Below are 57,671 nucleotides of genomic sequence, written 5' to 3'. Positions count from 1 at the left end.
CAGTCATGCGAGTTGTGGTTAGTATTTCACTAGGAATAACGACGCTCATAATTACAATCCTCTATATCACTACTATTCTAAGCAGCTTGGCGATCGCCAATTCATAATCAGGTCAATTTGCAATCAGTATTTAAAGCATCAGCAAGACATAGGTTAGCGCTTACGGTTCCAAAACTTGGGTATCACCAAGGTATTTACGGAAAATTATTGACTAAATCTAGTGGATATACTTAAGTCTTGTCTAGATTAATTTAGTTATAGTAGTTCTCGATCAAATGAGGTATATCCTCAAAGTTAAAAGGATTTATATATAAATTCGTGGAACTGTAGATTAAATGCCATTCAAGAAATACTACACAGTTTTTAAAGGTCGAAAAACAGGTATATTCACAAGCTGGGAGGAATGTGATGAACATATCACAGGTTTTAGTGGTGCGTTGTACAAATCTTTTAAGACTAGAGAAGAAGCAGAAGCAGCATTGGAGCTTGCAGAACAGAATTTTATCATTACAAGTGAGCAGAAAGAAGTAAAGCAGCAGGAAACAAAAACAAAAATTTTTCCTGCAAAAGAGTTAATTATGGATAGTGTTTGTGTTGATGCTTCATGTTTAGGTAATCCTGGGTACGTTGAATATAAAGGTATTGATACAGCAACACGGAAAGTAATTTTCCATAAAAGTCCAATGCCAAACGGAACAAATAATCTTGGAGAGTTTTTGGCTATTGTTCATGCTCTTGCATACCTCAATAAACAAGGTACGGATATACCTATTTATTCTGATTCCGAGGTAGGTATTCTTTGGGTGATAAACAAGAGAGTCAGAACAAAGTTAACCCGAAGTACGGACAACGAAGAAATATTTAATTTGGTAGACAGAGCATTAAAGTGGTTGGAAAATAATGAGTATACCAATCCTATTTTCAAATGGAATACTGTCTCTTGGGGCGAGATTCCAGCAGATTTTGGTCGTAAATAAGCTTGCCTCCAGGAGTGAAGCAATAACATGGCATCATATACATAACCTATAATGCGATCCCATCAAAAATTTTTGAGAATATGGAAGGCTCCCCTTCACTCAATCTAATCCCAAATGCAGGAAATGCAGTCGTTGATATTCGTAAACTGCGTGACTATTTCCTCAATCCAGAACATGATGAAGGAAAACATAAAGCCCGTCTTTTTTCATCAATCTTGGATATAACAGCAGACAACGCTGAAGAATTAGGCTACATTCTTTTAGAAATAGTCAAAACCCATGAGGTTAAATTGGGACGGCGTGATGGATTTGGACAACGCTACACTCTAGATTTCACGTTGGAATGGCAAGATAGAAGTGCGATTATTCGGAGTGGTTGGATTATCGAAGCAGGTTCTGATGTCCCAAGATTAACAACCTGCTATCCTCTGTAATATCTGGAAGTGATACAAGATGAATAAAAGTAGAATTGAGTTGTTGGATGTAGTGGCACTGACAGTTGATCTACCTGAATACAACCTGTACCGTGGTCAAGTTGGCACAGTAGTCGAATTATTAGCTGGTGGTGCTGCATTTGAGGTTGAATTTAGCGATCGCAATGGCCGCACTTATGAATCTGTTGGTTTACGCCCAGAGCAAATAATGGTGTTACATTTCGAGCCAGCATCCCCTGATTCAGTCCCGGAAATGGTGACAGCGTAAGCGATAGAAAGCTTTATATATTAGAAGATCGTGCGATCGCTTATTGTATTGATGAGTGTGTAAGCGTAGCCAACCGTAGCCATCGCATTAAAAATTATTGAAAAATGAGCGCTTGTTGACAAAATCCTTGATTGTAGTCACAATGTAATTACATCTTAGGATAAATATCCTCATGGGAACAGCAATTAGAACCCGTATTATTAAAATTGGGAACTCTCAAGGTATTCGCATTCCTAAACTTCTGCTGGAACAAAGTGGTATTGATGAAGAGGTGGAAATTGAAATTCAAGATTGTCACCTAATTGTCCGTGCAGCCTCTCAATCGCGTCAGGGGTGGGAGGAAGCATTTGCAACAATGGCGAAGCAACACGATGATGCACTGCTCGATGATGCCGTAACTACAGAGTGGGAGCATCTAGAGTGGGAGTGGTAGTCAATCGATTTGATGTGTTTTTGGTTAACCTCGACCCGACGATTGGTAGTGAGATTCAGAAGACAAGACCCTGTTTAGTAATTTCACCAGATGAAATAAACAGATATATTGCCACGGTTATTGTTGCTCCCATGACAACTAAAGGACAATCTTATCCGACTCGTGTTGCTTGTCAGTTTCAGGGCAAGGACGGACAAATTGTTTTGGATCAAATTCGTACAGTTGACAAAACTCGATTAGTCAAAAAGCTAGGTCAGATTGACTCTAATGAACAAAAAGCAGTTTTAGGTACTTTGGCTGAAATGTTTGCTGAATAATGGGTAAAATTATCCAAAACCCATGCCACAGGAGAAACATAAGAAGATTCAAGGTTGAAATTTTATCTACTATATAAAATCTTAAATGAGTAGCCAGATTAGAACCTTTCAAAGACTAGAAGATGCTTACGAGTTCCTTCAAAATTTGGGAGCTTCATCAAAGCTAATTCTCCATGTCATGTTAGTTGGTGAAGCTGCTGATTTGTTGATTACAAAACTGCAACAATTACGTGTTCCATTCGATCAAAGCTTTGTGCATCTTGGCGTTGCATTTCATGATGTAGGAAAAATTCTTCATCCAGATGAGCTTGTCGCAAAAGGAAATAATCACGAAGCCGACGGTGAAAAATTGCTAATTAGTAATGGTATTAATCCAAACCTTGCACGATGTTGTCGTTCTCATGGACAATGGCAAACAATGGAATGCTCGCTTGAGGAGTTACTTGTTGCCTTAGCTGATAACCTTTGGAAAGGTAAGCGTAATACTCAACTTGAAGATATTGTGATTAAAAGGTTGGCTACCCAGTGTAGAAAAGATTACTGGGAATTATTTCTTGAAATGGATTCTTGTTTTGAGATAATTGCTGCGGAAGGTGATTCGAGGTTGTTACGTAGTCAAACAGCATAACACTTACTACATCAAGCACCCCCTTGAATTAAGTATAAAGCTAGCGATCGCATTATGACTAGTAAGCCGGAAGGATTTACAGCAGTTCATGATAGCCACTATTGTGCAGGAAATCCTGGAGGAATAGGCCAAACTTAATAATGATAAATTTTTTCAATAATTTCTATATTTTTTTAACCATCTAGCTGGCTATACTAGGTCTAGTGCTTATTATTAGTACTTTTGCCGCTTACCTAGCAAACTCAGTTTTTACCTTGACTAATCGATGAGGTTAAGAGAAACTAACTAAATACTGATGTACCTGCTTATAAAATTAATAATTTTTGTAAAGATTCTGAGATATATATGTTGAGAGATGGAACATTAGTTAACAAACGGCAAGGTTGTATCTAAGTAAAAATGTTCCTACGGCTATATTTATAGCCTTCTGCTAAGGCAGTACAATTTGAGCGTACTTATCGTGGTTGGCCAAGAGCATGGAGACATTAGAGTTCATAATCTATCCAGACGGTCGGGTACAAGAAAAAGTCACTGGTATTGTAGGTGCTTCATGCGCTGAGGTTACAGCAGCAATAGAGGCACAGCTAGGGCAAGTACTTAATCATGAGCCAACCTCAGAATATTTCGCCGCGAAGGTGCAGCAATCTAATGTGGCGAATACACACACCACTTACAGCGATTGGTAAGTTTTCACAGTAGTTTAGTGTTATTAATTCACAACCACCATGTCACACTTTAGCCAAATTAAGACTCAAATCCGTAACCTTGATTCTTTGAAAGATGCTTTGACTGAATTGGGCGTAGACTGGAAACCCGGCCCGCGCGAAGTCCGTGGCTATCGCGGTCAAACCCATCCTGCGGAAGTTAGTATTGAGCAGGAAAATGGCTATGACATCGGCTTTAAATGGAATGGCAAAGAATATGAATTGGTAGCTGACTTGCAATATTGGCAGCAAGACCTGTCTGTGGATGGATTTTTGCGCCAAGTAACACAGCGCTATGCTTATCAAACAGTTGTGAAAGAAACCGCTCGTGTTGGTTTTCAAGTCTCTGAACAACAAAAAAATGAAGATGGTTCAATTCGCCTGGTAGTACAGCGCTGGAGTGCGTAATGGCTGATTTTCTGCCGTCGCCGGAAGAACAAGTTGACAACCGTTCCGGTTTGGAACCAGAATTAGGGGGTTTTTTACGGGAAGCCCCAGAACGTTCTGGTTTGGAACCGGAATTGGGCGGTTTGCTGCGCCAAAATGGTGTTTATGTTGATGAAATCACCTGTATTGGTTGCAAGCATTGCGCTCATGTTGCGCGTAACACCTTTTACATTGAACCAGATTACGGGCGATCGCGCGTGGTTCGCCAAGATGGGGATTCTGAAGAAATTATCCAAGAAGCAATTGACACTTGTCCGGTTGATTGCATTCACTGGGTTGATTACACAGCATTAAAAAACTTAGAAGAAGAGCGCAAATATCAGGTAATTCCCGTAGTGGGTTATCCGGTGGAACATGCAGTTGCTGCTAGCGAACGTCGGCGTAAAAAGCAAAAGTTAAAAACCCAAAAATCCCGTTATTAAGATAAAAACGTTAAATCAATATAATAAAGGACTGGTATATCCAGTCCTTTTGTTTTTCCTCATATACATCACAATACAACAAAAAGATTTGTAGAGAAAAAAGATTTGTGGAGACGGCGATTTATCGCGTCTTTAAAAACCAATTATCTACAGCCTTTTAACCCAAAATTGCTATAATCATCCTCATTTGAAATTTAAAGGATCGTGTTGTGAAAGCAATTTTTCTACCTTTGCCTCGTCTAACCTAGCAGTTAATCTTCTATTTTCATGCAAGTCTCTAGTAGTTTTCGCCAAAGTAAAAGTTGAGCCAACAGAAAAAGCCATACCCATACCTATAAAGCCCTTCACCCAGCCATTTACAGGTAAGTTTACAATGCCGAAGGTGGTCATAGAAATAGAAATCACAAAAGCTGCCCAAGTTTGAATAACCCAAGCTGGACTGTCTTTTTGAGTACCAATTGTTTGCATATCTCCTGCCTTTGATTATGAGTGATTTATACTAATTCGTAACTAAGGGGCATCAGATTTAATCTGGGTTTCCAGGCTTGTATCTGTAATTTAATGTTGAAAAAGTGGTGTTAAAAATGATTGTATTCATTAGTAGGTTTACTGGTATTAATAATAAGACCAGTTTGGTAACTGGACTCTAAAAGATAAGCTTAAGATCAATTTAAGTAAATAAAAACTGGCACAAAGTTTGTACCAGTTTTATTAGTGGCATTAAAGGGAGTAATTTAATTATTCATCTGGAAAAGTCTGCACCTTGCCATCAGGACTGAGAACAACTCGAATTCTGACATTTTGCCCATTTGTATTGGCGGAAACAAAAGGTTTACCAACTTGAGGCATTCCAGTGCTATTAACGAATTCTCTTGCAGCCTTATTAAGGGGAAAAATTCGTTCAACTGTGCCGTCAATACTGACTATCAGGCTGTACTCTAATGTTTGCCCTAGTCCGGCGGGTGGTTGCCAACGCTTACTTAGGTATGTTCTCGCTTCTGCTACTTGAGGTGTATCAAATAATGTACCAGTAGCCACTTCTCTGGATTTAGGGGTTTTGCGTGTGTCCCCTAATTGATCGATGAATGGATTATTATCAGCAGTTCTAGATGAGGAAAGTTGTGAAGTCGGTTTCTGTCCAGCAGAAGGTTGCTGTAAGGAATTGATTCTTTCATCTAGCTGTTGTGAGGTTAACTGGGAGGGTTGGGTTGGGATATTGCCAACATTATTATTGGGTATGGTGCTAAGAGATGGCGGAGAAATTGGTGAGATATTACTTGGTAAGCTGCTTGTGTTAGAAGATAACCTGGATGGCAAATTCCGCAACTTAGGGAGAGTTCCAGCTTGAGGACTTAACCCTGTAGGGTTCTGTCCCGAATTTGATAATATGGCAATTTCCTGACCTGGGATTTTGATCGCCGTTCCCGTAGCGTCTCGTAGAGAAGGTATCGCTTTATTGGTAGGAGTGGTTGAAGTTGTCCCTTGAGGTATAGTCAGTGCATTTGGCAATAGAGGTGGCGGTGCAGAGAAACTACTAGAACTAGGGACTGTTAGAGGTGCTTGGGGCAAAGTAGATGTGGAAAGTGGAGGAGTCGAACCAGATAAATTAGCTGATGGAGTAGTCAGCGCGGAATCGGGCGTGGGAAAGTTTAGTGAGGTTGAAGGTTCTAAAGCAGTCTTTACTGCTGCTGGATCTGATGTTTTGGCTGTCTGCTGTTCCTTTTCCCTAATGTTGTTAGCATATTGCCAAGTAACAGGTAAGAAACCTATACCTAACACTAATACTGCGGCAACAGGTGCCCAAGCAGGGAACCTCAAAGTCGAACTCGTGCTATTAAGAGTTGGGAGTGCCATCACATCAGTTGAGTATTCATCTAAAGCACTGGCCAAATCGAATAGTTGTAGCAGACTGAGTTTAATTACGGGGCCGGATGAGTGGTTGGCGAGAGAACCGAGAACTAAGTTGTGAGTTAAATAGCTGCTTGGTTCTAAGCGGATATTTGCCCCAGGAAGTTGAGTATTAAAAGAATTTAATGTTTGTGTTGGGGACTTTAATTCCGGCTCACCCAGTGCTGTGCTTGACTGTTGAGTACCGGAGAAACTGACCCAAAAGCTCTCTGGAGACTGTTGGAGAAATTGCTGTACGTAATTTGTGACTGCATCACATAAAGCTTCAAGTTGATCGCGATCGCCCCGAATTGGAACTCTGTGTTCTTCTGGTAGTCGGGGATCGTCAAAACGTAGCTCAAAGCTGAGATGTTTGAGGACAGTTTTCCCCATCCAACGGGACAGAGGTGAGCTTTGCGCGTATACTTCTAGCGTGCAAGTCGGGGGTGTGTAGCGACGAATGACAGAATTTGATAGAGGCATAGCAGGAACTGCGAGGAAGACTATTTGGGATTTTGCAAAAATTTAAGCCAGTGCGTGCAAAGAAAAGTTCAAAGGGTGGATTTTTCCACTCAGAAGTTTGTTAGGTTTCTTCTGTTATCTAATCTTGTGCCAGAAGGAAGCAGTTCTGAGAGTGCATCGCCCAAGAGCTAACGACTATCAAAAGGGTTTCCCGATCTAGCAAACAAATCACAAGCAAATTTTGATTGAGGAATTTCAAATTTCAAATCTAAAATTTTGTCGAACGGTCTATAAGTGCTAGCCAGAGACGGCGATGCCCACCAGGGGCACTGTAAAAAAGTAAATCTACAAGCAGTTTTAGTGCCAGGTTGGTTAGTAAATCCGTTGAGATTTGCTCGTCCTCTTCCATTCGCTCTTGGTAAATGTTGCAAAAAGCATCAATATAGTCTCCAAGTAAAGCAGCCTGGTGAGGTTCCCGGTTATTTTCTGCCATTTGTTCCAACAGTCCGACAGCGCGGCGAATCAATTCCTGGTGCTGTTTGGCTAAGTAGCAGATGATCAGAACAAGCGATCGCGCTTCTTCCACATCTAGCTTTTTTCGCCCTCCTTGACCCTTGCGTAGCGGATTTGATTGGCGTAGTCGCCATAAAGCTACGCGATCTGGCACTCTTGACTCTAAATTCAGATCGGTTGCCGCCGAAAGCATAGCCTCTGAACCAATCCCAGTTAAGGTTTCTAGCGCCAACAGCACCAAGTCTAATTGGGTTTTGATATTATCCCATTGAACTGTGTTTGGGGCTGGAAGCTTGATTAAATCCTCCCACTGGGAATTTGGCGTGGCTGAGTTGGCGGCCGAGTGCATAACTTTTAGCATAGGTGATCAAGCTGATAGAGGATGTTGCTGTTACCCATTTTGAAACCAGACTCTCAAGCATCAAGCTTGGTTTCCCATAGCTATGAGCCAGAAACTTCAGCTAGATTTTCTCTATGTGGTAAACAGCATGTATCTTTGTCCTACTCTAGATGAAAATTTATTTTCAACAAAGTGGAAAAGTATCAATTCTAATTAAGGTTTACCCAACTTTCACTACTAATTCCGTACAAGAGTATAAATAAACTATGTTTTTAATGCTAACTGCTAATTATGTAGAATACTCCCACATTTATTTACGGGTTGAAATTTTGAAATTGCTTGATGTTTATTACTTGTTGTTAATGTATACATAATTACTATACAAATCTTTTGCTTGTTTAGTTTACTAAAGGTGCTTATAGCTGTTAAATAGCAGCTTCACTTGTGTCTAGCCTGTTATTTCAGGATAGGCTGGGCAACATCAGGAAGATTGATGCCTCTTACCCTCATTCATAAAGTCAGCGTTTGAAGATGTTGGCTAATTGATTTTATCCAACTTAGTTGGTACTATAACTTTAATCGCAAACCACACACATATCAGAACTCATTTATTACTTTAATGGATAGAGGTAATAGTTTAGACCTTTCCTAAAAACCATACTTAAGTATGAGTTACAGATATTTTACTGAGTAGTAATAGTAACATGATGATAACGATGAAAAAGCATTTTTTTGCCTTTTCACTGATAGCTTGTGCTGTCAGTGTGATACCAACTCAGGCATTGGCGGTTCAGCTATACGGTGCTGGTAGTTTACGCGATAGCCTCACAGAAATAGGTGAATCTTTTAACGAGAAATATGGTATTCCAGTAGAAACGCTATTTGGGCCATCTGGTTTAACACGAGAACTTATAGAACAAGAATTCTCCGAAACCGGAAAATCAGCAGATGTTTTTGCTAGTGCAGATATTGAGAACCCTCAAACATTGTTTGAAGAAGGTTTAAGCGAACCTGTAGTGAACTTCACTAGTAACCGCATGGTTGCTGTTGTGCGATCGGGACTTGGTATCACATCAGATAATTTGTTGGATTTTTTGCTAAAACCGGAAATCAAGTTAGGAACTTCCACACCAATAGCAGATCCATCTGGTAACTATGCATGGCAGATATTTGACAAGTCAGATCAAATTTCACCTGGTAACTCTCAAATTTTAAAGAATAAAGCCTTGCAGTTAGTAGGTGGTAATCCTAATGCTCCGATTGTTCCTAATGGCAAAAATAATTTAGTCTATTTTCTCCAAGAAACAAAGCAGGCAGATATCTTTTTAGCTTATTACACCAGTGGGAAGACTGCCCAGATAACAGCAGGTGGTGATAATTTGCAAATAGTAGAATTACCCGATTATTTGGCAACAAAAGCTAATTATGGACTAACTACACTGAAAAATGCCGATCCTGATGGTGAAAAATTAGCTGAATATATCCTATCACCACAAGGGCAAGCAATTTTAGCAAACTATGGATTTAGCGCCCCATCTACTTCTGTGCCCGAACACCAAGGTGCAGGTGGAATTTTACTAGCTTTGGGTTTGGTTTTAATTTGGAATAAAAAGCAACTAATTAAATCAGAATCCCGCAGCTAGAAAGCTTATTAATTTTATCTTGTTCTTAATCAACAATTTTGTCACTTAGCAAAAAGTAAAACATGAAGAAACTCAAAATTTTTCCTTTTTCCTCTCAAAAAATATCAAAGTTGAGTATAGCTCTGATAGCAGGAATTTCATCAAGTATTCTGCTTACTAACCCGATCCATGCAGCTACCCTTGGTCAAAATCTTATTGTTAATGGGGATGCAGAACAAGGACAAGGAGATCCTATTGGTAATGCTGTTGGGACTGATATCCCCTTTATCCCTGGCTGGATTACAACTAATAGTTTTAGTGTCCTGCAATATGGAGCTACAGGTTTTGAATTTACTAACGCCTTGGGTAATATAGTCGCTGTTAGTGGACTTCCTGATGCTAATAGCTCAGGGCCAAGTGTACGAGGAAATAATTTATTTTTTGGTGGCGCTGATAGAGGCTCGTCAAGTGCTTCTCAGTTAATTGATATAACTGATCTTGCTTCTGTAATTGATGCTGGGCGAGGAGCATACGATTTGAGTGCTTGGTTAGGTGGCTACGACACTGATTTAGATAGTGCGAAATTTAGTCTTAATTTCCTCAATCAAGATGGTCAAAATATAGATACAACATTTATTAATTCCCCCACTCCAGACGAAAGAAATAACACAACAGGTTTATTGTTGAAGTCTACGAAGGGTCTTGTTCCCTTTGGTGCAAGGCAAATTAATGTTGTTCTGGATATGAATTATGTTCGTGGGCGCGTAAACGATGGTTATGCAGATAATCTCTCATTAGTAATTACCAAAGTTCCAGAACCATCATTTTCAGGCTTATTACTAGTTAGCTCATCTTGTTTCATGGTATGGAAATTGCGTAGAAAGAGCCAAGTTTTACCATAGTTTATATGATATTTATCCCCATCAGTGGGGATAAATATCATACAAATAACAGGTGTAGATAATACATATACCCTAATTAGGATGCAAAAGAAAATTTGATGTTGAAAGCAAGGTTTTTTACAAAACAACTAATTATCGCTCTAGGGCTAGGATTGACCACTCTTTGTACCGCCACCCCTTCTAAAGCGTTCGTTTTGACTTATCAAGGTGATACAACAAATCAGCAAACTTGGCGGCGTACTGCACCTGGTGAGCCTCCCGATTTAGTAAGTGGTCAAAAAGATGGGACAATGGGTATGATTGTGCCCTACAGTGTTTTTGAATTCACAGTAGAACAATCAAGTTTATATACATTTGCAAGTACTGTACCTGGAGCTACGACATCTACTGATGGAGCCTGGGATAATTTTCTAGTTTTATATCAGGATAGTTTCAATGCCACTAATCAATTGACTAATGTCCTCATAGCAAATACTACTCCTAATAACGGCAGTTCGGCATTCAGCCAAGAATTAACCGCTCAACGTAATTACTTTTTAGTTACAACTGGTCGTAGAATAACTGACTTTGGCGTTTTTACAAATACAATCACTGGTTCTGGTAAAGTCGTACCAATTCCAGAATCGGATTCAATGTTTGCTCTGTTATTGGTTACTGGTGTCATCTATCTGAGAGTATCCAAATTTAAAAGCTTCACCACTCATTACGATCCGCGTTACCCCACCCTAACCCTCCCCTTATAAAGGGGAGGGAACCGGATTTCCTGTTTCCCCCCAATATATCGGGGGGATTGAGGGGGGTAAAACGGCTGTGGAATAAAGCTTCGAGCTTAAGCTGACACCAATGGCATCTTGCCCGCCCCACAATAAATAGTTTTATTTTTTTAATTAGAAGCTGCCTTTTCTGCCACATTACGAATTATTTCGTCCAGCGTTTGGAGTAATTCTTGCTCGTTATAAGGTTTAGAAAAGTAAGCCCGTGCCCCCAATTGCATAGCCAGTTGCCGATGTTTATTGCTGCTACGAGAAGTCAGCATTGCAACTGGAATATTTTTTGTATCAACATCTGAATTTACCTTTCCTAAAAAGCCATAACCATCTAGGCGAGGCATTTCAATATCACAAATTACCGCCTCAACTCTCAATCCACTATGGAGTTTTTCTAAAGCATCTTGACCATCTTTAGCTTGCTCTACTTGATACCCTCCCTTTTCCAGAGTTAGAGCTAAAAAGCGGCGAACGTTAATCGAGTCGTCTACGATTAAAATTGTGCCTTTCTGCTTCACAGATGCTGCTGATATTTTGTTTTCATCAAATATCAAGAACGGCGTTTTTAATCTTGCTGAGGGTAATTGAATACCTTTAGGAGTCCGGCGATTTGTAGCAATCCAATACAGCAATTCGTTAACATTAACTAGTGGCACTACTCGACCATCACCAAGAATTGTGCAGTTGCTGAAGCCTTCCGGTAAAGGTATATTTCCCTCAACTTGGCGAATAGCAACCTCTTGTTCGCCCCAGCAACGATCTATTTGGATTGCTACTGGCTGATTATTCCCTTTAACTACTAACACGCTATTAGCATTAATTGCTGCCGGAGTCTCTAATTCTGAGGTATCGTAGCGCAGGCAATTAAACTCTAAATAAGGAGTTAAGCGAATCAGTGGCAGCATGGTTCCTTGCCAATTTAGAACTTCGCTACCTGCCATTTGGAAAACTCGTTCGTTTTGGAGTAAGAATATTTCTGAAATGACATCTGTGGGAAATGCCAATAACATTTTGTTGATTTCTACCAGCAGAACTCGTGCAACGGAAAGTGTAAATGGTACTGATAGGGTGAAGGTAGTTCCAACTCCTGGTTCCGTATCAACTTTCACATCTCCTCGAATTAGTTTGAGGTTGTTACGAACTACATCCATGCCGACACCGCGGCCAGATAATGCTGTAACTTGCTCAGAGGTGGTAAAACCTGGTTCAAATATTAGTGATAATAGTTCTTCATCACTAGCATTTGCGAGTAAAGAAGAATCTAATCCCATAGCTAGGGCGCGGGTGCGAATTTTCTCTAGAGAAATGCCCCAACCATCATCACGGATGGTAATCAGGGTGCGATTACTGCGGTGACTAGCTGTAATTTCAATCAATCCTTGTTCTGGTTTACCCAAAAGGCGGCGGGTGTTAGAGTCTTCGATTCCATGATCGAAAGCATTCCTTAAGAGGTGCATTAAAGGTTCATTTAATGTTTCTAAAATGCTGCGTTCAATTAAAGTGTTGCCACCTTCAATTTTTAATTGGACATTTTTCCCATACTCTACATTTAAATCGCGCAAGGCTCTAGGAAAACGTTCGGTCAAATCGGACAGTGGCCGCATTCGGATATGATTTAGTTTTGTCTGTAACTGTTTAGATGTTTTGTTAATTTTACGAGCAATTTGGTCTGTATCATCTACACTTAGTTGCACATCAGTTGTAACTTCCTGTACCTGAACAATGGTTTCCATAACTTCCTGCGATCGCAGGTTTAAATCGTTATATCGATCCATTTCTAAGGCATCCAATTCTCTGTCTACACCTTCTGTTTGGTCGCTATTTTCAGATGGCGATCGCACTTGAGTAGAAATTTTGTTATAAGCTATACGTAAATCCTGATTTTCTCGGTCGAGAATTTGTACTCGCTGGTTCAGGTTACGTACAAGTTTGCGTAATCTTTCTAGCTGCGAGTTTAAGCCATTTCGCTGAACAATCAGTTCGCCAAATAAATCATTAATTTGTTCTAGTTGTTTGCTGGGAACTCGGACGCTATTTTCATGAACTTCCCGATCTTTAACAACGCCATTTGCCTCTTTAGCATCTGGAGGATTATTTTCTCTAGCAAATATAGGATTTTGCTCTGTGACATTGATAGCATTAACATCATCGGCAAATTCTGCATCTACAAATGTAAAATTAGCAGCGATACCTGTGCTGGGCGCTGCTAACGCTTCATCATTAGTCCAATTTTCTCTAATGTTTTCTGGTTGCCAAACAGATGTTGGCACTACTTCTGTATCGATGATATCTGTGTCTGCGGGGGGAAGCTGTGGTATTTCTGATGCTGCTGGTAATAAGGGCTGAGATTGCGTATAACTACCAAAGTCAAGTTCTGTAGGTAAGTTATCTAATTGATTTGTCAACACCAAAGCTTGCGATCGCCGCCATGCTTGCAATGCTAACTCGGCAATTTCGGGAATGCGATCGCTGCTAACCGTTTCCAATTGCTGCGTTACTGACTCACAAAGCTTGCTAAAAGCTACCAACTGGAGCATTTCACCCAAACCGCCCAATTCCGCCGCCATAATTACAACTTCTTCGTGCAATCCAGGCTGTTCGCTAGCTAATAAAGATTCTAGACGCTGCAAACACTCTTCTACTTCTGTGGCAAATAGCAAGGGAATGACATCTTGCCCATCCTCTGGGGATAGCATACTTGACGCATCCTCCGGGGTGGGATCGCCTAAGCGATCGTGCAACTCATCAAAAACTGGGTAACAAAAGGTTGCTAACCACGCATCTTCAACCACATTTCCTTCTGCAAGCAATTCGACAATCTGCCGCAGCCAATCAACTCCAGATAGCAATAAACTTTGCAACTGGGTGTCAATTTCTAGAGAATTTTTTTTAGTTTTTAAAACTTTAAAAGAATCTTCTAAACGGTGAGATAAATGACTTAGGGATTTAAATCCCATCATCCCCGCGCCACCTTTAATAGAATGAGCAGCCCGGAGTGCAGCATTGATTTTATCTAAATCAATGCGGTTACTAGTATCAATTTCCAGCAATACCCCTTCTAAGGTATTTAAGTAATCAGTTGCTTCTTCCAGAAACTGCATCTGGATTTCTAATTCTTTGTCTTGCAGCATAATTTTTGTTAATAGTCGTTGGGCATTGGGCATTGGGCATTGGGCATTGGGCATTAGTTTTGGACAAATGACTAATGACTAATGACAACGAACAAAGGACAAACTTAACTAACTTTGAAAGCCTCGACAGTCTCTTGCAACTGCTGAGAAATTTCCACAGTTTGTTGCAGAGATTGGGAAACTTGGTGAGAAGAATCGCTGGTGCGTTGTGATATAGCAGCAATATCTTTCATCAATTGGCTAACACTTTGCGATGTTTCAACCTGAGATGCAGTTGCAGTGGAAATCGACTGCACTAAGGAGTCAATTTGAACTGATACATCCAAAATTTCACTCAGACTTTGTTTAGCCTCCTCCACAATTCGAGTCCCTTCCACTACTTGAGTAGTGCCTATTTCCATCGCTAGCACCACTTCACTGGTTTCTCGTTGGATATTTTCAACAATTTGTTCAATTTCTTGGGTTGCTGCGGCACTCCTGACTGCTAATTCGCCGACTTCTTCCGCAACTACGGCAAAACCTTGACCTTCTTCACCCGCACGCGCTGCTTCAATACCGGCGTTAATGGCTAGTAAGTTAGTTTGAATGGCGATTTGGTTAATCAAGGAAACCACACGGGAAATTTGTTGCGAAGATTCTCCCAAACGTTTCACTTTCTTAGCAGTTTCACCCACAGTTTCCCGCAAAGACAGGATATTTTGTACTGTTAAATCCATCGCGTGTCCACTCTTGGTAGCGGTGTGCGCGGCATGATTAGCCACGAAAGCAGCTTTTTCAGCACTTTCGGCTACAGCTTTCATGGATTGGGTCATTTGGTCAACAGCATCAAGGGTGCGGTTGATTTCGGCAGCTTGGGTAAGCGCTTCTTCTGCTAAATGGCGGATGGCTCCTTCATTAGAGCCAATGGCAGTATTAACGTGGGTAGCAGCTTGTTGAACTTGGGTAACAATATCTCGGAGGCTTTCGACAATGGAGTTGAAAAAGTCGGCAACAGTGCCTATTTCTCCGGCTGTCACGTCTGCACGTACAGTCAAGTCACCTCTGGCTGCACCTTCTACGTCGTTGAGCAGTTCTAAAAGTTGCTGTTGCAGTGTTTCTTTTTGATGCCGTTCATCATCAGAATCGGTAAATGCAACATTCCTAACTTGTTCTATCTCTTCTAATAACTTCGCTTGTTCTAAGGCGTAACCAACTTGAGTTGCTATTTGTTGAAACAAGTCAATTTCCGGCTGTTGCCAAACACGTGGAGTTTCGCAATGATGAGCAATTAATAAGCCTAAAAGTTGCTCTTTGGCAAGAATTGGTACAACCAAATTACCTTTGACAGAAAATTTTTCTAAAAGTTGAATGTAACTGTTGGCATTTTTCAAACTTTGGTCTTGATGAATATTTGCAACTGATTGCACCTGTCCATCACGATAAGTTTCTACATAACGTTCCCGAAAATAAGGATCGTCGATTTTCACTCCGAGCATTTCTGGCCAATTACCAGTTACCGATTCCGCAACAACAACGCCATCCCGCTTATCTGGATTCAGACTATAAATGATTACTCGATCTGTTTTTAGCACTCGCTGAACTTCTTTCACTGCTGCATGATAGATATCTTCAGTTTTGAGACTTCTCCGAATTTGTAGGGTAATATTTGCTAATAATTTTGCCCCTTCAACGTCTACTTCCTGTTCCTTAACTAATACCTGCAATTGTTCAGCCATAAGGTTAATGTTTGCACTCAATACCCCTAATTCGTCTTCACTTTCGATTTCCACACGGGTATTAAATTTACCTTGACCCAGCTTTGCTAATGCCGCAGTTGCAGTGAGAATTGGCAGTGTAGTCAGTTTAGCTAACCGAGATGCGATCACACCCACAATTAATGCTGTCAGTGCTGTACCGATGGCTATAGTCCACAACAATTGTCTTTGCGGCTCAAATACAATTGCTGTATCTGTAGACAAAAGTACTTGCCAGTTTAAATCAGGTAAGCCATCTACCTTAGTGGCTGGTACGTAACTGACTAATTCTTCTTTTTTCTCAGTTTTGGGAACATCTATAAAACTATCTACCTTGTTTGCTGCTAGCAGTTTCGGTAAATTAGAATACTCTTCCTTTGCGTCTTTCCCCAGTAATTCCTTTTGGGGACTCAAGAAAACTGTTCCTGAAGCATCAAGTAAATGGTATTGTTGTCCATTGACCACGTAGTTTTTGATAACTTCCTGTAAGGATTTTACAGGCATCCTTGCTCTTACCACACCAATGGTTTTACCTGTCCTTGTCTCTTTAACAGGTGCAGCTATATAAATACTCACTACACCAGTATTTTTGGCTGCTTCCGGTTTACTGATAACAGGAGTATCTTTTTGTAAAGCGTCTTGAAAGTAGGTAAAGTCTTTTTGGTTATCTAGAGGTTCGCCTGTAGATTGGACAATCAAGTTACCTTGACGATCAAAAACAGCAATGCTGTCATAAGCTTTGTAGGCCTCGACAATTCGATCTAAGACTGCTTGCTTTTGTGAATTGCTGATACTACCTTGGGAGCTTGTTAAGAAAGGTAAACTTGATATTACCTGAATATCTCCGTAGCGTCCCGACATGAAGCGGTTAATTTTATCACTTAAACCAGTGGCTTCAGCTTGTTGAGACTGGGTAATTTGCTTAGTAATGGACTTGTTGGCAAAAGTAAAAGCGATCGCACCGATGCCCAATATTGGTATTGTACCAATTGCGATCGCTAAAATAGTCGCTTTCTTAGCCAATCCGAGTTTTGTAAAAAAGCCAAAACCCTGATTTAGCGAAGAATTATTAGCCGTTTCGCTATTATTCTTAGTTGGTAACTTGATGGCACCACCAGTTATTTTTTGGGATGAAATTAGTGATGCTCTATTTTGAGCGCCACTACCTTGATTTCCGTTGGTTTTATTAAACATAAAAGCAGTTCTCCTAACTATGTGAATAAGAACACTAAAAATCCTTTTTAGTAGTACACCCTAATCACTGCGGAGAATAGAAGACTGCACAATTGCCTGTCCATCTAATACCAGCAATATTTCTTCTTGTTGTACAACACAGCCACATAAATAAGGAACTAAACTGGATGCTACTTGTCCTATAGGCGATTGAATATCATCAGGAATGAACTTAGTTGTACCTTTGATTTCTTGCACAACTAAACCTAACACCAATGATTCCACTTGGATAACGATCGCACTGTACTGCCGCAGTCGATAATCTAGAGATTCTAAATTGAGCATTCTTGGCAAATCAACTACCCAAATAATTCGACTCCGCCAATTCATTAATCCTAATATGCAGGTGGGCATATTAGGCATTGAGGTTACAGATTCGATAGGCACAAGAATTGCTTCTTGTGTATGTTTCATTGATAAAACAGCAGCAGTCTGTTGATTTAGTTGAAACTTAAGATAACCGTCTGCTAAATTATTTTGAGTTGGTTTTAAGGGAAGTGTAATGTTTAGACTAGTCATTGATTTAAATTACCACTGATTTAATAGTACGTAACAGATGTTCACGCGTATAAGGTTTAGTTATATAGGCATCTGCACCTTGTCTCATCGCCCATAAACGGTCAATTTCTTGATTTTTGGAACTACAAATAACAATCGGCACTTTTGCAGTAATCGGATTTCTTCTTAGAGAACGACACAATTCAAATCCGCTCATTTCTGGCATTACAACATCAGTAACGATCGCATCTGGTTTTTCTAACACAGCTTTTTCTAAACCCTCTTTTGCACCACTTGCTTTAATTACGTTGTAACCACTCTCTTTGAGATAATGGCTCATTAATTCCAATTCACTGGGAGAATCTTCTACAATCAGAATTGTGCCAAGTAAAGTTAGGCTCACTATTAAATCTCCTAAAAAAGAACTTAAGGCGATTAAACTTGGTTATAGTTATTGTTTGTTACTAAATTAACCAAGATGTTTAAAAACCATTTTTAGCAATTCTGATTGTGTAAAAGGCTTAGTCAAATATCCTGATGATCTGACCATTTTCGCCTTTGCCCTGTCGATAAATCCTGTTCTACCAGTCACCATAATGATAGGCGTATGTTTAAAAGCTGAATGTTTCCGCAATAAGGAACATAGCTCATAACCATCTAAACTTGGCATCTCAACATCTAACAAAATCAGATCGGGCTTACTCCGCAGAATTTGCATTAAAGCCTTCACCGGATCGTTGATCGTTACAACAGAAAATGTGTTTTCATCCAAAAAGTGTTTGATAGAATTCAAAACTGTTTGGCTATCATCAATGCAGGCAATTGTATATAGTTTTTTGCCAGCAAGTGGCTGATTATTTTTATTATTTTGAGGAATATCAAAATTGATTGGCATCGGCAATTTTTGCCCAAGTTTTATTTGCAGTTGTGGCTGAACTTGAGACGGTTGTATTTTAGATAAAACTTGAGAACCTGCACCAGCCGGAATTGATGACTGGATATTTTGCCGATTTCGTAACTGCTTTTGACAGTATTCAACAAGTAACCGTAAATCCAGGCGACAGAACTTTGGTAGTTCATCCAAAGAGCTTTCCGGGCTGAATTCATAGCTACCTTCTTTTAAGCATAGAAATGATTCCAGTACATCTTTTGCTAATTCATCTATCAGGTTTGCTGCTTGCACAGTGGTGATATAGTCCTGATTTACTAACCAACAAATAGCTTGGTAATCCGCATTGGGTATTGATTGATGTTCATTCTTAGTCTCAAACATCAGCCGCATCTGCACACGAGTGGCGCTGTTGAGAGTAGGAATTTGCTGGCTTAAGCGTCGCAAGTGACTGTCAAGCCGCTCAAACAGTTTATCTGAATAGGAGGCATAAGTAAGTTTACCGTCCTCTAGATAAATTGACCAAGAAACTATTCCAGTAAATATGCTTAAGCACCCTGTAGCACGCCGGCTAGTTAATTGTGCCAACAGAGATAGCGGATGTAGTTTCTGGAACAACCTGTAGCTACCTATAGGAGTTGTGCTCATTTTGCTTTTACTTCAGCTAAATTCAATACGTGTACGCTAAATTTGTATAGAGTTATTCCACAATTTAAATCAAGTGAGAAACATCAAATTTTTGTATTTTAAAGTACATCAGTTGATATTTATGGTTTGTGGTGAAACTCAACGAAAACAGCGTTATTTTCAAACGATCAAATCTCAGCAAATTCGTAAATTATTATTAATTTACTTCCTCTTACTGAGATTTACAGACATCCTTGGAGAATAAGACATAAAAATGTCAAGACTAGATGAAGCCACTTTCCATTGAGTAAGCCCAATCTGACCACAGGAATAATACTGATTTTCTTAAAAAAATATATTTGAACTTCTGTATTTACACTTAAGTAAAATCGAGTTTATAAGCATAAAAGTACTAACTAAAGCTACTTTTAATTAAATAGATCCGTTATGACTACAGGGATAATACTGATTTCTTTGATAGAAATAAAACACAATTCAGAGTAACTAATGACTAGATTCAGAAAAAGGTATGAAATTAATCAAGTCTCCAATTGAATTTTTCTGGTTGTCCAAAAAACTTCTGCGATCGCTAGTTTATTCGTACTGTCAATGTTGTGTGAGTGCGACCAAGAATTTAATGCTATTGCTATTGAACGCAACTCTTTACGTGGTGAGTTGAACTACGTAATTAAGCTTAGAATTCCTGCTTAATTGTTGAAGTTATTTTTACATAACTCCTAAGTAGGGTTGACGCTTGAAATAATCTTGCTGAAAAACGGGAAGACTATGGTTACTCCCTAATAAGGAAATTTCCATGAAAGTCGTGAATAGAAAAATGCTGAAAAAATTTTTGCTGAACTTTTTAATTTTGCCTGCTTCTCTTGTTCCCTGGCTGTCTATGGGAATACTGGGAAATTCCCAAGCCAATGCTTTACCAGGGCAAAGTACAGAAGAAGTAGGCACTTGGATTAAAGCACATCCAACACTCCAGCCCAGGAGTGGGGAGAAATTGTTTGTGCAAAAGACTGATACTGCTGCTCAACGATTCACTTTTCAAGCGTCGGTATTGCCCCCTGGTAGGGTGGAATTTTCTAAAGACCGTGGCACAATTCGCAGTGAGCGCATTTCCATGTATGATGCCATTAACGGCATGTCATTTGCGCGTCTCCAGGAATCTTTGCGGGTGATTTATGGCTTGGAGATTTATCAAGACTACGATCGCGCCCAGGTAGTGTACGAGTATCCCAACCAGAAGGTAGTTAACTCGGCGCGTCTAGCCAAAACTCCCATTCGGGAAGCTTTGAAGGGAGAATTACGAGTAGGCGATCGCTATGTATATTGGGTAGAAATTGCCCAACCCAAGACTGGCAAAGCTTTTACCGGTCAAATGACGGTTTTGCTCAAAACTGATCTCAACAAATTAGAAAGTGAACTGCAAGTTCGGTAATGGGAATTGGGAATTGGGAATTGGAAATTGGGAATTGGGAATTGGAAATTGGGAATTGGGAATTGGACACTTGTACTGAGCGAAGTCGAAGTAAGGCGAAGTATTAAGCTAATCGTCATTCATTTTTCCAGAATGATTCGCTTGTAGTAAGGGCTTCAGCCCTGCTTTTATGCAACTTAAATGCTGATTAGCTTAGTTATTCTTTCTCCCTCATCTCCCTCATCCCTTTTCCACTTAAAGGTTGCTGAAAATGGTGTTCTATAGCTTGCCAAAGCTTATAGGGGCTAGGGTTTGCCATATACCTGAAAAGATACTTTCCGATGCTAAGGAAATTCGTAGCAAATCTTCCTTTAGTAGTGGCGGCCAATCTATACCAGCTTTACGCCCTGCGGCAAATAGCTGTTGTGCCTTAATGCTTAACTGATAAAGGGTCAAAGCCAGTTCTCGGTCTAGGGTCTTTGCATCTTTAAGGGCTTCAAACACCACTTTCAATGCCAACAAAATTGAGGTGATCTGACCGGGTACCGGCGGTTTCCCCTGTTTCATACGCGTTAACAGCGCATCTGGGTTTTCCTCGGTTGCAATTGTCTGATCTATGAGGAGTTTCCGGGCTGTTTCGTAATTCATGTAGTCAGTTTAGCGTACATTTTGCTTCAGCAGTAATACCTAATTGAAAAGTCATATAATTGGCTTCTAGTTATTTATAGCAATCTCATTTGATTTGTGAAAAGATATGCTTGGAGAAAATAATGGAGAATTTGCGATTCTCTAGGTTAACCAGATAAACTGACATATAATCATATCTTTCAAAAATACCCCCTGCTTGGAATCAGAAGCCAAATGACATCACTGAATTTACTAGAAATTGAGCGTTCCATCCGTGCCTTGTCTGTGGAAGAACAACTTTGGTTACTAGAAAGTATTGCTCGACAAATCCGGGAAAATGAGTATAAAAAAGAGCAATTGTCTGATATTAAAAATCCTGAAGAAGAACTGAAAGTGATGGTTGATCAACCAGAAATTCCAATAAAAATTGCTGCGATCAGTGATGAATTTGCATTTTCTGAAATCCTCTGATATATAACAAGAAAAATTATGACTTTGACAGATTTAAAAAGTTAAATATACAGCTTTTATAGATTATCTGGTTTTTCTCGTTCCCAGTCTCTGACTGGGAATGTCTAATGGATGTACCGCCGCCTCTAGACTTGGGGCAGAACTATCAATGTCAAAGCATTATTTGAGTTATTGACTTATTGTCAAATTTTTGAATTGAACAAACTCAATAAATATAGTATTTTTTACAACTAAATTTAGGATTGCTATAGTTGCCAATCAATAGATACCATACATAATTTCTGCATCTATTTTTGTAGATTTATTTTTATTTCATTTAGCTTTACTATTAAACTCCATTATGGTATAAGCCTACGGTAAATACGCTCATCGGATGTTGCTAATTAATAAGACAATAGGGACAATACCGGAAAAGCAACTTATTAAGGGTACTCATTACATTGTTTGAAGTTATGTAGCCTTTTGATTACGGCCTATCAACGACTGCGGTAAACTATGCGTTGATTATGATTCTTTCGCAGAGAAGAACACTCGGAAGGAGCGATTTTTTCAATGTCTCATACCGTAAAAATCTACGATACCTGCATTGGCTGCACCCAATGCGTCCGCGCTTGCCCTACTGATGTACTTGAGATGGTTCCTTGGGATGGCTGTAAAGCTGCTCAAGTTGCCTCTTCACCCCGTACAGAAGACTGTGTTGGCTGTAAGCGCTGCGAAACCGCTTGTCCCACCGACTTTTTAAGCATCCGGGTTTACCTGGGCGCTGAAACAACTCGCAGTATGGGTCTGGCTTACTAAAAAGCTAGTGCCGAGTTCTGGGTGCTGAGACAAAAAGAAGTAAATCAAAAAAACTAATTTCTTGATTCTTCACTCAGAACTCGGAACTCGGAACTTAAGACTTGGAAGTGTGTCAATAGCAAGCACCTTGAGCGCCGTAGAGTGGATACTACCGACTTTACGAAATCTTAATTTTAGATTGGGGATAAAAATCTCTGGGTACTTAAATCCTAGAATCTGTATTTATACTGTCAGGTTAAAAGCTGACTGTAAATCTGCTTTAAAAGCCCAAAATCCATAACAATACCTAGTGGTCTGTCAAACCCATTTTGACGTTTGGAAAGACGCGATAAATCGCCGTCTCTACAGAAGATTTATTCGTCAATTATTTTTTGACAGACTACTAGTGGTAGAGGGAGTAATATTACTCCCTTTTTTCTTTGCAAAACGTCAAGTTTGTGCCTAACACTATACTGGATTTAATCATCCTGAAAAAAACGGTGTGAACAATGTGCGGAATCGTTGGATATATAGGCACTCAAGCGGCGACAGACATTTTACTCGCTGGGCTGGAAAAACTAGAGTATAGGGGCTACGATTCTGCTGGAATCGCCACTATCTGGGAAGGTGAGGTTAATTGTGTGCGGGCAAAGGGCAAACTGCATAACTTGCGTTCTAAACTAGAACAAATAGAAACCCCTGCCCAAATTGGTATTGGTCACACACGCTGGGCAACTCATGGTAAACCAGAAGAATACAATGCCCATCCCCATTTAGATACGGCGAAGCGAGTGGCGGTGGTACAAAATGGCATTATTGAAAATTACCGCGACTTACGCGAAGAACTCAAAGCAAAAGGACACCAATTTCTTTCTGAAACTGATACTGAAGTAATTCCCCATCTCATAGCCGAATTTTTAAAGAATATTCCCCCGTCATCTACCTCATCTCCCTTTTTAGAAGCTATTCGCCAAGCCGTTAACCACTTGCAAGGGGCATTTGCGATCGCAGTTATTTCTGCTGATTACCCCGATGAATTGATTGTTGTCCGCCAACAAGCGCCTTTGGTAATTGGTTTTGGGCAAGGGGAATTCTTTTGTGCATCTGATACGCCTGCGATCGTTGCCTACACCCGTGCAGTGCTACCTCTGGAAAATGGCGAAATTGCTCGCCTCACACCTTTGGGCGTTGAGATTTACAATTTTGCTGGCGACAGGTTGAAAAAACAACCCCGGTTGCTGAACTTCAATCCCGCAATGGTAGAAAAGCAGGGATTCAAACATTTCATGCTCAAAGAAATCCATGAGCAACCAGGGGTAGTAAGAGCGAGTTTAGATGCTTACTTTAATCCAGCCGAATCTGCCGAATCACCAATCAATCTTGGTTTACCTGCGGATTTCTACACTGATTTAGAACAAATTCAGATTGTCGCCTGCGGTACTAGTTGGCACGCAGCATTAATCGGCAAATATTTACTTGAACAATTAGCCGGAATTTCTACTCAGGTACATTACGCTTCTGAGTATCGCTATGCACCATCGCCTTTGACATCTAATACTTTGATCGTTGGCGTTACCCAATCAGGTGAAACTGCTGATACCCTAGCAGCTTTGACTATGGAAAAAGAACGTCGTCAGGGAAAAGAACCTAAATATCAAGCGCGACTACTGGGTATTACCAATCGACCTGAAAGCAGTCTCGGTCATCTAATGCCGCATGTCATCAGTACTCTAGCGGGAATTGAAATTGGGGTGGCGGCGACAAAAACTTTTACTGCTCAACTGATGGCATTTTATGCTTTGGCATTAGATTTAGCAGCTCGTCGTCAGACGGTTTCAAAAGATACATTAGAGAAAATTATTAATGGGTTGCGGCAGCTTCCGAAAGAAATTGAGGCGACTTTGGCAAATCAAGAAAGTTTAACCGAACAGTTAGCCCACGAATTTGCTGAAACCAAAGATTTCATTTTTATAGGAAGAGGAATTAACTTCCCCATTGCTTTGGAAGGGGCATTGAAATTAAAAGAAATTAGCTACATTCACGCCGAAGGTTATCCGGCTGGAGAGATGAAGCATGGCCCGATCGCACTTTTAGATGCGAAAGTACCAGTAGTTGCGATCGCAATCCCTGGTAGTGTGTACGAAAAGGTTATTTCTAATGCCCAAGAAGCCAAAGCTAGAGATTCTCGGTTAATTGGCGTGACTCCCGTCAACGATGGTGAAGCTGCGGAAATCTTTAACGATCTTCTTCCCATCTCTCATGTAGACGAATTACTTTCTCCGATTCTCACAGTAGTTCCTTTGCAATTATTGGCTTATCATATTGCCGCCCGTCGCGGTTTGGATGTCGATCAGCCCCGGAATTTGGCCAAGTCTGTAACGGTGGAATAGTCTATTAATAGAGGTAGTAGCGTTTAATCGCTACTACAAGCCAATGTGCAATTCCTCATAATTTTTTGAGGACTACCTGAAAAAAACCTTTGTTGTAGTCATTGTAAAAATGAGCTAGTCTAGCTAATTGGGCTATATATGGCAACAAGAGGAAGTAAATGGTTAGCAGCATCTCTACAGTAGATCTGTTTTGTGGTGCTGGAGGACTAACTCATGGGTTTGAGCAAGCAGGTCTTCCAGTCAAAGCTGGATATGATATCGATCCAGCTTGTAAATTTCCATACGAGTACAATAATAAAGCAAAATTTATACTGCAAGATGTAGAACATCTTAGCGGTTCTGATCTCGCAAAGCATTTTTCTGGCAGCAGCGTTAGAGTTTTAGCAGGATGTGCCCCTTGTCAACCATTTTCAAGTTATTCAAGACGTTATAAGGATAAAGAATCAAAGTGGAAGCTATGCCGTGATTTTGCTCGTCTGGTAGAAGAATGTGAACCAGAGATTATTTCAATGGAAAATGTGCTTCAGTTAAAACACCATCCAGTATTTCATGAATTTATAGAAAAATTAGAAAAGTTAAACTATTTTTTGGAATCTTATGAAGTTAACTGTCTAGATTATGGAGTCCCTCAATCTCGAAAGCGATTAGTTTTACTGGCTTCAAAATTTGCCAAAGTTAACTTAGTTCCACCAACACATAATGCAGGAAGATACGAAACAGTAAGAAAAGTTATTGAACATCTTGAACCACTTTCGGCGGGTCAAAAATCTAAGATAGACCGACTCCATCTATGCAGTAAGCTATCTAATCTGAATCTTCGTCGTATTCGTGCTTCAAAACCCGGAGGAACTTGGCGAGATTGGCCTAGAGAATTAATTGCAGAATGCCATACAAAAAAGAGTGGTAAAACTTATCCTGCGGTATATGGTCGGATGGAATGGGATCGACCTAGCCCGACTATCACTACACAGTGTTTTGGATTTGGTAACGGTCGTTTTGGACATCCTGAACAAGATAGGGCTATATCTCTTAGGGAAGCAGCATTACTACAAAGTTTTCCAGCAAATTATGAGTTTGTCGCCCCCAATGAGGCTTTAGGGTTAAGTCATATAGGTCGATTGATTGGAAATGCTGTTCCTGTTAAACTAGGCGAAGTTATCGCTAAAAGCATACTAAATCACCTTCAAGTTGTCCGTTAAGGATTTCCTCTAATAGATAAATCCAAATAATCCTTATTAACTAAATACTGTTCAATATTTTGTAGAATTTGTCTCAAATATCTAATCACTTTACTCTTAATCTCTAGAAGCTCATCAGCAGTTTTGTCTCGTCCTACCTCTGCAAAAGATTTAAAGCCATGTGCCAACAGATTTCTGTTTGTTTTAATAGTTACTAAATCACTTCCATGTGCTGTTTTCGCATAGTCAGTTGTATGTGAAAATCCATACTCATCCGCCGTAGCTCTGATTAATTTTCCATCAATATTGCCTGAAAATAGATTTTCTTTATCAAATCCAGCAGTAATAATATCAATAGAGATAGCTGTGATGCTCGAAAATATTTTGTCAGGATTTCGTTTTTTGAGGTTTTGAAGGACTATTTTCTTAAGTTCAGGTGTAATTTGATCGTAGGAAACCCCTTTACTGCTAAGTTCATCAAATATTGTTTCGATAGCATTTCGCATTGTTGCTTCCACAAGATTATAGAGCAATAAAAACCCGCTTGCTTTCAAAGTTTTTATTAACTCAGAATCAATTTTTCTAATTTTCGAGTTTCCTTGTTTACCTTGCATACTTAATTTAGTAGTGCCATCTTCTAAGGTCTTCAAAAAAATAAAATATTTGCTTACTTCTTTAGAGCGTTCATTGAAATCCTGAAATAATGCACTGGTCATAATTTACCGAGAAGTTGATCGCGCACATACTCAATACGCTTAATTACTTTAGGTCTGGAATTACTTGCATCTGACGTGGTGTAATCCTTAAATTCTGGTGAGTCAAGCCACTGCATTGATTGAGGTTTAAGATCGTTTTTTTCTCTCAGCGCAAGTGCAACACCTACAGAAATTGCCTCAAATCTAATTCTTGGTGTTCTTACATGTCCTTCTTTTTTGCTAAATCCATTTGGCAAATATTGTTCAACGAAATCTAACATTGCGTGAAATTGATTTCGCATAGCTTCTCTGTCTATTCCACTATGGTTATGTTTCTCTAGATATTCATTCAGAAAAAGATTAACGCGTCTTTCAAAATTATTGTAGTTATCTAAGTAAGCGAAGAAACGTAACACAAATTCCTCTGGTTCACGTTTATTAATAAGTACTTTTGAGAATGGACATAGCTTGCGAAATTTAGGATCTTTAGCAAGTTCTTCAAGAAGATTAACAAATGGGCCTGGAGATATACCTCTACGCTTCTCCATGTCGTTTAGTTCGACACTACCTGTATTGATCCGTTCAAACAGATCCCTTCTTGTTTCTTCATCAGCTTTATCCGTTAGTACAATCATGCGAATCGTAGCCCGATTGAAGCGTCTTCTTCGTGCCAGTGGTAAATCTTTAAATTTAAAGTCGTTAAGTTTTTGTAGTTTGTCTAGCTCACAAAGCTTTAACTCATTATTTATGAATCTGTCTAGTGTACGAATACGCTGAGTACCATCAACAATTTCTAACCGAGCTTCATCATCACTATCATCATCATCTTTTGGTCGTAAATCAGCAACAAAAATATATGGAATTGGTAGTCCTAGCATAATAGATTCAATAAACTTTGACTGCCGAGATTCTTCCCAAATCATCTCCCGTTGATAGTCTGGTATATACAACTCATTAATGTCCTCATTCAGCCCATCTCTATATTTTTGGACAAGTACTTCTACTGGATACTCTTTTGTGTCATAATCAACTATTTTTTGTTTTTCACGAATTTCCGCTTCTGCGGCTTCTCTTTGCTCATCCGTGATCTCTGGTTCTGGTGGTGGTATATTTGAGGCTTTTGCCATCTTGCTCTCCAATTTGGATAGAGTAGATTGATCAGAGTAGAAAAGGCTTAGGAATTCATTCTATCACCTGGCATATTCACTCACCTATTCGTAAGAATAAGCTGTTCTGTATCTAGTTTTATAGGGCAACATAAAGCAGCAAACGGGTTCAGGTGCTAAATTATTCTTCTAAATATAAAATTTTGATATGTCAGACTCTAAATTTACTAATCCTGTGGCTCAAGAATCCCTGCATTCAGAATTGTCTGAGCGATCGCCAGTTCCTAATCTGCGAGAGAAAATTCTCGCAATCCGCAACAGTCTCCGCCCTGGACAACAACAAATGGCTGACTGGGGATCTGGCCCTTTGGCTATTTCTGCCGTTCCTGGCGCAGGTAAATCTACTGGGATGGCGGCGGCAGCAGCGATCGCGATCGCCCGTCAATATGAACGCTATGCCCAGTCGCGCCCATCCTCGCGTCGTCATTTGGTAGTTGTCACCTTTACTCGTTCTGCTGCTGCCAATATTAAAGCGAAGATCCGCAAATTCTTACGAGATGATTTATCCCTACCTCAGACGGGATTTTTCGTCTATACCTTACATGGTTTAGCGTTGAACATTGCTAGCCGCCATTCTGATTTATCGGGTTTGCAGTTAGATAATGTCACATTAATTACGCCAACCCAAAGTCATCGCTTTATCCGAACAGCCGTAGAACAATGGATTGTAAATAATCCCAGAACATATCTGCGGTTATTAGAGGGTCATCAATTTGATGGAGAAGAGACAGAAAGGTTGCGTCGTCAATCGGTGCTGCGAACAGAAGTATTACCAGAATTGGCTAATACAGTAATTCATGAAGCAAAAAGTTCTGGGATATCGCCCGAAAAATTACGGGAGTGGAGTAGACAAACCACAGATGAATATACAATTTTGAGCGTGGCGGCGGGATTGTATGAGCAATATCAAAACTTAATGCGATCGCGTGATTTCATTGACTACGACGATATGATTTTAGCCGCACTGCGCGTTTTAGCAAATGACAGCGCCCGCCGGATCGAGCAAAACCAAGTTTTCGCCGTCTTTGAAGACGAAGCCCAAGATTCTAGCCCCCTACAGACGCAGCTGTTAGAAATTTTGGCGAGTGATGGGGGAGATAACTCTCAGCACTCCTCACTCCTCACTCCTCACTCAGCACTCAGGACTCAGCACTCAGCACTCAACTTAGTCCGAGTTGGCGATCCAAATCAGGCGATTAACTCTACTTTTACTCCAGCCGATCCGATTTATTTTCGGCAATTTTGCGAAGAGTGCGATCGCATCGAACGATTGGCAACGATGGATCAAGCTGGTCGCAGTAGTAGAATTATCATTGAAGCCGCGAACTTTGCTCTGAAATGGATCAATAATCAGTCGTTAGCAAAAGCGAATAACGGACAACAGACTCCTGAGAATCGACAAGTACCATTTCGCTTCCAGACAATTCGCCCTGTTGAAACTGGAGATCCGCAAAAGAACGCCAATCCAGCACCAATAGGACGGGGATTAGAACTTTATACCCCGCGTGACATTCATCACACTGTTGAATTGTTATCTGAAAGAGTCGTTGAGTTATTTGGTGAAGATCCTACACAAAATAGTGCAGCAATTTTAGTGCGAGAAAATCGCCAAGGAAGATGGTTAGGAGAAGCTTTAGCATCTGTGTGCAAAGAGCATAACATTACACTTTACGATGTGGGAGAACGCGATCGCCGCTCTCATGTTCCCCAAGAAATTTTAGCATTGCTGCAATTTTGCGATCGCCCCCACTCCCCCGATTACCTCAAAGCCGCATTAGAAGCATTAGTACAGCGCCAGTTAATTCCTACCCAAGACCTCAACGCCCTTGCTAGTCTCCCAGAAGAATTTTTGTATCCTGGCCCCCTAGCAGCACCCCAGACAGAAACAGTCGAAAAAGCCGCACGTTTGTGTCGCAATTTACTTCGCGCCCGCCTGGAATTGCCCCTGTATCAGCTAATATCCTTTCTCGCCTTGACCTTAAATTACGATCAGGCAGAATTGGCAACTGCTGACAAACTTGCAGAACGGGTAAATCAGCAGATAGCTGGCAATAGTTCGATGGGGGGAATGCTATCAGCTTTAAGTGAAATCGTCAGTTCCGAACGGTTTGAACCAGTGGAAACCGAAGACTCGGAAGAACGTTACACTCGTCGCGGTCAACTGACTATTATTACGATGCACAAAGCCAAAGGGCTGGATTGGGATTATGTATTTCTTCCGTTTCTCCACGAAAACTTGATTCCTGGTAGATTTTGGGTTCCTCCCCAAAGCCAGTTTTTAGGAGATTTTACCCTATCAGAAGTAGCCCGCGCCCAAATTCGGGCTGCTCTCCACGGAGAATCTACAATACCAGATGTTACACAAGCATGGGAACAAGCAAAGCACTTGAAAATATCTGAGGAGTACCGTTTACTATATGTTGCGATGACACGGGCCAAGCGTATGGTGTGGATGTCAGCAGCGCAGAAAGCCCCCTTTACTTGGAGTAAACCAGAGAATTTACAAGAACAAGCGCCTTGTCCAGTTTTCCCAGCATTAAAGCGGCAATTTCCTGAATGTGTGGTGAATTTAGCGGTAATGGCTAAATAAGTGCGATCGCACTTATTTAGCTGGCTCAGAGGTTGTTTTAAAAGTATTTCACAGTAATTTTAGGCACTTGTTGATCCCCCCTAACCCCCCTTATAAAGCTATAGGTATGCCGAAATAACAAATGGGTATGCCGAAATAACAAATGAGTATGCCGAAATAACAAATGGGTACGCCGAAATAACAAATGGGTATGCCGAAATAACAAATGGGTACGCCGAAATAACAAATGGGTATGCCGAAATAACAAATGAGTATGCCGAAATAACAAATGGGTATGCCGAAATAACAAATGGGTATACCGAAATAACAAATGGGTATACCGAAATAACAAATGGGTTCGCCGAAATAACAAATGGGTTCGCCGAAATAACAAATGGGTTGGTATAACCCTCACTTCTCTACGAGACGCTTTGCTTCCACGTTCGCGGAGCGTCTCGTAGAGAAGTGGTAAGCTGTTCCACATTTAACTTGTACAACTAGGGCGCTCATGTTGCCATTGGTGTCAACTTAACGGGAAACCCTTGTAAAAATTGGATATTGAGTTCACTTCCTATCACGATCCGCGTCACCCCACCCTAACCCTCCCCTTATAAAGGGGAGGGAACTAGATTTTCCGGTTTCCCCCCTTTATAAGAGGGGATTAAGGGGGGTAATTTGACTCGATGATCTCAAGTTAAATTCATGTTAAAAAACTTGCAATAGAATTTCCTTTTTCTGGAAGTAAAGAAGCAAATAATCATACTTTTGGCTGATTCAAGCGATTTTTAAATCAGCGATGCAATGATATTGATGCTCATCGCTAAAATTGTGGTATTGAAAAAGAAAGATAATATGCTATGTAACAAAGTCAAGCGCCTCATAGCAGGTGATGTTGTCTGCACATCTGAAACTTGACTTGTCATGCCAATTACAAATGAATAATATAAAAATTCCCAATAGTCTGGATAGTCGTTATTAGGAAAATCTAAACCTTTGGTGATTTCTTCATCATTACTATGATTAATATATTTGTAATAACTGTGTGCATATTGCACTGCAAACATCGTATGCACTAGTAACCAGGAACCGACAATGGTTATAATTGCAAGTACGACATGTAGGGTAAGCAGAATTATTGACAACCCTTTTTTATCTGTTAGTAAAAACCCAATAGCTAAAACACTAGCACAAGCCGCAGCTATCACTAACATGAATATAGCTAAATGTCCTTCATATTCATTCTCAGAATAACGGCGAATTTTTTCTGGGGTAGCCCTGCCCATTTTCCACCACGTTATGGCTAAGAAAAAGTCAATACCGGAGTTCCAAGCGCAGAGTATGCGAGTGGGTAAGTGTAACCAACGCGGAAGGATTACTGAAACTAATACAGCTAGTCCGATAGCAATTATCAGTCTAGGTCGAGAGTCAAAGTTTTTAAATAAGTTACGTTTCACAAATATTTTGCACCAATTGATGGCGATTAGGAATAGTACCCCAGTTGCTCCTATTTGGAGAACCTGAACGCTTATTTTTACGTTTTTTTTCCACAAGTTTGTGGCTTACTGATTTTTTGATTGAGTAAGTTTCGACATCATCATCTCCGTTAGAATACAAGCCTTTTTGGGTAACTTAAATAGGAAATCAAACAAATAGTATGCTGTGGCGCAAATTTGCCTACCTTTAATCAGGGGATTTTGCGGTAGGTGGATTTTTACCAAGCTGTACAACGATGACTCACGACGGTGTTAGAGACATCTATAAAAGCTCTTACACCTTTGTTTATACCTAAAATATTACTTGTCTAAAGGGGACATAATGAATGAACCTACCGATCAGTGGCGTTTAGCGATCGCTAAAATTATCCAACCACATCGTCCTAATATCATGCAACGACGGCATTTCCTTAAGCTTTCTGGCTTGGGTGGCTTAGTTTTTTGTTCATTAAGTGCTTGTCGTCCAACAACAACCAAACTAGAATCGTCAGCTACCCAAACCTCTAAAATTCCATCTACACCGCAAACTCAATCTACTCAGCTTTTCAAACAAGAGATCAAAGCAACCCGACCTTGGAATCTGGTTTTGATGATTAAAGATGAGCAAGATCCCTACCAAGTCCAGCTTAAACAAGGGGCTGAAAAAGCAGCACAGGATTTTGGTGTAAATGTCAAGGTCTTGGATAACAAATGTCAGACATGCGTTGACCTGCAAATCAAAACAATTTCAAATGCGATCCAGCGAGGTCATCTGGATGGGCTAATTATCGTAACGGTGGATTCGGTGAAATTAGTCCGTGTGGTGGAAAAAGCCATTGATGCAGGCATCTCTGTAATTGCTATTGATATACCCATTAATAGCGATCGCCTTGTCAGTTTTGTAGATTTTGATAATTTTGCAGCCAGCCAGCAGTTAGGACAATGGGTAGTTAAGCAACTCAAAGGTCGTGGTCGCGTGCTGATCTTAAATGGGGTTCTAGAACAACAAAATGCCTTAGAACGACGCAATGGCTTTCTTGCTGGTTTAAAGCAAGGAGATATGGAAGTATTGGATATGCAATCTGCCCATTGGGAACAGAAGGAAGCAAAAGCGATCACAGCCAATTGGCTGAAGCAGTTTCCCAATATTGATGTGATTTTTGCAGCTTGCGACACGATGGCATTTGGTGCTAGAGAAGCAGTTGTAGAAGCCAATGAAAAGAAAATCCAGATTCTCAGCTTTGATGGAACTCGTCCGGCGCTAGAAGCAGTTCATCAAGGAGCGATCGCTGCAACGGCCATGCAACAACCTCTGCCGCAAGCTCGTTTAGCTGTACAAATGATGATCCGTCATCTCCAAAACGGCGAAACTTTTCCCCCAACCGTTAAAATTCCTCCACCTCCTGTAATTACTCAAGATAATGTCCAAGAGTATTTAGCTAAGGCAGTATAGCGTTTCTTAATCATACGAGTTACATCATAGCCCCCTCCTTGCTTGCGGGGAGGGGGTTGGGGGTGGGGTTCAGTACCTACTCAACTGAGAACCGCTATAATCCAAATTTTAATTTTCAGAAATATATATGACAGATTACCGAGCTTGGCTACAAAAAACTCGAAATAAAATTTACCCCTCTGTCTTTTTGAGTCGGCAGATTGTCACTAGAACCCTGATTTTGAGTTTAATTGCGATATTTGGTATTGGTTCCACTATGGCGCTAGGATTAAGAGCAACGGGGGAAAAAATTCAGCGACAATTGGATGTTGCTAGCGCCGAAGCAGCCCGCACTTTTGACCTATTTTTACTCAATATTCAGAGCGATTTGATTGCCACTAGCGCCTCACTTTCCACAACGAAAACGGCAACTACCGTCAATGATATTCTGCGTAGTATGATATCGCGCAATGTGTCTTTTACTAACGTCAGACTTGTTAGTCTAGAGGGGAAAATTTTAGCTCAACAGAGAAGATTTAAAGAACAACAAGAGACTCAAATTTTACAACAACCGTGGTTAAAAGTCTTTCAGAAAGGGAAGCTTGTTTATAACGGGGTTGTCAACTTTAACAATAATTTTCCCTCTTTGGATATGGCAGTTCCAGTAGGTGATGATATTGGACTTCCTAAAGCTACGCTGATCGTCACTGTAGACTTAAGCCAACTTTTGGATAAAGCACTAGCGATTCAAGTCGGCAGAATGGGATACGTTTATATAACCGATGAAACAAGTCAAGTAATTGCCTACCGGAATCCCCGATTACAAGGGCAAGGGATGACTCTGAAAAAGCTGATAAAGCTCACTCCTGAAAAAATTGCCCAGGATGGAATGCAGCCATACAAAGGGTTGAGTGGAAGGTTAGTATTTGCCTCGGTGCGATCGCAGGAAATAGTCCCTTGGTTTGCGATCGTTGAACAACCCGTAATAGAAGCAATGGCTCCTTTGCTATTACCAGCAATCTTTTCCTTAGCGATCCTAATGATTGTTGGGCTGACAATTTACAACACCATCACATTTACCCGGCATCGAATTAGCCTCAGATTAGACTTACTCCGCAATGCTGCAACTCTGATGGCCAGTGGTGAATGGCAAACTAAACTAGAGATTCAATATCAAGATGAACTTGGGGAAGTTGCTCGGGCTTTTAATAATATGGCAGGACAACTGCAAGAGGCTTTTGAAACTTTAGAACAACGGGTGCAAGAACGCACAGGCGAACTAGCGATCGCTAAAGAAAAAGCCGATACTGCTAATCAGTCTAAAAGTGAGTTTCTGGCAAACATGAGTCACGAACTCCGCACTCCCCTAAATGGAATTCTCGGCTATGCCCAGATTTTGCAACGTTCTAAAGCATTAGGTGAGCCGGAAAAGAAGGGGGTTAGTATTATCTATCAGTGTGGTTTTCACCTTTTAACATTAATCAACGACATACTCGATTTGTCAAAAATTGAAGCTCGTAAACTCGAACTCAATCTAGGAGAAATTAATCTATCTTCTTTCTTAGAAGATGTCATCGAAATTTGTCGAGTGCGAGCCGAACAAAAGGGAATTAGCCTTGTTTATAAACCTAATTCAGAAATTCCTAGCGGCATTCGCACCGATGAAAAACGTTTGCGGCAAGTATTAATTAATCTGTTGGGGAATGCCATCAAGTTTACCGAACGAGGAAGTGTTACCTTTCGCGTCACAGTTAAAGAGCAATCCAATATCCCCATACCTCTGCACAAAATTCGCTTCGAGATTGAAGACACGGGTGTGGGAATGACTCCCGAACATTTAGAAAAAATATTCTTACCTTTTGAGCAAGTGGGAGATATGAAAAAGCAAGGTGAAGGAACGGGTTTAGGATTGGCAATTAGCCTAAAAATCGTCTCCTTGATGGGTGGCCAAATTGAAGTCAAAAGTGACTATGGCAAAGGGAGTACCTTTTGGTTTGAACTTGAAGTACCAGAAGTAAAAAATTGGGTAGAGCAGCCAATAAGGTTGAGTCAGGGGAATATCATTAGCTATCAAGGACAGAAACGTAAAGTGCTGGTGGTGGATGATAAGTGGGAAAATCGCTCAGTAATTGTCAACTTACTCCAACCCATCGGTTTTGAGGTGATTGAAGCCAGCAATGGGCAGGAAGGCTTAGATAAAGCGGTGGAATTGCAACCAGATATAGTAATCACCGATCTAATTATGCCCGTCATGCATGGCTTTGATTTTCTTAGAGCGTTGCGTCTATCTCCACAACTAAAAGATGTGGTAGCGATCGCTTCTTCTGCCAGTGTATTTGAAGAAGATCAGTTTAAGAGCTTGGATGCAGGAGCTAACGCTTTTCTACCCAAACCCCTGCAAGCAGACATATTATTAGAAATGCTCTGCCAATATCTCAAGTTGGAATGGGTGTATGAACAACAATCTGAACAAAAAAATCCCCGATCGCAACCGTTAATTGAAACACCCCACAATCAACTGGTGTCTCCTCCTTCTGAAATCCTCACACAGCTTCATCAATTCAGCGAAGAAGGTGATTTTGATGCGGTGGTAGCAGTAGCAGAGCAATTACAGCACTCCTATCCAGAATCGATCGAATTCGCACAAAAATTAATTCAGTTAACCGAAGATTGTCAAATAAAACAAGTACGGGAGTTAATTTCCCAAGCTCTCAATCCATAAAAATGTCCTTTGATTCCGCTAGCTTACACGTTGAAACCGATAGTTGGAGGCATAATGTTAGACCAAACTAACGAATTTATTTTAATTGTGGATGATAATCCTACCAATTTGTCAGTACTCAAGCAAACACTGAAAACCGCCGGGTTGAATGTGCGCCTTGCAGAGGATGGTAAAAGTGCGATCGCACAAGTCGATCGGGCCATTCCCGCTTTGATTTTGCTTGATGTGCAAATGCCAGTTATGGATGGGTTTGAAACTTGCAGTTACCTGAAAGCTAATCCCCACACCTGCGATATTCCGATTATTTTTATGACTGCACTGGCAGATACAGAAAACAAAGTCAAAGGATTATCATTAGGAGCAGTTGATTACATCACTAAACCTTTTGAGCAAGAAGAAATATTAGCACGAGTCCGCGTACATTTGCAGATGGGAAATATGACGAAAACCTTACAGCAAATGACAGCAACTCTGGAGCAGAAAGTGGCAGAACGTAGCGCTTCATTGCAAAAAGCGCAAGTACAACTAGTACAGCAAGAAAAACTCTCAATTCTGGGTGAATTGGTAGCTGGGGTAGCGCATGAAATCAATAATCCCATCGGTTGTATTAGTAGTAATTTGGCTCCGGCTCAAGAGTATGTCGCCATCCTAGAAAAAGCTTTGCGCCTCTATCAAGCAGAGGTAATTCACCCATCCGCTCAAATGCAGCAAGAACTTGAGGAGTTAGATGTCGAATTTGTCCTCGAAGATTTACCAAAGTTACTCAATTCCATGAAATTGAGCAGTGTCCGAATCAAAGATATCTCTGTTTCGCTGCGAAACTTTTGCCGTGCAGATGTCGCTGGTAAAGTCCTTTTCGATGTGCATCAAGGACTTGACAGTACGCTTTTGATCCTCCAGCATCGACTTAAAGGCTTGAGCGGGCGATCGCCAATTGAAGTGATTAAAGCGTATGGAAAGCTACCAGAGGTTGAGTGCTATCCCGGACAACTCAATCAGGTATTGATGAATTTACTTGCTAATGCTATTGATGCGTTGGAAGAATCAAATCAGGAGCGATCGCCAGAGGATATCAAAGCTAATCCAAGTCGGATTGAGATTCAGACTCGACTGGATGATTCTCAAAAGTATATTGTGATTTGTATCCGAGATAATGGTATGGGAATGTCACCAGAGATTCAGCAACACATCTTCGATCATTTGTTCACAACCAAAGAGGTTGGGAAAGGAACAGGATTAGGATTAGCGATCGCCCGTCAGATTATAGAGGATACCCACAAAGGTCAGCTAAGTTGTAATTCTCAACTGGGCAAGGGAACGGAATTTGCAATCGTCCTGCCAATTTAACCTTTTCAGAAATTTAAATCCCCAGGATGATAGTTACTTTAACTTGGCTCTAATCGCCTCTATTCGTTGACGATTGACACCTAAATCGCTTTGACCTAAGCGGGAAGCTGAACGCACTTGGATCGCTTTAGCATTCCGGTCTAGATAGAATTCTACATCATCTACAAATCCCAGTAAAGCACTTTTAAATTCTGCATATAAATAATCTTGGCTTTCAGTAATGATTTTAGTTCTTGGTAAAGACTGAATAATCTTTTTCAGATTAGCGATCGCTTTCTCTGGGGTAGATGTAAAATTCAATGGTGCAATTTTGTGGGTTGCATCTGCACTCTGACTAGAAACACAGTTAGGAGAGTTAGGGCAAGATGCTAATTTACCGTTGTTTATACCTAAATTATTTGGTCGTTTGCCAGCAAAAACCATAATTATGTCTCCAAGTAAGTGAATAAATATAGTCTCACATATTTACTTGAATCACTGTAATGCTTTGTGGCAATGACATCTTTAGGACTAGCCCTTTCAAGGTGACTCGTAAAATAAGATTCTTTTTCTCAGCGTTCTCTGTGCCTCTGTGGTTCAAAAGTAATTTATTTAACCGCAGAGGCGCAGAGAACACAGATAGAAGAGGTTAAAAAAGAATTTATGGACTAAAATCTCCATCCACCTTGAAAGGGCTAGTCCTAATCTTCTAGCAAATGACAGATTTCTTAAAATATCGGTGATGCGATCGCTCTATGATTCGGTAAGTATGGTCTAGGCGAAGACAAATTATGACGCAAACAATTTCAATCAACGACTCCGGGCGGTTGCAACTCACACCGCTAGAAATCCCATCCCGTCTACTATTGGGGCCTGGCCCCTCCAATGCCCATCCCACAGTTCTCCAGGCGATGAATACCTCACCAGTTGGGCATCTCGATCCGGCTTTTCTCGCCCTCATGGATGAAATTCAGTCGTTGCTACGCTACGTATGGCAAACAGAAAACCAACTCACCATTGCAGTCAGTGGTACGGGAACAGCTGCAATGGAAGCAACGATCGCCAATGCTGTTGAACCTGGTGATATAGTTTTGATTGGTGTAGCTGGCTACTTTGGTAATCGCCTCGTAGATATGGCTGGACGTTATGGTGCTGATGTGCGAACCATTACCAAACCTTGGGGACAAGTTTTCAACCTTGATGAACTCAAAACTGCCCTAGAAACTCATCGTCCCGCTATTTTAGCTCTAGTTCATGCCGAAACTTCCACTGGCGCACGGCAACCTTTAGAAGGAGTTGCTGATTTGTGTCGTGAATTTGGCACTTTGCTGCTGGTGGATACTGTGACAAGTTTGGGTGGTGTCCCCATATTTTTGGATGCTTGGGGAGTTGACTTAGCTTATAGTTGTAGCCAAAAAGGGTTGGGTTGTCCGCCTGGTGCTTCGCCTTTTACCATGAGTGCGCGTGCAGTTGAGAAATTGCAACAACGCCAAACAAAGGTTGCAAACTGGTATTTGGATATGTTGTTACTGGGTAAGTATTGGGGCGCTGAACGCACCTATCACCACACAGCACCGATTAACTTATATTATGCATTGCGGGAAGCATTACGTTTGCTCTCAGAAGAGGGGTTAGCGAACTCTTGGCAGCGTCATCAAAAAAATGTAGAGTATCTCTGGGAAGGGTTGGAGAATTTAGGACTGAGTATGCACGTTGAACAAGAGTATAGACTACCAACCCTTACCACTGTCTGCATTCCCACAGGAGTAGATGGGAAAGCGATCGCACGGCAGTTACTCAATGAATATAATATTGAAATTGGCGGTGGTCTTGGCGAACTAGCTGGTAAAGTCTGGCGCGTAGGTTTAATGGGCTTTAATAGTCGGAAAGAAAGTGTTGACCAACTTTTAGCAGCATTACAGCAAGTTTTACCTAAGTAGTCTATCGGTTAAAATAGTGCGTTAACAGTAGCTTAACGCACTTATTAGCTACTACAATCATTACCAATGACAAGAAGCAACCAAGCTAGCTACTATCTCAACTAATTCTTCTGGATCAACTGGTTTAGATACATGAGTGTCAAAGCCACCTTCCAAGGCACGGATACGAGCCTCACTATCAGCATAAGCTGTTAAAGCAATAGCTGGGACTCGTCCACAATTCTTTGATTTGAGCGCACGAAATTTGCGGATGAAAGTGTAGCCATCTTCTCCAGGCAGCCCAATATCAGAAATTAAAACATCAGGCTGCAATTCGGATAATACTTGGCGTGCCGCATCTGCTGATATTACTGGTATAACTTTTGCTCCATCCATTTCCAACACAGTGGTGATGAAAAAGCGAGTATCATTATCATCTTCAACTACCAGAATATCTAAACCAGCAAGAGTTCCAGAAGGTTCCATAAACAACATTTTATCGTAAATTAAAGGGTTTAAATTCCCTTTTTAAAATGTCTTTATGGTCTTTCGCAGATGCCGGAAAAAGTCAGATCCCTATCCCTAACGTAATCAGGACTTACGCAAAAAATAGCCCAACCGCTTATTCTCAGGTAGGGGCAATTCATGAATTGCCCCTACCGCGTGTAGTTTTGCGTAAGTCCTAGTAATTAACAATTCGTAATTTGTAATTACGAATTGTTAACTAACTCCTCACTTGTCTAAAGTTCTTACACTCAGTACTTGGGGAGGTGTCGAATCTGGCGGATAAATCACATCTACCAGTACTATCCGCTTAGTGGAAGGTGGAAGTACAACCTGTAGCAATGGTTCTAATACCTGTCCAGTTCTGTGCCATAAATGTACGTAGCGCGTCTTTTGTTGACCTTGGTCATCAAAGTAACGTAGTCGTACTGTACCACGGAAGAAGGGAAAATCTAGGGATGGTTTGCGAAAACGTACACCACCTTGGGATAATTTATCTTCCTTCAAAGGCGTTTCTAAAGTAACGGTAACGGTCTGGTTTTGGTTGGTATTGTTGGTTAAAGGTAAGGTGAGTTTATATTCCACCCCATAATTACCATGTGCTTCATAAGCCGTATCTGGATAACGCACTAGCATTTTGGCCGTTTGGATTTGTTGAGTACCCAATCGACCACTCCGTAATGTGTCTAATGCATAAGAAATACCTTTGCCACGCTGGGGAATAGTAAGATTTGTGCTTTGAGGATTATCCAGCAACTTTGCTTGCCATTGGGAACCTTGTGATACACCAGCCACACGCCCATAAATCAGTGCGCCACTGGTAGCATTTGCAGGAGTTGGGGTTTTATCTCGCGGCCCGGCGAAGTTCCCGTTATCTAGTAAAGCTTGCCATTCTGCAAGAGTCGGTGGACGTTCTGTATTATCAGAATTTTTCTTGGCAAACATTGCTAAACTTGCCGCATAAACTAGATCGCTGCTACGCAACCGCATAAAGCTAGAACGACCATTTACAGGCTTTTCGAGATTTCGTACAGGAATAGGATGATTTAGCAACATCCGGCTTTGTCCTGGTGGAATTATCAGCTTTGCGGGAAAATCAGCTTGTCGAACACCTCGGAGTACATCACTAACAGCGCGATCGCCTGGCCCTGAGTAAGCTTTACCATCGTTATTTTCTACGTAGGGTGGTAAGGTAACAAATGGCGCATCTTGCATCAAATAACTCGCTGCTTGCAACATATCTACTGTTACAGCTTTTTTACCAGGGTTATGCACAATTACGCCCAAATATAGCGTTTGTAAATCCTTGGGAGTGTGGCTGTAGTGGTGGGCAAATAAGTCAAAGCGTCCGTTGAAGGGAAAATTTAGGTGCGCTGCTGGAACTTTTTTACCGTTTGTAGGAAAGGTAGAAAGTAAAATACCCTCAGTTTTAACCCACTCTGGGCTATTGCTGTTAAAAACGGGTATTGTATCCAACTTGCCTGGTAGTGGCAGAACTTCTCCTGGTTGGACGATTTCTTGGGGTGCTGGCTGAGATGAAGTTTGAGCGATCGCTGAATTCTTTTTATCTACTGTGCATCCATTGGTTTGAGTTATGACAAGCCCTAATAGAAGTGTGAATAGAGGTAATGGTAATTTAGCTAGCATCAATTTGAGCGTGAATCAAAGTGTAGTTATTATTACAGGTTACTCTCAGCAGATTTCTGAGATTGCGATCGCAATCTTATTTGAGTTGTAAAAATTCTCGTAGACACGCCAGGCTTCCTCCACCAAGAGTTCAGATAAGACCAAAACACTCGTAGAGACGGCGATTTATCGCGTCTCTCTCGATATTACTCGTTCGCATTTCGTGAACAACGTAGGGAAAATATATATCTGTTGAGTATTCCTTTCCAGATCACTGCGAGAAAAAACCAACAAATAGCAGAGGCAAGAGTATTAGGAGAGACACAATTAAAACGAGGGTTGCCGGCTCGATTTTAATGTGGTTTTTTTGTGGATCGCGCATTTGGCTTTCTCTCTAAAAATAAGTATATTAACTCAGCCTAAAGGATGTTTATTCCTTTTTCCAAGCCTAATCAGGCTGAAAAATGTAAATTTTTCGCAACCTTATCGCCCTATTAGCTTATTTCTTCCAAGGCAATTTAGTTCCCATTTCAGTCAATGCAGAAAAAATGAGATAGAGGACGAGTAATCCAGCACCCGCAAAGAAAGCCAGTAAATCGTTATCCATAAATGCTATTTACTAAAACTTCGCTGATCATAGCGAAATCTACTAATCTTTAGCATTTTTCTGAGTTTGCAATCTTCGGTCTTCTGGATTCAAACTGTACCAGCCATACCAGTGACGAACTGCTAGCCAAACTGCTGAAAGCAAACCTGCTAGGCTGAGGGTGAGGCCGCTAAACGGTACTAATAATCCAAAGATGGGTAATACGGCTCCAGCAATAGTACAGATAATTGCAGCTAAAGAAGCACTGCGACTGGCTCCCAATCCCCATGTTAAAAATAGCAAGATGATGGAAATTAAACTCCAAGCCAACTGAGCATTGATGACACGAGCTAAATAGGTCAAAATCAATAGACAAGCAAAGAAAATACTAGCAACGATCGCAACGTTTCTGAAACTCATTGGTAGTGATAAATACAACAACAATATCCACCACAAAAATATTGCTGGTGCTAGTAATAAAAGACGCGGAATTACCCCCGTATTCCGAATCGGTTCGGTATTCGTAAAGACTCCAAATGGATTTTTGACTGAAACATTCTCATCAAATTTCCAAGTAAACTGAGTACTGCGTCCGTCAGATTTAATCTCATCAGGTTCAATACCACTGGCAAAATTAGCCGGAGCAAAGTTAGCAATGGCTATAAGGCGGAAGTTAGATAGAATCTGTCCCCCTGCACTATAAACCCAGCGAGGCCCACCTCTAGCCTGATATGTAACTTTAAAGGTGGTTTCCTCCCCTGGTTGCAGTTGGAAGGGAAAACCAGAGTCTCCCGGATTGGTTTGTTGCAACCTTGTCCCGTCACGCTCGATTTTGTAGCTAGAAAGCAATGTGTAGCCATTAGGTGGCGGTGCTTCAAAGAAAAAATTATTAATATCCTTGAGTTGGTTAATTACTTTATAATCGGCAGTATAGTTAGCCCGATAAATTGAGCTACGCCCTGGAACATCTATACTTTGGTCAAGCTTGACTTGAATTTGCGAACCAGCCAAAGTCAAGAAGCGGTTAATTTGTCTTGTCTCATTTACCTTGACTATTTTGTTACCGACTTGAGTGTTATATGAATATGGCTCCTGAATAATGTAGCGGACTTGGGGGGCAAGTTGTTCGAGCTTTTCACCTGCAACACTTTCAGTCACTTGAGCCACCTTTGCTTGTTCCCAATAGTGGTAGCGATTGCTTAAGGTTGAACAGAGAAAAAATCCCGGTATTAACAGAACTAATACTAGAGTTAAATGCTGTAATCCCCGCAACAGTTGGGAATAACCAACAGCCCATTCGCCGATGAATATAAGTTGTTCCGGCTGGCTGCGACGGAGAGAAAAACTGATCAGTGCGATCGCAATTCCTAAAGCTACAATCAAAAATACTAATAACAATGAAGCTTTGAGCGCCTGGGTTCCAAATTGAACAAGCTCAATCGGATGCGTCAAATCGGGTAATCCGGGAATACCTTGAGCAGTAGACGACATTAGCTGATTTTTGCAGAATTTGGAGAACGAGACGATAAATTCTCTGAAAAGTTTCGGAAAATGGGTATAAATTATTTCCAAATCCCCAATCCCCAATTCAACTTTGTGTTTTCAGAATTTCCTTTAATTTCTTCTCATAAAAAAATTCTTTTTCTCCCATCGCTGGAACTAAATCAGTTAACCAAGTTGCTTTCTCGTCATAACGTGCAAAGAAAGGACGTTTACACCAATTAGGATCGCGTCCTTGCAAAAACGAAAGTACAAATACTTTCTCGCCATAAATTTCAGTTACGCCATCCACTGCAACCTTACCTGGTAGCGCTGACATGACTGGGCCACGAGCCGTCCGAGCTAACCCAGAGACTTTTTGTATCGCTGTTTGATAAATTTCCCAAGCTCGAATAATTGGCACTTCAAAGTAATGTTTGGCTCCAGTATCTCGTTCCATAAACATATAGTAGGGAATGCAACCAAGGCGAACTTGTTCTTGCCACATCTTTATCCATACTTGCGGAGAATCATTAATTCCCCGCATAAGTGGCCCTTGAGCGCGAATCTGTGCGCCAGTACTACGAATGCGTTGGAGCGCTGTTTGAGCAATTTCAGTTTTGATTTCTGTCCAGTGATCGTAGTGTGCCATGATAGCCAGATGTTTGCCTGAACTAGTCACTTTCTCAAATAAACGTAAGAGATCATCAGCATCTTCATCTGTGACAAAGCGATAAGGCCAGTAAGCTACCGATTTAGTACCAATACGAATTGTCTGAATATGTTCAAAACCCGAATTTAGCAGTGGTTCAATATATAAAGCCAAATGTTTAGCTTTCATTGTCATTGGATCTCCGCCAGTAATTAAAACATCTGTGACTTCTTTATGTTGGCGGAGATACTCTTGGAAAATTCCTGATTCACGGGTAGCAAATTTCATTCCGTCCATCTTGACAAACTGTGGCCAACGGAAACAAAATGTGCAATATGCGTGACAAGTTTGGCCGGCTGTGGGAAAAATTAAGACTGTTTCGGGATATTTATGTTGAATTCCTGGTACTTGTTTGCCATCTAAAGTGGGAATATTATATTCTGATTGTCCGGCAGGATGGGGGTTAAGTTGCGATCGCACTGTATTTACTACTTGACGCAGTTCTTCTGGCGAGGAATTTTGTAGATGCCAAATAACTTTGTCGAGAGATTCAGGAGCCAACATTTCTTTTTGAGGAAAGGTGAGGCGAAAGATCGGATCATCAGGAATTTTATCCCAGTCAATCAGTTCTTCTACTACGTAATTATTGACACGGAACGGCAATACTTGGGCAACTGCTTTCATTGCCAAGCGATCTGCATCTGAAAGTTTTTGCAGTTGAGGCAGCCGTTCTATATCTTTAATTTCATATAACTCAATTTTTTTAGGTTTAAGTTGTGACATTTAATTATTATTTTTAATTTATAGAAGTTTCAAGTCATTTGCAAAAATTATATATTTCTTTCTTCTTTCTTACCTTTGTGTCCTTTGCGTTCTTTGCGGTTCGTTATCTATATTTTTCACAACTCCAATAGAATTGCTATATATAAAATACTGGAATAATCTAGAAATTATAGTGCGGTATAAACTTTATTTAAGGCTTAACTCTTTGTAAAAGTAATTTTTTTAACTAACCGCCAAGAACGCCAAGTAATAGGAGAAATAATTACTTAATCAATATAGTTTGGCATAACAGCAATCTTTATATAAAAGATAATTATATTCAGCAAAATAAACTAATGCACGTTTTCAATAATGCAATTAAAGAGCATGATTATTATTTTTAATAAACTGATTAATCTTCAATAGCACCCAGTTCTTTAAGCGTATTTTTTTGTTCTTCCGCTAGACCAGAAACACCTTTGATATTCATTCCCTCATAAGGCCTTTTTGTCATAAGCGTTTTAATACACTCTCTAGTTGTGACATTCCATTGCTTAATAGCTCCATCCTGGGAACCACTAAACAAAGTTCTATCCGAACTGAAGGTAACAGAACGAACCCAATTATTATGTCCTTGTAAAATAATCAGACATTGGCCCGTGTCAACATCCCAAATTTCTACAGTGTGATTAACACAAGCACAGCCAAGAATCTTACCATCAGGACTAAAAGCAACAGAACGTATCCAATCATTATTGACTAACGTTTTGCAACATTCACCAGTCTGAACATTCCACAGCCGTACTGTTTTGTCATCACCGCCACTGGCTAATAACCCCCCAAATTGCCCTTGTGAAGGAAGGAACGGGCTAAAAGCAACAGACCATATTCGCATAGTATGTCCTTCCAAAACCCGAATACATTCCCCTGTATGAACATTCCACAACCGCAGTGTTTGATCGTCACTTCCACTGGCCAAGATTTCACCATCAGGACTAAAGCTGACAGACTGTACCCAATTTGTATGCCCTTCTAATGTTTCAAAGCATTGGCCAGTCCTAACATTCCATAGCTTGATGTTGCAGTCAATACTACCACTAGCCAGAATTTGACCATCATGACTAAAAGCAATAGAGCGGATGCGATCGCTATTTTGCAAAACTTTTACACACTGTCCGCTTACAATATCCCAAAAGCGGATTGTTTGGTCATCACCACCACTAGCTAATAGTCCCCCAGGAAGCGGACTAAAAGCAACAGACCAAAGGCGGCCAGCGTGTCCTTCTAAAGTGCTGATACATTCGTCAGTCTCAACATCCCACAGCCTAACGGTTTTATCATCATTGCTACTAGCAATTATCTTCCCATCTGGACTTAGGGCTAAATCGTGTACCCAATTAGTGTACCCCTGCAAAATTTGGATACATTGATAAGTCTCGATGTCCCAGAACCGAACGGTTTTGTCATAGCCACCACTAGCGAGTGTTTTCCCATCAGGACTAAATGCAACAGACAAAATAGAATTAGTGTGCCCTTCTAAAGTTTTTAATAATTTTCCTGTTTGCAGATCCCAGAGTTTTACAGTTTTGTCATCGCTACAACTGGCGATAATCCCTCCTCCTTGTGAAGAGGAGATTGGACTCAAGGCTATAGAATGAATTAAATTAGTATGTCCTTCTAAAGTTATTAATAAATTCCCCGTTTGCACATTCCAGAGTTTCACGGTTTTGTCATCGCTACAACTGGCAAGTATTTCACCATCAGAGCTAAAAACTACAGACTGGACTAATTTGGTATGTCCCTCAAGAGTGTTCAAACATTTACCTGTTTTGACATCCCACAACTTGACAGTTTGGTCAGCACTACCACTAGCGACAATTTTGCCATCAGGACTAAAGGCAACAGAACGAATGAAGTTACTATGTCCTTTGAAAATTTTATAGCATCGTTGAGTACCCAAATTCCAGAGTCGAATAGTTTTATCACTACTAGCACTGGCGACAATTTTGCCATCAGGACTGAAGGCAACAGACCTAACCCAGCTAGTATGTTCTTCAAGAGTCATCAGGTGTTTTTGGCTCTCAACATCCCAGAGTTTTACAGTATGGTCATCACTACAACTGACTAAAGTTTTACCATCAGGACTAAAGGCAACAGTTCTTACCCAGTTAGAATGTGCCTTCCAATGAAATAGTTGCTCACCATAAGTAGATTGCCAAAAGCTAATTCGACCATCAGCATCACCTGTAGCTACTATTTCTCCATTTATAGGGTTAAATGCCACTGATAAAATACTATCGAATATTCCTGTAAATACAGATTTAGATAAGTCAGAATTAGCAAAATTTACATTATGTAAGTTCACGCTGATTAGGTATGCTTGCCATATCTTTAAATTTGAAAAATCACATCCACTTAAATCAATTCCCAGATGACAAAGCAGGTTAATAATATTGCCACCGGCATAGCCAGATGTTAAAGGAGTATTGATTTGCAACAATTCTATAATTTTTAAGAGATGTTCTTTAATGCGATCTTTATTGCCAAACGTATTAATTATTTTTTCAGTAACTGGTTCTAAAATTAAACGAATTTGAGCATTTCTAACTTTTCCCTGTGTTTGTGCTTTGAGTAAAGCATGACTCTTTAATAAAGAAATATTTTCTAGATTAACTTCTGAAATAATTTCTTCACAAACTTGGTTAACAAATTGGCTAATGATATATTCCATAACTACAGCTTGGAGCATGAATTTCGCCAAGCCCTTCTCATTAAAAATTAGCGATCGCCGTCGCAGTGATTCTAAAGCCTCAATTAATTCTGGTTGGGATGTCGTTGAAATAATATCTGCTTGTAATTCAACAAAAGAAGTAGGTTTACAATTAATTCCTAACCAATATAAAATTTCTTTCTCTAAACTTGATAGTCGATTAAACTGTTGTTCTAAGAGATTGCGGATATCTCCAAACAGCACGGAAATATCACAACTAATGAACTCTGATATGTTGCTCCCAAAAACCTCTTGAATTGTACTACAAACAATTTTTAAGGCTAGAGGATTTCCTGCATATTGATTAATTAATTTTTTCCAATCGTTTTCTGAAGCAAAAAAATCACCTTTGCTCACAAAGATGTTTTTTGCAGCGATGTTTTCTAGCCCACTTAACTGCAAAGATTTAACTTTAAGATTATTTCCTTCTAAGGTGACGATTTCTTTAGGACTTTCACGACTGGTTAAGACTAAACAGCTTTGATGAGGTACTTCTCCAACTTGTCGAAAAAATTCTCCATATTCTTCATATCCTTCTCGATATTGCCCGACATAATCACCTCCAAGCATGACTGACTCTACATTATCCAGTACCAATAAACAGCGATGTTTTCGCAAATAGGCAATCAATTGCGAAATTCCTACTTCTTTAGGCTCATTCTTTTTAGAGAAAAATTCAATCAGGTCTGCAAAAATCTCCTTAACGGAGGGTGCATGACGTAGCGATCGCCAGATAACATGCTCAAACTGTCCCTGAATTTTCTGCGCCAGCTTGATAGATAAGGCTGTTTTGCCAATTCCCCCCATACCAAATATTCCCACCAGCCGGCAACGATCTTTATTTACCCATTGCTCTAAAACCTCTAACTCAGACTCACGCCCAAAGAAAACGGGGACATCCGGCGCTTCGCCAAAATCATAACAGGATGAGGCATTAACTACTGTTGATAATTGATATTTTTCCTGGAGGATACTCCTAATTACCTCTAATTTCCCAGGAGTACTTCCAGCAATATCAAACTTTTGGTAAACCGAACCAAGCCGTTTCCGCACTGCTGCTGCACTAATTTCAAGAGTGGTTGCAATAGACTCAGCCGTTTGGCCAGCTAAAGCTAGAAGTAAGGCACTTACCTCAGCTTCAGATACATTGTGTTCGGCTGTAACCGCTCTCAAGAAACTTTCAGGAATTTGCGTCATGAAGTAAATTTCTCCAGCCAAAACTAGTTATCGATATGTGAGGTATCTTTCTACTTATTTATACCTAACTCTTATCTTGTTATCAGTCATCTCTAGGCAGATAGCACGAGAGAGTAGCATTTCTCATTTGGATACACCTCTGTCCTACTCTTACTCCCCTTCCCTTGTAGGGAAGGGGTTGGGGGTTAGGTCTATATTTCACTCAACCACAAACACTATAAATTTATAGTATTTCCCCATTCCCGTGCGTTGGTATAGCCAGTTGTAGACATCACCTAGCGTCTGTAAGAGAAGCGTATTGATAAGACACTACTAATTATACTCTAAATTATCAACTTGTCATCCTATGAATTATCAACTTGTCAACTTAACTTATCAATATGATTGACAAGACTAATCAAGTAAATATACAATATCGATAACAAAGTAGGTGTGAACCGCGAGGATAGCTGAAGTAAGTAGCACTGAGGTACCCCACATTATGCCAACACCTGACGTTTCAAATTCTGCCCAAGAATTATTTGAGTTACTTGAGAAAGATATTCTTGCCTGCCATAGTTGCAAGGATGGAATCATTGAAGTGACTATCCGCAAGATCGGAACCGAAGAGTTTGAACTACGTGTCATCTCTTTCCGAGGTTCTTTTCGTTGCGTTCATGCGGATCTCCATAGGTACTTAGAGGAGTTACCGACAAATACAAGAGATACGCCAAGTCAGGTATCTATCTATAGCGATCGCTTTCGAGTGGGGTTGAGGAGATTGTTAGATAAGGGGTTTGGACTACTCAGACTAGATTTTTCTCGATGCAAGAAGGGAAATACCGCACCAATATTTGGCTGGATGGTATCTGAATTATTGGATAGGGATTGAGTTTGGTTGTTTTTTATTCGATTATTCTCAGCAATTATCAAAAGCCACTAATTTCGCCTCAAGGTTTAGAGAAACAGTAAAAAATTGTTTTCGTTATTGAGGTTAACAAGTGAATAGTTTTCCAGCCCAAGAGAGTCTGCAAAAGACTACAGCAGGGTTGATATAGCGCTTACTGGCACTACATCAACCCTGTTATTTTTTTATTCATTTATCAGGAGAAAAATATGACTACGAATCATAACAGCTTATTATTTCGTTTGACTTCCAAGTTCATTAAATATTTTTTGCTGACATTATTTGGTCTAGCGATCGCTTACGTTTTGTCAGCTATTTTTGGAAGCTCACATATTGCGATGAGTCTACTACCCTTTGTTTTCTATTGGATTATTTTCCGGTGTGGACTAATTCTTCTTTGCTTAATATTGATTACGGTGATTTTTGAATCTGTTCGTTAATATCTCAAAAATAGCTTCGACTTTCATATTTTGCATGATTTTGAATCAATATCCTCGTTCACTCCCAATAAACAATCCTGCTGCTAAGTAGGTAGGCGTAATTAAATATAAGATCAAACCTCACCCTCAATCCCTCTCCTTAGTAAGGAGAGGGAAGCCGGAGGCAGGGTGAGGTTTTATATTTAATTTGACCTACTTACTTAGTGTGAAAGTCTTAATTACTTTACGGAGCTTTTTAGAGCCGTGAAAAATTTCGTCTCTAACTATCGCTAACTATATTTAGGATGTGCTAGAAGATTTTACAAATCTAACACATTACTTCTTTCAAATATCAGCTAAAAAATTATAAATTGGAGACAGAAGAATGACCAAAAAACATAGCAATTTTTCTGGACAAGAACAACTTAATCCCATATTAGTTATCTTAGTAGCAGGTTCGCTTTCTTTGGCAATTGTTGATCAGACCAATCGCCCTGCATACTTTGATATTGTAAAAATTGCAGTCGTTTATTTTTTTGGTACAACTAAGTCCCAAGGAAATATTAATAAATCTAACAACGTAGATGATTCAGAAATCCCATATAATTCAAACAGTACAAAATCTAATGATAGCCATGACAAGCCTAAATGAAGAACTGAACTAAGCTAGGAATTACGCACTGTGCAAAACAATCATGTTCTGAATCAACGTAAATACGCCGATTCTGGTTTTTCCAATCATCTATACTTGGTCTTTCCTGTCAATGCGTAAGTCTTATAAGTAAAAAAGGGGAAAATAGAATTCAAATCAAAAACCCGATCGTGATGACCGGGTTTTTGAGTGAAAACAATGGGGCTATATTCCCCGAAGGTTAGTTATAGAAGTTCAGTATAATGTCGATGTTCTGATCAAGGATACAGCTTGGCTATTATCGATTTCGGAAAATTAGCTAAGAATTTTTGACTAGTAGGTAACAGCATAAATCAGGCATAGTGTCCCACTCTTAAGGGTTACTTTTACCTTGTTGTACTAGTAGTCAAGTTTAAATTGATGGGTAAGAAAGTTCGTAGTAAGGACTTCAGTCCTTATTTTATAAGCACTAAAGTACTTACTACAAACCCTCAAAATTATCTTGACAGACTACTAGTGTCTATCTTCTAAAATACAGCAATCGACTGGTAGCGTCAGCGTGTAGGATTGAAAAATATAAATTTTCCGGCTTTTGCTGATGAATAATGCATTTGGTAGCTGGCAAGAATGGCTAACAGTATTCGCCTATCTTGGTTTTACGGTCTTTATTATCTGGCGCGTGTTTAGCGCCGAGAAGAGTTAAAAAAGCTACATATCATTTCACCAGGGTCTTTTTGCTCAAAGGGCAAAACAGCCCCATCTTGTTGAACCTTGACTCGTTCATGGCAATTGTAAACCTTAGCAGGTCTTTTGACTCCATCTACACTAACAGCTGCCTTGTATTCCCAATAATTTTTAGCACTTCGGTTGATGCTGAGAATGCAAATCTGGTGGTGTAGTGCGTCGTAGTCATCGTAATTACGGCATACAGATGCAAAAGCCGGATATGCTACGGATAACTCTAGTATCAATAGCAACAAAAATACTCCTGTTTTTATCCTGTTCATAAAAAATTATTTAACATTAGTGACTGACGTAAAAATAAAATACCAGCTATAGCAGTCTGTTTTGATTTCTGTTCGCGCAGCGTGGCGTAGCCATATTTATTTAGGCAAGAGGCAAGAGCAAAGAAGGCTCTTTGAGTGGTACTGGGTTTTTTGACGCATAGAACTTACACAAAGCCAAGCGCTGTAGGAGCAATTCATGAATCGCCTTAAGAAGGAAATCTTTCTTTTCGGCTATTGTTTGCGTAAGTCCTGACGTAATCAAATATGAGTCCTATAGACAACTTGTATTTAGCAGAAAAGTCTCAAATTTGATTGCGTTCATGTACCATACGCTAATACCAATTCGTAATATCCTGCGGGAAGCCGGACTTCGTGCGTCTACGTAATTGAGAAAGTCAGATTACATCTGGATGGGTTCCCACCATTTGTATCTGTAGTCTTATTTTGGAGAATTGATATAAAAATATTTGCACAAAAAAGCCAGTCTTAAGGACGATAAAATTGCGACTAAAAACAAATTTTGAGCAATCTCACATTGCACGCTGTTGTGCGGCATTACTGCTTTTCGGTCAAGTGTGGCTACATTTACTCCAGGGAAAAACTTACTACCGCAAAATTATGCAACATTTGGTGACTGCTGGGCCCGGTTCTATCTCACCAGTTCTCCTTGTTAGCGGTTTTGCAGGAATGATTTTTACTATTCAGACGGCGAGAGAATTAGTCAAATTTGGGGCTGTCAATGCTGTGGGAGGTGCTTTTGCCTTAGCTTTTTGTAGAGAATTGGCTCCAATTTTGACTGCTAGTATTATGGCGGGACAAGTCGGCTCTGCTTTTGCAGCAGAAATAGGTGCAATGCGGGTAACAGAACAAATTGATGCACTTTATATGCTCAAAACCGATCCCATTGATTATCTAATACTTCCTAGAGTAATTGCTTGTTGTTTGATGGTGCCTTTAATGACGATTTTGGCTTTAGTTACTGGCATTATTGGCGGAGTTTTTGCTGGATCGTACTTTTACCAAATTCTTCCCGAAACATTTTTAGAATCAGTCAGAAATTTTTTAGACCCATCAGATTTGTTTATTATTTTGCTAAAAGGGTTTATTTTTGGACTGTTAGTTGCTGTTATTGGTTGTAGTTGGGGTTTAACTACTAAGGGGGGAGCCAAAGAAGTAGGAGAATCGGCAACAAAAGCAGTTGTTACTAGTTGGGTATCCATTTTTGTCATGGATTTTTTCCTTTCTATATTGCTATTTGACCAGCCTGCATTTTGAACCAAAGCAAGTATTGAAAAAGATTCCTGACTTTTTGAAAAAGCTGGGAATCTTAACCAAAAATAAATCTTTAGATAGTACCAATTGTGAATTAAGATGTGCCAAGTTTAAGTATAAGTAAAAGAAACTTTAACCTAATTTAAGAATATATTAACTTGTAGATTAGTCCACCCAAAGCTAAACCTATCAATGAAAAAATAGATGTAGTCAAAAAAGCTAGCCCTTCCCTAAGACCTGCTCTTTGAAAGTCTATTCTGACTAATATAGTTGCCGAAATGATGAGTAAAGTATCGAGAAATATCCGAAACCAGGCAATCATCACAAAAAACAAGAAAGCTGCTAAGACGGCAATGCCGAAAGACCTAGTATTTGATTTAAACAAAGTATTCAAATAATATGTCATTTTTACTCCAGGAATAGTCAACGTTACTATTAAAAGTAAGATACCAACTACAGTTAGCAGCCACACAAACAGAGGACTATGTGTTTCAGATATGACCCAGCCCAAGGTACTGTAACTAAGCAGTACTAGCGCTAGGGACACCCAAGGAACTGTTTTCAAAATGGGCATGGGTTAATATTCCTAATACAGGGTTCAATCTATAGCGATTTCCAATTGCGTGGAATACAGATAATTTGTAGGGGCGCACACCTGTACGCCCCTACTATTCATTAAAATGAAAATCTGTATGTTATTCCATTATCAAACAGAATTCAGGAGTCAGGAGTCAGAATGGGCTAAACCATAGCTATCCGCTAACAGAATGAATTCTGTACGAGTGGCGGATGAATAAACGGGTTTAAGACCCCCACCAAATTTTGAATTTGGTGGTCTTCAATCCTGCGCCGGTCTGAATCCCCGACTGATTGATTCTGACTCCTGTACGCGAATAGCGGGGCGTTCAGCCCATCCTGAATTCTGAATTCTTCTTCAATATAACTATTGATTAATAGCTAAACAATCATTTTCTGCCCACCAAGCGTAGATGGGGGTGTCGCGGTCTGGTAAAGCGCCAAAAGTATTAGGTTGCAACACATTTATCTTAATGCCATTTGTTAATTCCACAATGTAATTAACGTGTGTGCCCAAGTACATGATATTGAAAAGCCTTCCTTCAAAGCAGTTAGCTTGTAAATTGGGTGGATAAAGCGAAAGCTGTATTTTTTCTGGGCGCACACTCACTACTACCGCTTGTGATAATTGAGACGGTGTATCTTCGGCGCGGCTAATGATAATTGAGAGTCCGGTTTTGGTGGAAATTTTAACACTAGAAGAGTCTACCGCTACGATTTCACCACTGAATAAATTAGTATCGCCAATAAAATCAGCGACAAAAGATGTCTGGGGACGTTCGTAAATTTGGCTGGGAGTGCCAATTTGTTCAATTTTGCCTTGGTTCATGACGGCAATGCGATCGCTCAAACATAATGCTTCTTCTTGGTCGTGTGTCACCATCACAAAGGTTACTCCCAAGTCTTTGTGTAAATTTGATAACTCAACCTGCATTTCTTTACGTAGTTTTAAATCTAACGCCCCTAAAGGTTCATCCAGTAATACGACGGTGGGACGGTTGACTAAAGCCCTTGCTAAGGCGACTCGCTGCTGTTGACCACCTGAAAGTTGACTGGGAAAGCGCGATCGCAAACTTTCCATTTTCACTAGTTTTAAAGCGTCTTGGACTCTAATTTCAATTTCCGATTTCTGGATTTTTTTTAACCGCAGTCCAAAGGCAATGTTATCCCAGACATTCAAGTGGTTGAATAGAGCATAACTTTGAAATACAGTATTGACGGGTCGGCGGTAAGGCGGCACATTAGTCATAGACTGACCCTGAATCAACACTTTGCCAGCATCAGCGATTTCAAAGCCAGCAATTAAGCGTAGTGTTGTTGTTTTACCACAACCGGAGGGGCCTAAAATACTAAAAAATTCTCCCTGTCTGACATCCAAATCTATTCCATGTACTGCTGGTTCTTGGTTAAAAAACTTGAACACGTTACGCAGTTCAACATCAAGTGGCTGAAAATTTGTTATCCCCCTCTGATTCTGCATAACGATTTGGGCCATAATCCTTAGTAGAATGCCGTGATATTACGTAATTTTGTCAGTAGTCTATTGGGCAGACTAGATTTGACACTTTGGTTTATTGTATCCGCCAAAAACAATTGTTCAAGAATATACTCGCCCGATTCTTTCATACTCAGTAATGATAATCAACTTGTGGTAAATGTATATACTGAATTTGCTACTTAGACATTCTTTGATGAAGCTAACATACATTAAAATTGCATATTAGCAATTGCTACAAGAGAGACGCGATAAATCGCCGTCTCTACAGAAGATTTATTCGTCAATTATTTCTTGACAGACTACTAGTATTGTGTTTATTCATTTTGAATTTTAAATTTTGAATTGATACTTATGTCTTTATTCCCATCAATTGGCGGCAAAAAAGATACACGTACAGTTGGACGTGGTTCCCAATCAATATTTTTAATTGTATTTACCCTATTAATGACCTCTGGGATTCAGGCTCGTTTGGCTTATTTGCAAATTGTTGAAGGGCCAAAACTCCGAGAACGAGCCGAAGCAAATCGAATTCGGATGATTGCTAAACAACCGGAACGGGGAAATATTTTTGACCGCAACGGCAAACTTTTAGCCAGTACTCGCTATCCTAGCTCTGTATATTTGTGGCCGATGGCACATACTAAGCCTTCCTGGTCTGTAGTCGGGCCGCGTCTAGCGCAAATTCTCAACATCCCGCAAGATGAAATGGAAAAGAAATTAGAACAAGCGGGTGCTAATTCTTCTTCACTTATCCGAATTGCTCGCGATCTCAATGAAGCAGAAATCACGGCATTAAAGGAGTATAAAAATGAATTGCCGGAAGTGGAAATTAATACAGATTCTGTACGCTATTATCCTCACGGTAAGCAATTAGCTCATGTATTAGGTTATACGCGAGAGTTGACCGCCGACCAGTTAAAGGACAAGAAGCAGCAAGGCTACCGACTGGGAGATGTCATCGGTCAGATGGGGGTGGAAAGAGCTTATGAGAAAGTGCTACGGGGCGAATGGGGCGGTCAGCAAGTGGAAGTGGATGGTGCGGGTAGACCAATTCGGGTTTTGGGGGAGAAACAGGCAAAAGCTGGTAACGATTTGCACCTGACTATAGATTTGGATGTGCAAAAGGCAGCAGAAAAAGCTTTGGGAAATCAAAGAGGCGCGATCGCAGCAATCGATCCTAATAACGGTGCTGTTTTAGCGCTGGTATCTTACCCCACTTTTGATCCGAATATCTTCTCCAAACAAAAACTCTCCCAGAAAGATTGGGAAAGCTTGCAAGGTAAAGATCATCCCTTGGTTAATCGGGCTTTGAGTGCCTTTCCACCCGCCAGTACTTTTAAAATTGTCACCACCACAGCCGGACTCGAATCAGGTGAATTCTCTCCTGATACAATATTACAAACCTTTGGTTCTCTTACCGTTGGTGGGGTGACTTTTGGTGAGTGGAACCACGCCGGATTTGGGCCATTAGGATTTCCCAGAGCAATGGCTATGAGTAGTGATACTTTCTTCTATCAAGTTGGTAGAAAAGTCGGTGGCCCAACTTTAATCAAATGGAGTCGCAAATACGGATTTGGGCAAAAAACTGGCATTGAATTCCCCAATGAAGAATCAATAGGCTTGGTTCCCGATGAAATATGGAAGCAGAAAGTTTTCAAGACACCTTGGACTGTAGGCGACACAATTAATATGTCAATTGGTCAAGGCGCTTTGCAAGTGACTCCCCTACAAGCGGCGATTATGTTTTCTGTCCCTGCTAATGGCGGGTATCGAGTTCAGCCGCATTTACTCAAAGACAACGAACAAGCAAAAAGTTGGCGAGAATCTTTAAATATGAAGCCGGAAACTATCAAAGTTCTCCGTGATGGATTGCGAAGAGTGATCAGTGAGGGTACTGGTAAGCACTTGAATGTTGCCACAATTGCCCCAGCGTCTGGAAAAAGTGGCACTGCTGAAGCTGGTGTTGGTCGCCCAAATCATACTTGGTTTGGTGCTTATGCCCCTAGTAATAAGCCGGAAATTGTGGTTGTCGCCTTTGGTGAAAACTCCGGCGAACATGGCGGTACTGTTTGTGGGCCTATGGTTTTACAAGTTCTAGAAGCTTATTTTCAGCACAAATATCCAGGTAAATATAAAAAACCTCAGCCCGATCCATCAGAAGCTAAAACTCCGAATTCAGGACATGGTACTGGAGACTAGTTCCCAATCCCTCGTAGGGGCACAGCACTGCTCATTGGTGTCAACTTAACGTGAAACCCTTGTAAAAACTGAATATTGAGTTTACTCACTTCCTATGACGATCCGCGTTACCCCACCCTAACCCTCCCCTTATAAAGGGGAGGGAACCGGAAATATCATTTCCCCCCTTTATAAGGGGGGATTAAGGGGGGTAAAACGCCTGT

General features: G+C 40.4%; 49 protein-coding genes (1 of these 49 running past the window's edge). 27 read left to right on the top strand and 22 right to left on the bottom strand.

The features are described from left to right. Positions 1-49, bottom strand: the start of a protein-coding gene (locus tag V7K98_RS11035; RefSeq protein WP_335021629.1) for a UPF0175 family protein. Its footprint begins 197 nt before the window's first position; the window shows 49 of its 246 coding nt (coding positions 1-49); it begins with the start codon at positions 47-49; its stop codon lies off the left edge, out of view. Positions 50-335: 286 nt separating this feature from the next. Here V7K98_RS11035 and V7K98_RS11030 point away from each other — a divergent pair, with 286 nt between their 5' ends. The 9 genes from V7K98_RS11030 (at position 336) to V7K98_RS10990 (ending at position 4,630) form a co-directional block, all read left to right on the top strand. Beyond that, positions 336-977, top strand: a complete 642-nt coding sequence (locus tag V7K98_RS11030) for a ribonuclease H1 domain-containing protein (RefSeq protein WP_335021627.1) — start codon at positions 336-338, stop codon at positions 975-977. 80 nt (positions 978-1,057) lie between these two features. Further along, on the top strand, positions 1,058-1,411 hold the full coding sequence (locus V7K98_RS11025; RefSeq protein ID WP_335021625.1) for a DUF6883 domain-containing protein: 354 nt from the start codon (positions 1,058-1,060) through the stop codon (positions 1,409-1,411). Between the two features lie 19 nt (positions 1,412-1,430). Then, positions 1,431-1,679 (top strand): DUF4926 domain-containing protein, encoded by a 249-nt coding sequence (locus V7K98_RS11020; RefSeq protein ID WP_334829102.1) that lies wholly within the window; start codon positions 1,431-1,433, stop codon positions 1,677-1,679. 172 nt (positions 1,680-1,851) lie between these two features. After that, on the top strand, positions 1,852-2,112 hold the full coding sequence (locus tag V7K98_RS11015) for an AbrB/MazE/SpoVT family DNA-binding domain-containing protein (RefSeq protein ID WP_335021623.1): 261 nt from the start codon (positions 1,852-1,854) through the stop codon (positions 2,110-2,112). Continuing rightward, positions 2,106-2,429, top strand: coding sequence for a type II toxin-antitoxin system PemK/MazF family toxin (locus tag V7K98_RS11010; protein ID WP_335021621.1), 324 nt, complete (start codon positions 2,106-2,108; stop codon positions 2,427-2,429). The genes V7K98_RS11015 and V7K98_RS11010 overlap by 7 nt, the downstream gene beginning before the upstream one ends. Positions 2,430-2,514: 85 nt before the next feature. After that, positions 2,515-3,057: an HD domain-containing protein gene (locus V7K98_RS11005; RefSeq protein WP_335021619.1), complete on the top strand. Its 543-nt coding sequence runs from the start codon at positions 2,515-2,517 to the stop codon at positions 3,055-3,057. Between the two features lie 476 nt (positions 3,058-3,533). After that, positions 3,534-3,743 (top strand): DUF2997 domain-containing protein, encoded by a 210-nt coding sequence (locus V7K98_RS11000; protein WP_012406943.1) that lies wholly within the window; start codon positions 3,534-3,536, stop codon positions 3,741-3,743. A gap of 39 nt (positions 3,744-3,782) precedes the next feature. Further along, on the top strand, positions 3,783-4,169 hold the full coding sequence (locus V7K98_RS10995) for a DUF1257 domain-containing protein (protein WP_335021617.1): 387 nt from the start codon (positions 3,783-3,785) through the stop codon (positions 4,167-4,169). Continuing rightward, positions 4,169-4,630 carry a ferredoxin gene (locus V7K98_RS10990; protein ID WP_335021615.1) on the top strand — a complete coding sequence of 154 codons (462 nt, stop codon included), beginning with the start codon at positions 4,169-4,171 and terminating at the stop codon, positions 4,628-4,630. The genes V7K98_RS10995 and V7K98_RS10990 overlap by 1 nt, the downstream gene beginning before the upstream one ends. A 183-nt stretch (positions 4,631-4,813) precedes the next feature. Here the strand turns inward: V7K98_RS10990 and V7K98_RS10985 are convergent, their stop codons facing one another. From V7K98_RS10985 to V7K98_RS10975, 3 genes are all read right to left on the bottom strand, one after another. Continuing rightward, positions 4,814-5,098 carry a YiaA/YiaB family inner membrane protein gene (locus V7K98_RS10985; RefSeq protein ID WP_335021613.1) on the bottom strand — a complete coding sequence of 95 codons (285 nt, stop codon included), beginning with the start codon at positions 5,096-5,098 and terminating at the stop codon, positions 4,814-4,816. 270 nt (positions 5,099-5,368) lie between these two features. Beyond that, the gene (locus V7K98_RS10980) at positions 5,369-7,000 is read right to left on the bottom strand and encodes a DUF4335 domain-containing protein (protein ID WP_335021611.1); all 1,632 of its coding nucleotides are present in this window, start codon (positions 6,998-7,000) and stop codon (positions 5,369-5,371) included. A 247-nt stretch (positions 7,001-7,247) separates the two neighbouring features. Then, positions 7,248-7,853, bottom strand: coding sequence for a DUF3038 domain-containing protein (locus V7K98_RS10975; RefSeq protein WP_335021610.1), 606 nt, complete (start codon positions 7,851-7,853; stop codon positions 7,248-7,250). A gap of 695 nt (positions 7,854-8,548) precedes the next feature. On the opposite strand from V7K98_RS10975, the gene V7K98_RS10970 reads away from it, so the two are divergent. From V7K98_RS10970 to V7K98_RS10960, 3 genes are all read left to right on the top strand, one after another. Further along, entirely contained in the window at positions 8,549-9,475 is a 927-nt protein-coding gene (locus V7K98_RS10970; RefSeq protein WP_335021608.1) for a molybdate ABC transporter substrate-binding protein, read from the top strand. 62 nt (positions 9,476-9,537) lie between these two features. After that, positions 9,538-10,356: a PEP-CTERM sorting domain-containing protein gene (locus V7K98_RS10965; RefSeq protein WP_335021606.1), complete on the top strand. Its 819-nt coding sequence runs from the start codon at positions 9,538-9,540 to the stop codon at positions 10,354-10,356. A 98-nt stretch (positions 10,357-10,454) separates the two neighbouring features. Further along, on the top strand, positions 10,455-11,099 hold the full coding sequence (locus V7K98_RS10960; RefSeq protein WP_335021604.1) for a PEP-CTERM sorting domain-containing protein: 645 nt from the start codon (positions 10,455-10,457) through the stop codon (positions 11,097-11,099). Positions 11,100-11,239: 140 nt separating this feature from the next. Here V7K98_RS10960 and V7K98_RS10955 read toward each other — a convergent pair whose 3' ends face one another. From V7K98_RS10955 to V7K98_RS10935, 5 genes are all read right to left on the bottom strand, one after another. Beyond that, positions 11,240-14,254, bottom strand: coding sequence for a hybrid sensor histidine kinase/response regulator (locus V7K98_RS10955; RefSeq protein WP_335021756.1), 3,015 nt, complete (start codon positions 14,252-14,254; stop codon positions 11,240-11,242). 104 nt (positions 14,255-14,358) lie between these two features. Next, the gene (locus V7K98_RS10950) at positions 14,359-17,181 is read right to left on the bottom strand and encodes a methyl-accepting chemotaxis protein (protein WP_335021602.1); all 2,823 of its coding nucleotides are present in this window, start codon (positions 17,179-17,181) and stop codon (positions 14,359-14,361) included. 60 nt (positions 17,182-17,241) lie between these two features. Continuing rightward, a complete protein-coding gene (locus V7K98_RS10945) occupies positions 17,242-17,739 on the bottom strand; it encodes a chemotaxis protein CheW (protein ID WP_335021600.1) in 498 nt (165 codons plus the stop codon). A gap of 4 nt (positions 17,740-17,743) precedes the next feature. Beyond that, the gene (locus tag V7K98_RS10940) at positions 17,744-18,121 is read right to left on the bottom strand and encodes a response regulator transcription factor (RefSeq protein WP_012411883.1); all 378 of its coding nucleotides are present in this window, start codon (positions 18,119-18,121) and stop codon (positions 17,744-17,746) included. 66 nt (positions 18,122-18,187) lie between these two features. Continuing rightward, entirely contained in the window at positions 18,188-19,255 is a 1,068-nt protein-coding gene (locus tag V7K98_RS10935; protein ID WP_335021598.1) for a response regulator, read from the bottom strand. An 814-nt stretch (positions 19,256-20,069) separates the two neighbouring features. On the opposite strand from V7K98_RS10935, the gene V7K98_RS10930 reads away from it, so the two are divergent. Continuing rightward, entirely contained in the window at positions 20,070-20,681 is a 612-nt protein-coding gene (locus V7K98_RS10930) for a hypothetical protein (RefSeq protein ID WP_335021754.1), read from the top strand. A 258-nt stretch (positions 20,682-20,939) separates the two neighbouring features. Here V7K98_RS10930 and V7K98_RS10925 read toward each other — a convergent pair whose 3' ends face one another. Further along, a complete protein-coding gene (locus V7K98_RS10925; protein ID WP_335021596.1) occupies positions 20,940-21,308 on the bottom strand; it encodes a Dethiobiotin synthetase in 369 nt (122 codons plus the stop codon). A 213-nt stretch (positions 21,309-21,521) separates the two neighbouring features. On the opposite strand from V7K98_RS10925, the gene V7K98_RS10920 reads away from it, so the two are divergent. The 4 genes from V7K98_RS10920 (at position 21,522) to V7K98_RS10905 (ending at position 26,124) form a co-directional block, all read left to right on the top strand. After that, positions 21,522-21,758: a hypothetical protein gene (locus V7K98_RS10920; RefSeq protein WP_335021594.1), complete on the top strand. Its 237-nt coding sequence runs from the start codon at positions 21,522-21,524 to the stop codon at positions 21,756-21,758. 552 nt (positions 21,759-22,310) lie between these two features. Further along, positions 22,311-22,556, top strand: a complete 246-nt coding sequence (gene psaC / locus V7K98_RS10915; protein ID WP_010997613.1) for a photosystem I iron-sulfur center protein PsaC — start codon at positions 22,311-22,313, stop codon at positions 22,554-22,556. A gap of 488 nt (positions 22,557-23,044) precedes the next feature. Continuing rightward, entirely contained in the window at positions 23,045-24,925 is a 1,881-nt protein-coding gene (gene glmS, locus V7K98_RS10910) for a glutamine--fructose-6-phosphate transaminase (isomerizing) (RefSeq protein ID WP_335021590.1), read from the top strand. A gap of 158 nt (positions 24,926-25,083) precedes the next feature. Further along, positions 25,084-26,124, top strand: coding sequence for a DNA cytosine methyltransferase (locus tag V7K98_RS10905; RefSeq protein WP_335021588.1), 1,041 nt, complete (start codon positions 25,084-25,086; stop codon positions 26,122-26,124). Here V7K98_RS10905 and V7K98_RS10900 read toward each other — a convergent pair. After that, positions 26,121-26,819 (bottom strand): MAE_28990/MAE_18760 family HEPN-like nuclease, encoded by a 699-nt coding sequence (locus tag V7K98_RS10900; protein ID WP_335021586.1) that lies wholly within the window; start codon positions 26,817-26,819, stop codon positions 26,121-26,123. The two genes, V7K98_RS10905 and V7K98_RS10900, sit on opposite strands and share 4 nt — an antisense overlap. Then, positions 26,816-27,925 (bottom strand): DUF262 domain-containing protein, encoded by a 1,110-nt coding sequence (locus V7K98_RS10895; RefSeq protein WP_335021584.1) that lies wholly within the window; start codon positions 27,923-27,925, stop codon positions 26,816-26,818. The genes V7K98_RS10900 and V7K98_RS10895 overlap by 4 nt, the downstream gene beginning before the upstream one ends. 187 nt (positions 27,926-28,112) lie before the next feature. On the opposite strand from V7K98_RS10895, the gene V7K98_RS10890 reads away from it, so the two are divergent. Then, positions 28,113-30,554 (top strand): ATP-dependent helicase, encoded by a 2,442-nt coding sequence (locus V7K98_RS10890; RefSeq protein ID WP_335021582.1) that lies wholly within the window; start codon positions 28,113-28,115, stop codon positions 30,552-30,554. Positions 30,555-31,318: 764 nt separating this feature from the next. Here the strand turns inward: V7K98_RS10890 and V7K98_RS10885 are convergent. After that, on the bottom strand, positions 31,319-31,987 hold the full coding sequence (locus V7K98_RS10885; protein ID WP_335021580.1) for a DUF1345 domain-containing protein: 669 nt from the start codon (positions 31,985-31,987) through the stop codon (positions 31,319-31,321). A 361-nt stretch (positions 31,988-32,348) separates the two neighbouring features. Here V7K98_RS10885 and V7K98_RS10880 point away from each other — a divergent pair, with 361 nt between their 5' ends. From V7K98_RS10880 to V7K98_RS10870, 3 genes are all read left to right on the top strand, one after another. After that, positions 32,349-33,458, top strand: coding sequence for a sugar ABC transporter substrate-binding protein (locus V7K98_RS10880; protein WP_335021578.1), 1,110 nt, complete (start codon positions 32,349-32,351; stop codon positions 33,456-33,458). 127 nt (positions 33,459-33,585) lie between these two features. Beyond that, positions 33,586-36,159, top strand: coding sequence for a hybrid sensor histidine kinase/response regulator (locus tag V7K98_RS10875; RefSeq protein ID WP_335021576.1), 2,574 nt, complete (start codon positions 33,586-33,588; stop codon positions 36,157-36,159). Between the two features lie 54 nt (positions 36,160-36,213). After that, positions 36,214-37,506 (top strand): sensor histidine kinase, encoded by a 1,293-nt coding sequence (locus V7K98_RS10870; protein WP_335021574.1) that lies wholly within the window; start codon positions 36,214-36,216, stop codon positions 37,504-37,506. Between the two features lie 33 nt (positions 37,507-37,539). On the opposite strand, the gene V7K98_RS10865 is transcribed toward V7K98_RS10870, so the two are convergent. After that, entirely contained in the window at positions 37,540-37,929 is a 390-nt protein-coding gene (locus V7K98_RS10865; RefSeq protein WP_335021572.1) for a DUF1499 domain-containing protein, read from the bottom strand. Between the two features lie 347 nt (positions 37,930-38,276). On the opposite strand from V7K98_RS10865, the gene V7K98_RS10860 reads away from it, so the two are divergent. Further along, positions 38,277-39,425 (top strand): alanine--glyoxylate aminotransferase family protein, encoded by a 1,149-nt coding sequence (locus V7K98_RS10860; protein ID WP_335021570.1) that lies wholly within the window; start codon positions 38,277-38,279, stop codon positions 39,423-39,425. Between the two features lie 60 nt (positions 39,426-39,485). Here V7K98_RS10860 and V7K98_RS10855 read toward each other — a convergent pair whose 3' ends face one another. From V7K98_RS10855 to V7K98_RS10835, 5 genes are all read right to left on the bottom strand, one after another. Beyond that, a complete protein-coding gene (locus tag V7K98_RS10855) occupies positions 39,486-39,890 on the bottom strand; it encodes a response regulator (RefSeq protein WP_335021568.1) in 405 nt (134 codons plus the stop codon). Positions 39,891-40,136: 246 nt separating this feature from the next. Further along, positions 40,137-41,555: a DUF3370 domain-containing protein gene (locus V7K98_RS10850; RefSeq protein ID WP_335021566.1), complete on the bottom strand. Its 1,419-nt coding sequence runs from the start codon at positions 41,553-41,555 to the stop codon at positions 40,137-40,139. 628 nt (positions 41,556-42,183) lie between these two features. After that, complete coding sequence (locus tag V7K98_RS10845; RefSeq protein ID WP_335021564.1) at positions 42,184-43,611, bottom strand: hypothetical protein; 1,428 nt, start codon at positions 43,609-43,611, stop codon at positions 42,184-42,186. 97 nt (positions 43,612-43,708) lie between these two features. After that, on the bottom strand, positions 43,709-45,034 hold the full coding sequence (locus V7K98_RS10840; RefSeq protein WP_335021562.1) for a KamA family radical SAM protein: 1,326 nt from the start codon (positions 45,032-45,034) through the stop codon (positions 43,709-43,711). Between the two features lie 391 nt (positions 45,035-45,425). After that, complete coding sequence (locus tag V7K98_RS10835) at positions 45,426-48,980, bottom strand: NB-ARC domain-containing protein (protein WP_335021560.1); 3,555 nt, start codon at positions 48,978-48,980, stop codon at positions 45,426-45,428. A gap of 481 nt (positions 48,981-49,461) precedes the next feature. Between V7K98_RS10835 and V7K98_RS10830 the strand changes: the two genes are divergently transcribed. The 3 genes from V7K98_RS10830 (at position 49,462) to V7K98_RS10820 (ending at position 50,937) form a co-directional block, all read left to right on the top strand. Further along, entirely contained in the window at positions 49,462-49,851 is a 390-nt protein-coding gene (locus V7K98_RS10830) for a hypothetical protein (protein WP_335021558.1), read from the top strand. 224 nt (positions 49,852-50,075) lie between these two features. Continuing rightward, positions 50,076-50,306 carry a hypothetical protein gene (locus V7K98_RS10825; protein ID WP_335021556.1) on the top strand — a complete coding sequence of 77 codons (231 nt, stop codon included), beginning with the start codon at positions 50,076-50,078 and terminating at the stop codon, positions 50,304-50,306. Between the two features lie 364 nt (positions 50,307-50,670). Further along, positions 50,671-50,937 carry a hypothetical protein gene (locus V7K98_RS10820; protein WP_335021554.1) on the top strand — a complete coding sequence of 89 codons (267 nt, stop codon included), beginning with the start codon at positions 50,671-50,673 and terminating at the stop codon, positions 50,935-50,937. A gap of 662 nt (positions 50,938-51,599) precedes the next feature. Here V7K98_RS10820 and V7K98_RS10815 read toward each other — a convergent pair. Next, positions 51,600-51,923, bottom strand: coding sequence for a hypothetical protein (locus tag V7K98_RS10815; RefSeq protein WP_335021552.1), 324 nt, complete (start codon positions 51,921-51,923; stop codon positions 51,600-51,602). 501 nt (positions 51,924-52,424) lie between these two features. On the opposite strand from V7K98_RS10815, the gene V7K98_RS10810 reads away from it, so the two are divergent. Then, the gene (locus tag V7K98_RS10810) at positions 52,425-53,198 is read left to right on the top strand and encodes an MlaE family ABC transporter permease (RefSeq protein WP_335021550.1); all 774 of its coding nucleotides are present in this window, start codon (positions 52,425-52,427) and stop codon (positions 53,196-53,198) included. A gap of 139 nt (positions 53,199-53,337) precedes the next feature. Here the strand turns inward: V7K98_RS10810 and V7K98_RS10805 are convergent, their stop codons facing one another. Together V7K98_RS10805 and V7K98_RS10800 are read right to left on the bottom strand one after the other, a co-directional pair. Beyond that, complete coding sequence (locus tag V7K98_RS10805) at positions 53,338-53,769, bottom strand: hypothetical protein (protein WP_335021548.1); 432 nt, start codon at positions 53,767-53,769, stop codon at positions 53,338-53,340. A gap of 369 nt (positions 53,770-54,138) precedes the next feature. Continuing rightward, on the bottom strand, positions 54,139-55,266 hold the full coding sequence (locus tag V7K98_RS10800) for an ABC transporter ATP-binding protein (protein WP_335021546.1): 1,128 nt from the start codon (positions 55,264-55,266) through the stop codon (positions 54,139-54,141). A 354-nt stretch (positions 55,267-55,620) separates the two neighbouring features. Here V7K98_RS10800 and mrdA point away from each other — a divergent pair, with 354 nt between their 5' ends. Beyond that, entirely contained in the window at positions 55,621-57,468 is a 1,848-nt protein-coding gene (mrdA, locus tag V7K98_RS10795; protein ID WP_335021544.1) for a penicillin-binding protein 2, read from the top strand. The last annotated feature ends 203 nt before the right edge of the window (positions 57,469-57,671 follow it).

The organism is Nostoc sp., assembly GCF_036917435.1.
Classification (GTDB): domain Bacteria; phylum Cyanobacteriota; class Cyanobacteriia; order Cyanobacteriales; family Nostocaceae; genus Nostoc.
The sequence above is the reverse complement of the archived record's forward strand: the minus strand, read 5'-3'. Positions and strand labels throughout refer to the sequence as shown.

Excerpts from the sequence above, each read along its gene's own strand:
- V7K98_RS10800 (WP_335021546.1), bottom strand. The coding sequence starts at position 55,266 with ATGGCCCAAATCGTTATGCAGAATCAGAGGGGGATAACAAATTTTCAG.
- V7K98_RS11015 (WP_335021623.1), top strand. The coding sequence starts at position 1,852 with ATGGGAACAGCAATTAGAACCCGTATTATTAAAATTGGGAACTCTCAA.
- V7K98_RS10845 (WP_335021564.1), bottom strand. The coding sequence starts at position 43,611 with ATGTCGTCTACTGCTCAAGGTATTCCCGGATTACCCGATTTGACGCAT.
- V7K98_RS11030 (WP_335021627.1), top strand. The coding sequence starts at position 336 with ATGCCATTCAAGAAATACTACACAGTTTTTAAAGGTCGAAAAACAGGT.
- V7K98_RS10875 (WP_335021576.1), top strand. The coding sequence starts at position 33,586 with ATGACAGATTACCGAGCTTGGCTACAAAAAACTCGAAATAAAATTTAC.
- V7K98_RS10890 (WP_335021582.1), top strand. The coding sequence starts at position 28,113 with ATGTCAGACTCTAAATTTACTAATCCTGTGGCTCAAGAATCCCTGCAT.
- V7K98_RS10995 (WP_335021617.1), top strand. The coding sequence starts at position 3,783 with ATGTCACACTTTAGCCAAATTAAGACTCAAATCCGTAACCTTGATTCT.
- V7K98_RS10970 (WP_335021608.1), top strand. The coding sequence starts at position 8,549 with ATGAAAAAGCATTTTTTTGCCTTTTCACTGATAGCTTGTGCTGTCAGT.
- V7K98_RS10900 (WP_335021586.1), bottom strand. The coding sequence starts at position 26,819 with ATGACCAGTGCATTATTTCAGGATTTCAATGAACGCTCTAAAGAAGTA.
- V7K98_RS11025 (WP_335021625.1), top strand. The coding sequence starts at position 1,058 with ATGGAAGGCTCCCCTTCACTCAATCTAATCCCAAATGCAGGAAATGCA.
- V7K98_RS10895 (WP_335021584.1), bottom strand. The coding sequence starts at position 27,925 with ATGGCAAAAGCCTCAAATATACCACCACCAGAACCAGAGATCACGGAT.
- V7K98_RS10990 (WP_335021615.1), top strand. The coding sequence starts at position 4,169 with ATGGCTGATTTTCTGCCGTCGCCGGAAGAACAAGTTGACAACCGTTCC.
- V7K98_RS10980 (WP_335021611.1), bottom strand. The coding sequence starts at position 7,000 with ATGCCTCTATCAAATTCTGTCATTCGTCGCTACACACCCCCGACTTGC.
- V7K98_RS10955 (WP_335021756.1), bottom strand. The coding sequence starts at position 14,254 with ATGCTGCAAGACAAAGAATTAGAAATCCAGATGCAGTTTCTGGAAGAA.
- V7K98_RS10960 (WP_335021604.1), top strand. The coding sequence starts at position 10,455 with ATGTTGAAAGCAAGGTTTTTTACAAAACAACTAATTATCGCTCTAGGG.
- V7K98_RS10935 (WP_335021598.1), bottom strand. The coding sequence starts at position 19,255 with ATGAGCACAACTCCTATAGGTAGCTACAGGTTGTTCCAGAAACTACAT.
- V7K98_RS11005 (WP_335021619.1), top strand. The coding sequence starts at position 2,515 with ATGAGTAGCCAGATTAGAACCTTTCAAAGACTAGAAGATGCTTACGAG.
- glmS (WP_335021590.1), top strand. The coding sequence starts at position 23,045 with ATGTGCGGAATCGTTGGATATATAGGCACTCAAGCGGCGACAGACATT.
- V7K98_RS10860 (WP_335021570.1), top strand. The coding sequence starts at position 38,277 with ATGACGCAAACAATTTCAATCAACGACTCCGGGCGGTTGCAACTCACA.
- V7K98_RS10840 (WP_335021562.1), bottom strand. The coding sequence starts at position 45,034 with ATGTCACAACTTAAACCTAAAAAAATTGAGTTATATGAAATTAAAGAT.
- V7K98_RS10865 (WP_335021572.1), bottom strand. The coding sequence starts at position 37,929 with ATGGTTTTTGCTGGCAAACGACCAAATAATTTAGGTATAAACAACGGT.
- V7K98_RS11000 (WP_012406943.1), top strand. The coding sequence starts at position 3,534 with ATGGAGACATTAGAGTTCATAATCTATCCAGACGGTCGGGTACAAGAA.
- mrdA (WP_335021544.1), top strand. The coding sequence starts at position 55,621 with ATGTCTTTATTCCCATCAATTGGCGGCAAAAAAGATACACGTACAGTT.
- V7K98_RS10945 (WP_335021600.1), bottom strand. The coding sequence starts at position 17,739 with ATGACTAGTCTAAACATTACACTTCCCTTAAAACCAACTCAAAATAAT.
- V7K98_RS10805 (WP_335021548.1), bottom strand. The coding sequence starts at position 53,769 with ATGCCCATTTTGAAAACAGTTCCTTGGGTGTCCCTAGCGCTAGTACTG.
- V7K98_RS10950 (WP_335021602.1), bottom strand. The coding sequence starts at position 17,181 with ATGTTTAATAAAACCAACGGAAATCAAGGTAGTGGCGCTCAAAATAGA.
- psaC (WP_010997613.1), top strand. The coding sequence starts at position 22,311 with ATGTCTCATACCGTAAAAATCTACGATACCTGCATTGGCTGCACCCAA.
- V7K98_RS10835 (WP_335021560.1), bottom strand. The coding sequence starts at position 48,980 with ATGACGCAAATTCCTGAAAGTTTCTTGAGAGCGGTTACAGCCGAACAC.
- V7K98_RS10930 (WP_335021754.1), top strand. The coding sequence starts at position 20,070 with ATGCTGAAAAAATTTTTGCTGAACTTTTTAATTTTGCCTGCTTCTCTT.
- V7K98_RS10925 (WP_335021596.1), bottom strand. The coding sequence starts at position 21,308 with ATGAATTACGAAACAGCCCGGAAACTCCTCATAGATCAGACAATTGCA.
- V7K98_RS10880 (WP_335021578.1), top strand. The coding sequence starts at position 32,349 with ATGAATGAACCTACCGATCAGTGGCGTTTAGCGATCGCTAAAATTATC.
- V7K98_RS10850 (WP_335021566.1), bottom strand. The coding sequence starts at position 41,555 with ATGCTAGCTAAATTACCATTACCTCTATTCACACTTCTATTAGGGCTT.
- V7K98_RS10920 (WP_335021594.1), top strand. The coding sequence starts at position 21,522 with ATGACATCACTGAATTTACTAGAAATTGAGCGTTCCATCCGTGCCTTG.
- V7K98_RS10985 (WP_335021613.1), bottom strand. The coding sequence starts at position 5,098 with ATGCAAACAATTGGTACTCAAAAAGACAGTCCAGCTTGGGTTATTCAA.
- V7K98_RS10825 (WP_335021556.1), top strand. The coding sequence starts at position 50,076 with ATGACTACGAATCATAACAGCTTATTATTTCGTTTGACTTCCAAGTTC.
- V7K98_RS10975 (WP_335021610.1), bottom strand. The coding sequence starts at position 7,853 with ATGCTAAAAGTTATGCACTCGGCCGCCAACTCAGCCACGCCAAATTCC.
- V7K98_RS10870 (WP_335021574.1), top strand. The coding sequence starts at position 36,214 with ATGTTAGACCAAACTAACGAATTTATTTTAATTGTGGATGATAATCCT.
- V7K98_RS10830 (WP_335021558.1), top strand. The coding sequence starts at position 49,462 with ATGCCAACACCTGACGTTTCAAATTCTGCCCAAGAATTATTTGAGTTA.
- V7K98_RS10855 (WP_335021568.1), bottom strand. The coding sequence starts at position 39,890 with ATGGAACCTTCTGGAACTCTTGCTGGTTTAGATATTCTGGTAGTTGAA.
- V7K98_RS10965 (WP_335021606.1), top strand. The coding sequence starts at position 9,538 with ATGAAGAAACTCAAAATTTTTCCTTTTTCCTCTCAAAAAATATCAAAG.
- V7K98_RS10820 (WP_335021554.1), top strand. The coding sequence starts at position 50,671 with ATGACCAAAAAACATAGCAATTTTTCTGGACAAGAACAACTTAATCCC.
- V7K98_RS10905 (WP_335021588.1), top strand. The coding sequence starts at position 25,084 with ATGGTTAGCAGCATCTCTACAGTAGATCTGTTTTGTGGTGCTGGAGGA.
- V7K98_RS10815 (WP_335021552.1), bottom strand. The coding sequence starts at position 51,923 with ATGAACAGGATAAAAACAGGAGTATTTTTGTTGCTATTGATACTAGAG.
- V7K98_RS11020 (WP_334829102.1), top strand. The coding sequence starts at position 1,431 with ATGAATAAAAGTAGAATTGAGTTGTTGGATGTAGTGGCACTGACAGTT.